We start from the raw sequence: 54,877 nt of genomic DNA, 5'->3' as shown, positions 1-54,877 counted from the left end.
CTCAGCATTTGAAGCTCCACACCAGGGAACATTATCCTGAATCACAAGTACAGTTTCGCCTCCAGTACAAGCCTGTTGAATCGTAACTGGTTGTTCGCTTCTCTTAAAATTAGAATTGTAAGCTGATGATATTTTGTCCACTTTCATACCTTCCTTTCATAAAATTTTCAGGACCTCAGTATTTTGAATGAAGTCCTTACTTATAAACTATTAGCGTTAGGACTGAAAGGTAATAGACAAGAGTTGAATTCTAAGAATAGAGGGCGTAAATAAACAATTCACCTAAAAAACTAGAGGCATATGACCCTAATTAAAAACAAAAACCGCACTAGCGAAATCGCCGTGCGGTTGATTATGTATGTTTGGCGGGACCGCCTGGGAATCGAACCCAGCTGACCTGGCACGCAGGTCACAAGCGGTTTTGAAGACCGTGGGGGACACCAGTACCCCATTCAGCCCCATTTGAAGAACAAGGTCTATTATACTTACAAGCTGCTGATTTTACAAGAGAGTTACTCAAATTGTCACAAGACTTGTCTTCCCTTGACCGCTGATACTATAATAAGAAAAGATATTAGAAATGCGTGGGTGAAGGGTTATGTATCAGCTTGAAGGTTGGTTTTTATGGTTTATTTTATTCTGGGTCGTTGTATTGGTTGGTTTATTCGCGATTGGCGGCTATTTTATGTTCCGAAAGTTTTTGAAAAAGCTGCCTAAGGACGACGGCAAATCGGATATGGACTGGGAAGAGCATTATGTCAATCAGACGCGTCATCTGTGGCCTGATGACCAGAAGGAATTGCTCGAAGATTTGGTGAGCCCGGTTCCTGAATTGTTCAGGGATGTGGCAAGGCATAAGATTGCCGGTAAAATTGGTGAGCTCGCGCTTAGGGAAAATGCGGACAAGATCACGCAGGAGCTTGTCATCCGTGGCTATATCCTGGCCACACCAAAGCGTGACCATAAATTTTTACGAAAGCGTCTTGCTGAAAAACAAATCAGCACGGCTCCATTTGAAAGTCTTTTTTAAAACTGCCTTAGTGTTAAGGCAGTTTTTTTCGCTTTTATTTATGCTGCTCCCCCGGACGGTTTCTTTTTTCGCTTGATGAAAAGCTTCAATACATCATCACTCTTTGTTAGTATGATGACTTTGTCTTTGTAAGGCTTCATCAGCTTGATGGCCTCTACGAGATTGTTGCCATCATATTGGTGGTTCCATTTCAGCAACTCGATCAGCGTCTTCAGATTCTCTTTTCGTGGAGAAGGTGCCAGCTTTGCTTTTCTTAAAATAAACCTTTTCACAATTCTCCAGTCACGAACGAACACATTCGTCTTGAACACAAAAATATAGTCAGCATGCCTGAAGCTATCTTCAAGCCAGCTATAGTACACTCCTTCGATGATCCACTTATCCTCAGATAAAACCTTTTTCAGCTTTTCGATCCTTTTTGCCGAAGGAGCTTGGGAACCCAAATACTCAGAATCTTGATCCCAAAAAATGCTGTCCAAATCATGTCTGGGAACCCCAAGCATTTTTGAAAGTTTTGCTGATATGTATGTTTTCCCGCTTCCCGGGCCGCCAATCATATGTATTTTCGTCACTGTCTTTCACCCTGTCAATTAGTCTTTGTCGAGATCGTTGTCAAAAACTGACGGTGTTCTATCCTCTTTTATTCCCATATGTGCTTTGATGACAGCAAATTCTTTTAGAATCAGCCTTGTATTCAGCCAGGCTCCAACTGCCGCGAGAAACGCCACCGCTAAAATGATCATCAACCAAATATTGATAACAACCAAATCGCTCACCTCTCAACCAATTTTACCACAATATAACAAGAAAAAATGATAGAATTCTTGAGGGAGGGATTTACATGACAGAGATTGGGTTCTGGATCATCTACTATTTGTTGTTAATGACTATTTTCGTGAGGGCCATTTATAGGGTTATCAGGAAAAAACAGGTTGCACTTGCGATGATTGCGATTTTGCTCATCATTTCAGTACCAATGGTCAGCCTGATGAACAGCATTGGCAGGCCCCTTGATATGAATGAATTCGAATTTTTAGCGAGGGAATTCAAACATGGAGCACTATGGGCCATTTTCACCATCGCGGGATACATCTACCTGCTGGTTTGGTTCTTGCTTTCTCTAAAAAAATAACGAGTTTCAGAATCTGAAACTCGTTTCTCACTTTATTCTTCTTCTCCGCCTGCCATAAGCGCCAGACCGCATCGCTTTTGCCTCACATACATTTCCTACAATCAACAGAACGACTCCAATGGCAATTAAACTAAACATAACTGAAGGTAAAATGGTCGCAATATATCCCATCCCCTTCAAGAACATCGGTACAAGGAAAACAGCAAGGCCAAGGGCTTTCAGCAAAATCGCATAAACCTTCAATGACATCTCGACTCCTCCTGACTTGAATCAAGTGGTCTTATCATTGTATTCAATCAGGCTAGAACAGTTCACAAATAATTCAATAATTTTAGGCTGGTAAAATAGTATGATTATCTTGACTAATTGAAGGAAGGAAGATGATTGTGGCTTTCAAAGAGCGCGTAGAACCAATTACTTTATCGAAATTGAAGGTGTTAAACAAAAGACTGGTGTTATCGGATGAGGAAAAAAGGTACCTATCAAACCTGGACAAAGGATATCAAGGCGAATTGCAATTCGATGCCATGACAGAGACACTGACAAGCAGTTGTTTAATCTTAAACGAATTGCTGCTCGAAGTAGAAAAAGCAACCTTTCAGATAGATACTTTAATTTTATTCGCTGATACCTTGTACATTTTTGAAATAAAAAATAACCATGGAGATTACCTGTACAAACAAGAAGGACTCACCTCACTTACTACCGGAGCATCCATAAAGAATCCCCTAGATCAACTTAATCGCACTAAGCTGCTTTTTAAGAAGCTATTGAATCAACTTGGCTACAACTTTAAGCTTCAAGGTTCGGTCGTTTTCGTTAACCCCGAGTTCACACTGTACCAGGCACAACCAGACCTCCCATTCATTTTTCCCACCCAAATCAAACGACTCATTACTCATCTCAATAACCAACTGGGAAAAGTATCCACCAACCATTACAAGCTCGCAAATAAACTAGTCTCCCTTCATCAAACTGAAAGCCCATCCAATAAACTACCTTCCTTTAACTATGATGAACTTAAGGAAGGAATTACTTGTTTGGAATGTGAGTCGTTTTCGGTCACAGCTTCTCATAAGTTTCTGGAGTGTGATGATTGTGGGGGGAGAGAGTTGTTAGAAACAGCAGTGATAAGGACAGTAGAAGAGTATAAATTACTTTTTCCAAATCGTGCTATTACCACATCTTCGGTTCAGCAGTGGTGTATGGTTATTGAGAACAGTAAAAGAATCAGAAGAATTCTTTCGAAGTACATGGCGATGGAGGGGACCAGAAAATGGACTATTTATAAATAGTAAACTGAACTAATCAAAGGTGAATGCTATGGTTAGCGTTATATTTCTATCCACTGTCCGATTAATCCATTCTATCGGATACTTTTCTTTGGTTCCAGCTTCTGTTTGTCCGATAGAGCCCTTCTATCGGACACTTTCCCTCGGCTCCTGCTTCTGTTTGTCCGATAGAGACCTTCTATCGGACACTTCCCCTCCGCTTCTGCTCCTTTTTGTCCGATAGAGACCTTCTATCGGACACTTCCCCTCGGCTTCTGCTCCTTTTTGTCCAATAGAGTCCTTATATCGGACACTTTTCCTTAGCTTAGGCTCCAGTTTGTCCGTTAGAGCGCTTCTATCGGACACTTTTCTTCAGCTTCTGCTCCAGTTTGTCCGTTAGAGCGCTTCTATCGGACATTCTCCCCCTGCAATGGCTTCCGTTTGTCCGATAGAACACTCTATTGGACGCTTTTCTCGAATTACTCCACATTAGCTAGTAATTGGTACCACAACAAAAAAACAACCAGCCCCGCCTTCGCTGATTGCCTCGATAGCCACACTTGCTATCCTGCCTAGTATTTATATTAATAGAGAGATATAAAATTCGTTGCCTGGATTTGTTAAGACTTTTTTAACATTTGTTAAAGCAGATAGAAGTGGGCACATACCAATAAGAAATTAATGATGACTTTGTAAACCATCGCCAACACTCCTTATATTTTGGGATCCCTTACATCTATACTTTAGCACAGTATTGTAAAGATGAAATAATACAAATTCGGCTATTTTGTAAACTTTTTACCGTAAATTCTATTAATATCTAGTTAAGTTAGAGGATACCAGCTTTAGTGCTGCATCAAGGTCCACGTCTTCTTCCAAATGGAGGGGCGACCAAGGTATATAAATATGTGGTTCAATCCCCACTCCTGTCATACCGCGGCCAAGATCGACCTTGGACAAACGCGAGGTCGGATACCATAATTCATAACCCTCTTCCCACCTCTTGATGGCCAGGTTCGCGTAATCATTAAGTCCTGCCGTTGGTCGTCCAATAACGGTAACTTTGCCGGACTTCTTGCAAGTTTCTACAAACGAATCACCGGCACTACCACAAAAAACATCCGTCATCACAATAATGGATTTAGGCAGGGACTTTCCTTTAACAAAAGTATCAGGAATAAATTCACCAAAATCGAATTCCACAAAGCCTTTCCCGCTATTTCTTTCCCATTCTCTCTGCCACGCCCTCAAGAAAGCCAATGTCTGTTCATCCCGTACGCCTTTCATCTGCTCCTCTACCATGGCAAGCTGCCTATTTGAGTTGGCCTCGGTACAATTGAACAGCATTTTTTCTTCTGGATCTAACAGTTCCACTCCTTCTTCTGGCATCAAATAGGGCAAAAGGTTAAAATAGCTTGCGTCACCTCCGCCATAATTCACTCTGACATCTATGATCCAATTTTCCGTAGACTCAAGGAGGTGTTTATGTTCATCGATCATCCGTATAATCGAATCCGGATCCGCAAAGTCCGTCATCGTCAACAACAGTGTCCAATCATTCAACTTCTCTACAGAATAGACTGGCTGATAGTCACCTTTTGGATAAAAACGAAACCGAACTTCTTTCCCGGAATCCGTTTCACCATACTCATATAGCGCAAGAACCGGCCTCCAGTTTTCCCGTTCGGCATGGCTCTCACTCAATAGACTCGCATGCCGCTCCCTTAGCACAGGTATCGACCATCCACCAATCGAAGTAAAAGTCGTGCCTTTTACAAGCCGCTTCTCAGCTCCCACCTCGGTGACATAAAGCTTGTCCTCATACCTTCTTACCTTAAACCCTCTGGCCTGCGGGACTTCCTTCTCAAGTTTATGATCCTCAAAATAAATATGCTTATCATTGAAATCTTGCAAATACTCTTTTACAACACTGGTAAAGTCATATTCCTTAATCTTTTTAAGAAAATACTCTGGCCGATGCCACCCCTGCTTGTCTTTCCACCCAGCGTAATCATGCTGCATTATATGGACGATATCTTTAAAAATGGCTTCCATCCTATCCCTCCCTGCTTTTAAAAATGCTGATGTAATAGTCCTCCTCAGGAAAATCGCCGACATATTCAAAGCCATTCGCACTGTAAAAGCTTTTTAATTTTTCATTTCCTGCCCAGCAATCCAGATACAGTCCATCCGAAAAACCGCGTGCTTTTTGACATGCCCAGGATACTATAGCCACACCGTATCCCTTTCCTTGATATTCAGGGTGTATGGCTATCTGGTATAAGTATTTTACTTCTCCATCAACATGCCATTGTCTCACATCTTTAATGCCAAATGTCCCGATAATCTTCCCGCCAACTGATGCCACATACAAGAATTCAATCTGTTCCAGCAGCTGGTTTTCATCCCATGGATAATCCCACTGATTCACACCTTTTTGATGCAGGGCAAGCGATGCTGCATTTAAAACAGACAGGATTTCACTGATATCCTCTATTTCTGCTGGTCGGAATTCCATGCCAATCACCCAAGCTTCCTGCAAGCGAACATCAATACCAAGGGAATCCTCATCCTCCGCTCGTATTCTTCCATGGTAGAGAAGTTTTCAGCTTTTGGAGTCCCTTCTCTCAAATCCTCTACCATAAAACCGGTTTCCAATAAGAGCTTGAAGTACTCTTCGACTGTTCGATGGTATTTGATTACCTTTTTCCCGATCCAAGGTTCAGCGCGTTCTCCCTGGTTGAAATAATCATCCACAACCCAGTCAGTTCTTCTGCCGCTGCCTTCAGCACTTTTCGAAGATGAAGTGAGTACCGGGTGTTGAACGCTGAATACGAACCTTCCGCCGGGCGTCAGCGAGTCATGAACCTTTGTAAAAACACTGCCTAAATCTTCTAAATAATGGAGTGCAAAACGGGAAATGACTAAATCATACTCCTCTGCCTGTGGTCGCCATTCCTCCATTGATGAGTACAAAATCTGGCCAGTTGTGCCTTTCAAATGTTCCACTCCAACACGGGCCATATTTTCCGAGCCTTCCAAGCCGACATATGCACTGGCATCTTCTTGCAGGAGCTCAGCACCAATCTCCGCATCGCCGCAACCCAGGTCGAATATCTTTTTACCTTTTACATTCCCAATCAACTCGAGTAAGATTGGTTTTTCTATACTATTGTTTGGACTTTCTGGCCGTGTTCTGCGCTTCATGTAATTCTTGAAAAATTCCTCTTCCTCATAAGCCGATGCGCCTCTGTACTCCATAAAAACCCTCCATTACCTTAAGACGTCAAATCTTCAATATTTTATCACATTAGGAGTTAATAGGAATATAGATTTCCACCATTTCTATATCATTCTCAATAGGATGATAGGTTTCAATTATGTAGTTTCCATCCAGTTCCTTTTGATATCCCTGTCCATAAATCCACTCATCAAGTGTTGAATACAATTTCCCCATTTCGTTCCCCTTCCCGGAGATCATTCCGTAAGTATGCTGAATTTCCAAAAATTCAATTCCCTCCGGCAAGGATACAGGCTTTTCCTCCACAAGGATTCCTACATAAAATGTCCCTTCAACATGACTGTCACTTGACTTTGGCTCATATACTGTCACTTCGGTCCCCTCATAATTCGGCATCTGCTGTAAAAATTGCTGCGCCGCCTGGGGTACCAGCTGTGCATAACTTTCAAATGGCCCATTCTGTTTCATTCCAATAACTTTAAATTCCCTGTTCACCACCTGGCACATTTTTAACCCTCCTAAAAAAATTCATATAAACCTTTTTCAAAGTAACGGTACTCTTCATCTGATACTAGGTATCTGGTATATCCTTCGTAAAAAGAAGCCAGTAATTCCGGCTTATCCCTGAATTTCCGAATCGCCAGAGATTCATCATAACGAGGGTCCCCAAGCGTCATACCAGCAACATCAATAAACAAACGAACTTTTCCATCCACCACCAATACATTATCCGTAGTACAATCTCCGTGGATGATTGTTTGTTTTACCTTCTTCGGTTGATCCCTTTCCAACTGTTCCAATAATGTTAAGCTGCCATCAGCCTGTCCTGACTCAGCATATACTCTAGCCCTGGCCAACTGGGTTTCGAGCCAGTCTGTTTCTGATTTTAAACAGGCTTCCTGCTTGTGAAGCCTGTTGATAAACTGACCAAAACTCCTGACCAGCCTTTGTTTTTCCTTTATTGTTCCGGCATTTCTTATTGCGGCAGTCAAGGTGATCCCGTCCTCAAAAGACATCAATAGATGGCTTGCATCTTCTTCCTCGATGAAACCATAATACTTCGGGACAGGAATGGAATCGTCACAGGATAAAGTTTGAAGCACTTCCGCCTCTGATTTTAACCACTCTCGATATTTTTCCTTAGTCGCACTTTTCATGATGTAAATGCCGTCTTGTGTAACAATCTTATAGACTTTTGATGTGCAGCCTTGTTCTGGGAGTTTATCGACCATCATTTTCTCCCCAAGAATATCTGCAAATAACTTTCTATCATTCATAATCATGTTTCGGTCCCCAGTTTATGCTTCCCTCCGGCAATAATTCGAAGAGGGACCATATGCTGCAGTAATCATCACCAGGGCCGAAAAATGCTTTTGAGTAATGCTTAATTGCTCCATCCTCTTCTTTCAATAATATGGAAACTCCTGGCCATAAGCCCTCGGCATTTTTAAATCCGAGATCGTCTTTAAACGTTGTTCCCTTTGTCGAAACGCTTTTGAATTTCCAGTCTCGTTCCTTGGAAAAAAACGATAATGTTTGGTAATCATCCGGACTTGTTAAAACAAATGCCGCCCTGTTCTCAAGGTGTGCTGTAAATCCACTGAATCCATCCGCCCATAAAGTACAGTAGGAACAGGATTTACCCATATTATGTATAACAATCAGTTCATTTTTATCGCCAAAAAGCTCACTTAAAAGTACCTTATTGCCTTCTGTGTCGGTCAACTCATAATTGGTTACTGCGAAAGAAGGATGCTGCTTGCGCAAAACGGCCAGCTCCTGTTTTATACGGATCAATTCTTTCTCTTTTTCTTGTATTTCCATTTCTAATAGTTTAATAGACTCCAACATTCTTCCCCCTTTTATCACAATTCAAAATGGTCTCTTACTCTCCTTGCAACCTCGGCTGCAGTTAAATTCGTATTTTTAATCCGAATATAGTTAGCTCGCTGAATTTCACCTTCATAGGAATTTAAGCGATACTGATCCTTTGATTTCAGCAAATCGTTTTCGGAGCGTTCTATGTTCCGCTTGGAAGGTTTTTCCTCCAGCCGGTACGCACTTCTGTTTCGTACGAGCCTCTCTTCCAGGTCTGCCTCAAGCTCAACCAAATACACCGAGCCGCCTTCTGACTCGAATAATTGGCAAACTTTCTCGACATACTCCCAGTCTTCCTTTATATCGAAGGCCCAGACATACGTAAAAATCATTCCGCTTTGATCACTTTTTGCCATAGCTTTAAAGAGCTCTTCTCTAAACAGGCCAACGAGCCGTTTCCCTTCCTTTGTCCCATAGTCAAAAAAGGGATTTACCAACTCAATCGTCATATGATTATGAAAAAGTTTTAAATCTGTTATTTTTTCCAGTTCATGCCCCACTGTCATTTTACCTACCGCCTGCGGGCCAAATATCAAAACAAACTTCATATTGATTCCTCTTCCATCCTCTTTTTATACTCTTTGCTTAGCTCACTCCATACATCGAATTTATTTCCATCGAGATCATAAAAAACAAAATTGCGGCCAGCATGTCCGCGGTTTTCAATCTCACCGACACTCATTCCTCGTTCAATAAAATCAGCATGCATAGCTTCAAGAGTTTCTTCACCATCAACTTCAAAAGTAAGAATGAACCTTTCTGCTCCATTTACATCCTTAAAATTTGAGCTTTCTCCCGGAGACTTCACTAAAAACAGACTGATATCAGCCAAATCCATGATTGCTTTGTCTTCATCCAGATAATTTAACCTGGCTCCCAGCATGTCCTTATACCAATCTGATGATTTCGCTGGTTCCATTACCGGTATATAAATTGTCCCGACTCTTATTAATTGGTTTTTCATACGCGTCACCTCTGTTATAAAGATTCTCTATTCGACAGATATCCCCTCCTTATTTGTTTGAATTTTCCATTTTCATTTTGCTAAAAAAAAGCACTCTCGAAAAGAGTGCTTTAAGCGATGATTGCTCTATCCTGTTTTTCCAGCCATTGTATCCATTTATAAAATCCAAGCAAACAATATAATAAGACTGAATCCAATATAGCTGAATACCAGATTTTCCACGAACCATAGTGAAAATAACCCCAGGGCTTAGGAGACCTTGTAGCCAGTTCATACAATAAAAGAAGGCAGACAAATATTAGGATGAAAAAGATGATTTCTTTTTAATGAACCTTTACCACCTGGATATAGATTCAAAAAATGATATTTACAGGTGGGATTAGAATTGTCCTTGGAATAAGGCCAAGCCAATCTACACCCTGATCGAAAAACCAATAGCTTTGATATTTGAGCTCAAAGAATAAGTCAAAAAGCAATTGAAAGGCAATGGTAAATGTCCAAATCTGAACCATCTGGGTAAGCGTTTAGTCTTTTATTCAATTTGAATGCAATTATGTTAAAAACAATTACAGACAAAAGCAGTCCGACCATATGAAAAATCCTTCATTCTTTCTCTTTTCCCTTGATTTTCTCCCTTAGTTCCTCTAACTCCTCAATCGAGAGGCCGCCAAGTGCATGTGATATTTCCTCTTCGATCTCTTTCCTGTTTCTTTCACGGTATTGATCCCACCATACTCGCAGACCCTCCGTGTTGTTGAGCAAATATTCGATATCAATGACCTCGACTTCATCATCGGAAATATAGTTAAGTACGGCTGCCAACATTTGATTTAATCTTTCAATTTCATTGCTTTCTTTGGCTTGTTGGGTTTCTTTTTCCTGACCTTCAGCTTCTTGTACCTCAGGATTCTCTGCTGCTTTCCGCGGCAAGGTCTCACCTTCTCTTTTACCTTTTAGTAAGCATTATTCCCTATAGATTAGTTTTTATTGAATACATAAATTCCCCTCAATGTTACATTTTAATGAAGAGGTGGTACTTTTGCGCAAAAGACAAAAGAAATATTCTGCTGCATTTCTATATATTTTAACGATAATTGGTGTGTTCTTCTTACCCTTTGCGATTGTCAAACGATCATTCAAGGATTGGATCATCGTTTACCTTGTCAGCATTATTGGCAACTCTTGGGCAGACCGCTATCTTGTTTCAAGAGGTTATTTAAAATACAAAATAAGGCCTTTCAAAAAAAGCTTCAAGATTCACTTGCCTTTTGACTATGTGCATTATCCATTAATGCTGCTTTATTATAATCAATGGACTCTTAACAGCAAGCCCGCAGGAATAGTCCTTAAACTATTTCCTTTTATCATTCCCCAGGTTTTGATCGAAACGTTTGCAGCTACGAAGACGGATTTAATCACCTGGAGGAAGGGGTGGAATTGGCAGCACTCATTTATCAGCTTAGCCATAAAAATGCTATTATGCCGAGGGATCATTTCAATAATTCGTATCATCAATAAAGGTAAAATTTCAGTGGATTAAAATCGCTTAAAAGACCGAATAAAGTGGATTTGGTCTTTTAAGCGATTTTCAATTATCGATGATGTCTTGTAAAACCTAGATAACGCGTTCCTTGAAAAGTCAGCTCACCATCATCACCTTCAACCAACTGGCCATATTCCTGGCCATCAACCTGAAGTTCGAGGCGGTCCCCACTATCAAATTCAAAGGTCACATAATAAACATTATGCGCTCTAGTTTCTCCACCGCCACGCACGCTCGTTCTTTTTGTCACTACTTTAGCGAACGAATTCAGACGTGGAGATTGGTTATTTTTACTCCAGGTGCCTATACCTTTTATAATCGTAAAAATAATAATGCCAAACACTAATATAAAGATAGCCCCCATAAAAACAGGGCCAAATGTAAACATAAAATCCATTCCCATTGGTTCTTCTACCATGGCTCATCCTCCCCCAACTTTTCACTTAAAGTTTATATATCTTTACGAACTTGGAAGGAAAAAGATTCAAATTATTCCAATTATGCGATCGTATCCATCAGTTCAACTTAGATTTCCTCAGGATTCGACCAGTCATGAAACACTTCCAAATGCCATTGGTCCATCGATCTGCGATAACCGTATCCTTTAATCCATTGAAAGCTCACTATATGTATCTCTAATTTTTTCATTAGATCCCTTGTACCGTATGACCGCATATCTTTGTGCTGGAATCGTCAGGTTCACCATATTTCCAGGAATGTCCTCGTAATCAGATACTTCTACACAAACCCAATAACCATCCTCCTCATCTGAACGATTGTCGACTACAAAATCCCCTGCTGCAAAGATGGATCCTTTACATTCTTTATTTCATGTACTCGCTCACTCAATTGCTTTGATGCTTTCGAAATTTCATTTATATATTCATTACCAGGACACAACACCCGGATGCCTACGAGAGTTTTATTTCCGAACACTGCTTGATTTCAGGCATAGTCCATTCCTCCCTTCATACCCGCTTGATAGATCATTGCTCATTAAAAAGACTAAAATTCCTCTAACTGCAAATGGTAAATAAACATTTCTCCTTCTCTTCCCATGGCTCTTTTACCTTGGTCGATGAAGCCGCCCTTCTTGTAAACATTTTGTGCCATAATATTCGAGTGATTAACAGCCAATATTATTTCATTCACTAAAGGAAAGTGTTCTTTTGCAAATTGCTTCAATAATTTGATTGACTCTGAAGCAATTCCTTTTCCCTGGTAAGGAAGATTGATTGAATAAGCCCTCAACAGCATTGCGTTCTGGTTTTCACTGTAAGTCTTCACTCCCTCCTTACCATGAAGCACAAAAAATCCCGCCGGCTGCTCTTCATAAAGAATGACAACAGGATGCCGGTCTGGCTCTTCCTCACACTTTTCCAAAGCTTCTGCAGGAAGAGCAGTGAATCTTCTCTGCTCATCAAGCAATGTGTAATTCAATAAGCAACTTTTAAATTCATTATTATAAAGCTGAAGAGATACCGTTTCATTTTTAGCCACTGACATCAAGAACTCCCCTAAAATTTTATGTTTTATTAATAAAAACCCTGCCCTCTTTATTCTCAGCATGATTCCATACTACCTGGATTTCGAATGTTCCTTCCTGAAAAAACAACGGAAACCTTCTTCTAACTGATTCCTGCATGGGCAAATGGTCAGCGTCTTCAATGCTTACCCAAACAGCTTTTCCTTCAGGACCATCCTCAAGGAACTCCCCTTTGAAATCACTGGTTATATAATTGAAAATCATATACCGGTCCCTGTTGGCAGGATTAACATATTCATAAAGACCCTTATAGATTAAATTGCTAACCTCCAGTCCTGTTTCCTCTTTCACTTCTCTAATTGCACTTTCAACTATGCTTTCTGGAAATTCAACTTTTCCTCCAGGTGGGAGATAACCTTTGAAATCATCATGCTGACGGTCAAGAAGTAACACTTTATCTCCGTTTTGAATCATACACATCGTCCAAATCTTATAGTTTACAGGATTACTCATGTATTCTCCTTTAGCTACTTTTTGCCCGTTAATACCGAATTTCCTCTTGGATATGAATTAGGGCCAGTACGTAAATATTTATTGCTGTATATACTTTTTATAAGTTATGACCCTTTAATCTTCAGATGTCCATATCTGAAAATTACTCCTTCTCTTTTAAACAAGCCTATTACCTGCATACGATTCCTAAAAGGAGTTTGAAGTTCTTATCATTCTTATGTACCTTTTTAAAGCCTTCCCTAGAATCCAATATGATCACTGTCTTCCAGAGCCAGAATCTTATATATGCTGAATGAAAATAAATGGGTCCCTGGATTCCTTGTACTTCATATTCATTACCATTCTCCATTTCAATTTCCGTTCGCACCACCCATCTGTTTCCGATTCCTGCCTCGATATACTTCAACTGCTCTCGCAACTCCTTTACTCCTTTACTCCTTACTTCCTAAAATGGCAGTTACTCTTTTATGCATTTCCCTCTCATCAATATATTCAAAGAAACCAATCTGATTTCCCCATGGGTCGGAAAATGTCGCCCATTTTACAGGAACTTCTTTTCTCTCATAAATCTCGAATAGGTCTACATCTAGATCCTTGACTAACCGAGACCGTTCTTCCTCAATCGACCTGACTCCCAAACGCAATGGGCCGCTCCCTCCTGAAGTTGTTCCTTCTGCTACCTGAAGCCATGCCCCGGGAATCAACTCCCATTCAGCAAACCCGTTATGAGGGGTAAAATCCGGCTCTTTTTTAAGCAATATTTTATACCAGCGAAAACCTTCTTCGAAATCTGTCACTCGCACCTGATAGGTCATTTCAAAAATCAATTTCCTTTCCTCCCTTTCATGTTTCAACGAGATTTGCCGCATCATATCCAAGAACCCAGTCAAGTCTTTTAATTTTCATTTCGTCTGGAGTGTTCCTTATCATGTGATTCCGTAATCTAATAGCCGCCGAATTCTCGAGTTGCATCATTCTTGCCATCATTCTGGAGCTCTGGACAATTTTCTTCGTACGGGAGCTCCTCAAATGTTCATATTGGTTCAATGCTTGTTCAATTTCCCCAGGATTAAGTTTTAGACAATTTGTAAGGATTAGCGCATCCTCCATAGCCTGCGCTCCGCCCTGACCGAGATTCGGCAGCATCGGATGTGCTGCATCTCCCAGTAGTACAGCTCTTCCTTTATGCCAACTATCAACTGGCTTTCTGTCAAAAATCTCATGCACAAGGATTTTTGAATCTGCAGTTGAATCAATGACTGCTTCGATAGGGCCCCACCACCAGTGAAAATGGTGTAAAACAGTTTTTTTCTTGTTTGCAAGTGCTGTGAGAGTTCCTTCTGGCATGTTCACTGCTGCGAACCAAAACACTCGACCTTTCCCTAAATGTGAAAAACCGAATCTCTTGCCTCTTCCCCATGCCTCAAAGCCTCCGCCAAGCTCCTCTGGAAAACGTTCATCCGCAAAATAAGAAATCCCCCGGAAAGCGGTGAAACCCGAATATCGCAAAGGAGAATCTTCAACAATTTCCTTTCTCACCCTTGAGTGAACTCCATCCGCTCCGATGAGAAGATCTGAAGTATTCATCTCACCATCTTCGAAAAAACTGGTGACTTTCTTCCGATCCTGCTCTATCCCTGAAAACTTTTTACCAAACACAACAGTATCAGGTTTTAATTTTTCATATAAAATCCTTTGCAGCTCTGGCCGATAGATCAAATAACTATATGTACCATAACGTTCTGCCTGTTTATGAACCGGCATGTTCACAATAAGCTTGCCATCAGAGGTTCGGATTTCCGCCTTCTTGACTGGTGAACCCGCCTGACGTACTTGATTGGCAACCCCCAACTTTTCCAATACCTTAATCGCATTGGCTGCCAGCACAATGCCTGCACCTGTTTCTATCAGCTCTGTTGCTTTCTCAAAAACTTTTACCTTCACTCCCTGTCGCTGCAAGGCAATCGCGGCAGATAAGCCGCCAATCCCAGCTCCGATAATAGTTACCACGGGCTTGTTTATTGCCAAAGACATCCTGCTCCTTTCCATTCAATTCCTCTGTAAGGATTCTTCCATTCTTGATTAGTCTGGATTTGGTAGAGGTCTTAAATTCTATCGGACACTTTTCTCGGCTGCCGGCTCCGGTTTGTCCGATAGAGCCTGTCTATCGGACTCTATTTCATCTTGCACGCTTCAATTTGTCCGTTAGAGCCCTTCTATCGGACACTTTTCCCTCTTGCACGCTCTGGTTTGTCCGTTAGAGCACATCTATCGGACACTTTTCCCTCTTACACGCTCTGGTTTGTCCGTTAGAGCACGTCTATCGGACACTTTTCCCTCTTACACCCTCCGGTTTGGCCGTTAGAGCGCGTCTATCGGACACTTTTCCCTCTTGCACGCTCCGGTTTGGCCGTTAGAGCACGTCTATCGGACACTCTTCCCTCTTACACGCTCCGGTTTGGCCGTTAGAGCGCGTCTATCGGACACTTTTTCGGGCTACACGCTCCGGTTTGTTCGATGGAGTTCTTTTTGTTGAAAGCCACTTTTCACTTTATGTAATTTCATAGGTAACATCCATTCACAATTATGGTAAAATTATGAAAAATCAACCTATAACGAGGTGCTACCTATTGACCAGACCACGAGCTTTTGCTGCTATCATTAACAACAATAATATCCTTATGACAAAACATGTCTACCCGGATGGAGAGTTTTGGACCCTTCCAGGCGGTGGTTTAGAGGCTGGAGAATCATTCGAAGAAGCGGTCGTACGTGAAGTGAAGGAAGAAGTGAGTTTAGATGTAGAGGTTGTCGATTATCTCTTTACCGGCCAATACAGTGGTGGTGAAGAACGGTGTTTCCTGGCCCGCCAGCTGAACGATCAAGAACCGATGCTCGGGTGCGATCCTGAATATGGCGAGAATCAAACTTTAAATGAAGTACGATGGCACTCTCTGGAATCCATGAAAGATGACCTGCATGTTTCACGAGTATTAGAAGCTTTAAAAATAGTAGTTTAAACAAAAACCCTTTAATATCCTTCTGCTTAAATAAAATGGCTGGAAGGTTTGGTCTATTTCAAAACCTTCCTACCTCCTATTTTTATAAAAGATACAATAGTCGATCCATTCCCCATTTTCCAGTGAAAACTTCTCTCTAATACATTCAAACCGGAATCCAGCTTTCTTCGCCAATTTAACCGATGGCATATTGTCTTCATTTATATGAAGTTCGATTCTGTGGAAATCCAATTCTTCGAAGAATAGATTTGTGGCAGCTTCCACACTTTCAAGTCCATAGCCGTTTTTCCAAAATTGGTTATGAATCGAATACCCCACCATGCCCCATTGATAATCCATTCTTAAAATGGTATATAGCTCTATTTTCCCGACAAAGGCTCCATCTTCTTTTCTAAATACACCAAGGTTATACATTTTATCCTCATTTGCAGATTCATCAAACTTGCTGATCCAATTGATAAACCACTCCTGTGTATAAGCAGAGAGATTCTTTGGGCGTCCATCATCATATTTATATTGGGAGGGCAATCTATTACCGTATTGCTCATACCAATTAGGATAATCTTCTTCTCTCAGTGGACTTAATACGAGCCTTTCTGTTTCAGTATGCAAATCCACGTTTATCAAGCCTCATTTGCGTTAGCGTATTAAATCCAATAATCCATCCGGAACTAACCTTAAACTTCCACTTTCAAAATCATCAATCCGGATCCACTTCAATTTAAAAACGGAGCCGTCATCTTCTTTCCCCTCAAAGGTATCCATTTTATAAAAATGATCTTTTGAAAATTCTGCTTCATATACCATCACAATTTCATGACCTAATTCTCCATTATAGGAAAAAATATTTTCCACAGTCTCGATATACTGAATATTGTCGATTCCGGCTCCTATTTCTTCATAGACTTCTCTTTTGACTGCATCCAGGCTTTTCTCTCCATATTCAATCCCGCCACCTATCGGCCGATAATAAAAATCCCTCTTTACAGAATCATACCCTTCGGCCACCAGGATTGCTTTTTCTCTTCTAAAAACGCAAATGGCCAATGGCCTGATAATTCCTCTTTTCACTAGTATTCTCCCATTCATTTATTTTTTACAGCTAAAATAGCCGATGACCTGGGTGTAAGGTATATTTCAGTTGCTGTGAGTCTCACATGATTTAACCAGAACTCCCTTACTGGGTCCGGTTTGCCCCTCCACTCTGCTGGCCAATATTCTTCTGGGGTGAAATCATCCATAAGCAGTAATCCACCGACCTCAAGAATTTCTGCTAATATTTCACTATCGATGGTTTTTGCTGCGGCGGCATCAGCGAAAATGAATTGGAATGGCCCCTGTTGAATAATCTCTTTCCAATCTCCACACACAAATTCCGCATTTGAATGAATTATCATTTTACTGACAAGTTCCACCTTTGAGCGTTAGATCTCTACAGATACAAATTGGACGTCAGGCTGAATGTTAGACAAAATCCAGGCACTTCCAACCCCAAAGCCAGTCCCAATTTCAAGTATTTTTCCTCCCTTGACTTGTCCTGTTAGTACGGACAATAACCGGCCTGTTTCGTCGGTACAAGATCCGGTGAAGCCTCTGCTCTCTGCTAACTCTTTTGTCTCAGCAACTAAGCATGGAAATATGGTATTAGATCGGTATGTATTCATCCTTAACTAAACTCCTTCAGGAAGGACCAGCGGCTTTTAAAAAGGCTCTTTATAATTCTCTAGCTTTGCCATATAAGATGCTGGATTCAACTCTTCGCTTTCAATGACCACTGCAGTTAAACCTTTATCTGTCTTTGTTTCATGCCATTCGCCTTTTCGCCAAAATACCGCAGTGCCTGGCTCTACTTTATAGTACTCTTCCGATTCCCCTCTCACAACGCCGGAGCCACTTACTACCAGCAAAAGCTGCGGCATGGTTGCCTGATGAAAACCGATGATCCCATCCTGGTCGAGATACATAAACCCAATATGGGTTGCGTTCACTGTCCTAACAATCCTTGACATCACAAAATTCGAATCGAATTTTGTGATGTCTACTCCAATGTCCTTTTTGAAATTATAGAATTCCACTTTGCTCCTCCATTTCTTTTCACCAACCAAGGACCTCGTTCACTCTCCAGCTCTGATACTATATTGCTTTACAATTAAATGCTCCGGAGTTTCCGGTAATTCATAAAGTGAACTTCTGATAAACTCAGGATACAACTTAATCGTTTCAAGCTGGTTGATTGGTACCCATTGATAGACCAGTCGTTCTCCTTCTTCTCCAAAGAACGCTTCCGCTTGAAACGCGAAGCTGCCTTCCGTTGGTGATACATGATAATACAAACCAATTTCATGAAAATTTCTATGTTTGTAGTCAAAGAAGTTTTCGGTGAACCAGAGCAGTCGGTCTACTTTGACGTCTATCCCCAATTCTTCCTTTACTTCTCTTACAATACTCGTTTGTGAATCTTCCATTACTGTAACCCTGCCACCTGGCAAGGCCCAGTGTTCATCCGTGGCCTGGCGATGAATAAGCACATGGTTGTTAACGACCATCACAGCTGCGACACGATAATTAAAAACCGTCTTTTCCATATAAAATGTTGCGTCCATCATTTCTCCTCCCCTATGTAAAAACTGTCCAATTCCTTTGCCAGCCTGGATCTGCGAAATCCTTTTTGCCGCTTCAATTCCTTCAATTCCTCTAACGTTTGATAGGAGAGGCGGACGTAATAGTAATTGATATTTTCAATGGCAGCAAACAGATATAGAAATAAAAACCAATATCGCTCCGGCTGATTGCGAATCATCAGATAGGCCAATATAAACAAACCTATCACAATGAAAACTGCATTCATCCTCTTAAAAAAGGAAAATGTTCTAAGTTTTTTAGCCGACAGCCTGGACAAATCCCCCTGTTTCAACTGCTGCAGCTTCAAATACCAGTAATAACTTCCCTGCAGCAAGATAAACTCGAGCAATCCAAAGGCATATAACGACGAGTATGCTCCTAGGTAGGGAATTGACCAATCAAAAAGCTGGATATACAATATCCAAATGATTGCGAAGGTAAAAACGGCAAAGAGTTCACCTGTATATAAACTTACTAATTTTTGTTTTACTTTTTGCTGCATCATTCTATACTGCAAACACGAATTGCTTCATTAGATTCTTAATCATTGGATTCAGCTTCTCAGGCAAATCATTCACATGAAAAAAGCGGGCATCTTTTGTTTCCAACCCATCTGCTTTCAATTCTCCGCCTTTGATATCCCTTGTCACATAAGCAACCGTAACCGAATAAAACTCATCCCCGTTTGGCAGTTTTACATAATGCTCCTTGCCCGAGAAAACTCCAACCAGCTCAAGCTTTCCTATTTCCAGACCTGTCTCTTCGAACACTTCACGTCTTCCTGCATCCTCTGTCGACTCCCCTAATTCAAGAAAGCCCCCTGGAACGCCCCATTGTCCGTCCTGACGTTTCTGCAATAAAAACTCTCCAGATTCATTGATTACTGCCACAGCTGACCCCACTAAAATAAGCGGCTGATGGCCAATCACCTTCCGTAAATCCTCGATATAACCCATGACAACCTCCGATAGGTAAAAATTTTTCTAGTTAAACAAAATTCGACAGCGCCTTGTCATTTCCTTCTTTTTACCAAATTTAAATAGAATAGTGTACGTCGCCATTATTATGATAGGCGCTTTTCCTTTCATTCTCGCTCTTTCTGTCCATCATCACGGCTTTGACGTACACTTTTTCTCTCATTCTTGCTCATTTTGTCCATCATCAAGGTTATGACGGACACTTTCTCTCTATTTCTCGTTCCTTTTGTCCATCACCACTGCTATGATGGACACTTTTTTTCCCATTCTTGCTCTTTTTGTCCATCATCAAGGTTATGATGGACACTTTTCCTCTCATTCCCGCTCCTTTTTCCTTCATTAGGGCTATGACGGACACTTCCGCAGGTTCTCGCCAGAACCAGATAAATAGCACTACCCAATCAGGCAGTGCTAAGTACATTTATTATTTTCTAGATAGTATGATGACACCGCCACAGTGGGAATGCGCCTGAAATTCCAACTTGCATTCCTCTTTCAACATGGAATGCAATTCATCAAAAACAAAGTAAAATTCTTCATCGTCCCAGAAATCAATGCTGTCAAGTCTACAGGATTCAAGCTCCTGTCTGGTTTCAAATGCGATATCCCCGATCAGAATTTTGCCTTCCACTTCAAGCATTGGCAATAACATTCGGATAAACCGTCCTTTTTCGTCGTCGGTTAAATGATGCAATGCATATGTACTGACAATGTAATCATACTTCTTTGCCTTAATTTCCTCAGGAAGTCCGTTGGTAATATCCCATTCAACCAAGTTGGCCTTCGGCATCTTGGGTGCAGCGAGTGCAATCATCTGGGATGAAAAATCAATTCCATCGATCTGATGTCCATGGTAATACAGCTTGGAGGGCAAAACTCCCGTACCAAAACCGATATCTAAAACACTTGCATTTACTTTCCCCATCACTTCATTAAAAATGGTATTTAAGATCGCTCTATACCCGGCGAATGGGTAGACTTCGTTTTCCTCACTTACCTGAACGGTCTTGTCATAGCCATCCGCCCATAAATCAAAGCCCAGTTTGCTTAACATAATTTCCCTCCTCAGTTCATTTATAATAATTTATAACATCCTGTTCAAAAACAGCTACCGGCTTCTCGGTCAACTGTTCCAGGGCCTCATAGAAATCCTCTGACTCTTTTGTTCTATAAATCAATTCATCCACAACATTTATCCCATATTCCTGGATCAGATAATTCACAGTAAAATAGCTTTGCAAATAGGGTTCTGAGATACCAGATTGTCGCACTTCATGGAAATCATTGTCCCAGCTGATGTCTTTTAGAGGCAGTGCTTCGTATGGATTTGAATCGAAGCCAACTTCTGTTTTGTCATTTCCTACATACTCAGATATTCCCTCAAGGAACCAGGTCGGAAAGAGGTCACCAAAGGTTTCCGCTTTCTCTATTTTATTGAAAGTGGCGTAATGTGCGTACTCATGCAAAATTGATTTTTGAAAGAAATACAGTGGTGTTTCTAGCTCCTGTAAGATCCCTTCCACGTACTCAGGGTCAACACTTACAGCAAGGACCTTCTCAAAATGAGAGTAATACCCTGAAACATCCTCAATCTTAGAAATCTGTACAATATCCTCTTTACTCATAAAAATCATATCGATGGGAACGTTTTTAGTGCTGCCAAAAAGTTCGGCTGACTTATCCTCAGCACATTTCAGCGTTTCGATTGTCAAGGGAATCAGTTCTTTGTCCTCTTCCTGATAGTAAATGGAAATATGTTTATACTGCTGGTTCATGCCTGCAGTTTTATACTCTTTTTCCAGTTCACTGTCAAAGTTCTGATTGACAAATGATTTGGCAATCACGAAAAGGCTTGCATTCTCACCTGTCAGCTCATTAAATTCACCCTGAAAAGATTTCGCCATCCCGACCATTCTACTTAGATAAAAACCAACGATGATTCCAGAGATTATCACCCAAATTCTTATTTTAGGAACTTTCATTCACTTCCTCTTTTCAACTGCTCTTCAAGCAAAGAAATCATCCTGTCATTCTGCTCGATCATTTTCTCATTCTGCTGCCTCAGCTTTGTAAAATCAAACATAAAAACTAGCAATATTATAGCTATAATGATTACCATTTCCTCACTCCTACACAGTAAGCCAGCTGATCGCATCGATCAGATCCTCGGCAATATAGTCGGGTTGCACTTCTGCCCAGCGTCCTTTGTACTCATTGTTCCGGTATTTTTCGAAAGCCTGGTTGCCACTGCCTGTTTTAACCAGGATTTTCATGCACCCAGCTTCATCGGCGGCAAGAAGATCTGTCCATCGATCACCGATGACGACACATTTCTTTAAATCCAGCCCATTTTCTTCTGCTGCCCTTTTCAACATCCCAATAGAAGGTTTCCTGCATTCGCAGCCCTCGCCATGCCGATGAGGACAAAGATAGACTCGATCAAAACCAAAAGCCTTCAATTCACTGTCAAAGCTTTCGGCAGAAGCAACTCCGTCAGCCACTCCTGGCTGGTTCGTGAACGAACAGACTAATATCCCTCGACTTTTCAATTGCTTAATAGATTCCTCAACACCCGGAAACATTGTAAATTCACCCGGATAAATGACGAAATCACTTCCTCCGAGAGTACCATCCCGGTCGATAAAAACTGCCTGAAGACTATTCATTTTCACCAAAAATCTCTCCCTATGAATACTTACTATTATCATAACATTCCATAAATTTGCTGAATATCCATTTATTATAAAAAATTCGCTTATTGATTGCTGTTACTCAGCAATAAAAAAATCCCCTCGCAAAATGCGAGAGGATTTCTATTAATTAATATTTGGTCTTGCCGGCCCTCCGTGCAGTTCATTGTGAAGCTTTTTAAACTGCATATACATCGCAATCCGCCATGGTACGATCATTCCGAATGCCAGGATCCAGAACATGCCGCTCAGTTCGCCAACATCGATTGTGCTGCTGAGTACGAGCTTGGCGATAACGCGGACTATCAAAAGACCGATTAATATGAAAACAAAAGCTTTTGATCTTTTAAGAAAAATTTCCCGGCCGCGCACTTCAAATTGCGAAGTTTTGATCAGCAGGATCGAGAATAACATTCCTACTGTCAGTGCCTCAAGAATCTGTAAAAAATGCACCCGAAACATCGGGAAGATAAACATGAGGGCACCGGTACTCATGAAAATTGGCGGCAAAATGATTTTCTTGGCTGATGCTGGTTTTTTGGCAGCCTTCATCCTCATGATTGTCACGAAGATTGCCATGCCAACTGCCCCAACTGTAGATGCCAGAACATAATTCATCTATATTTCATCCCTTATTTTTAGATTACACTATTATTATAATGAAAAATAGCCATTTAAGATACACTTAAATGGCTATTATTTATCTTAGAACTCTTGATACTGAATCGACTACCTGGGAATCATCGAATGGCTTGACAATAAAATCCTTTGCTCCTGCTTCGATGGCATCTACTACCATCTTCTGCTGGCCCATCGCTGAACACATGATGATTTTTGCATCCTTGAAATCTTTTTTGATTTCTTTTACTGCATCCAGGCCGCTCATTTCAGGCATTGTTATATCCATTGTCACTAGATCGGGCTTAAGCTCGCGATACAGCATGACTGCCTCACGTCCGTTTTCAGCTTCTCCTACTATTTCGTGATTCGCTTTCCTCAGAATATTGGTTAAGGTGATTCTCATAAATTTTGCGTCGTCAACTATCAAAATTCTGGCCATTGCTGTATCCTCCCCGACAATCACAACAAGTCTTTTTTATCTGTTAAAATTCCCCTTAATTACTATATAACTATAAATAGTCATTATTTTCAATGTAAAGACACCGACAAAATTCTCATATACAAAAACGGAGGATTATATCACCTTTAAAATCCTGTAAAATCGCCAAATAACATAGAAAGGATCGAAATCAATTTTGTCATCCAGTCAAAGAATAGCATGATTCCTACCAGGATCATGATATATCCGCCTATTTTCACTATTTTTACATTATGCTTGCGGATCCACTGCATTTTTCCAATGAAGAAAGAAAGAATGAAGAATGGAATCGCAAAGCCGAGCGTATATGCGATCATATAAAGCATGCCTGAACCAGGGTTCGAGCTTGCAAGCAGTATGACGGATGCAAGAATGGGTCCGGTACATGGTGTCCAGCCTGCGGCAAAGGCCATACCGATCAATGATGATCCAAAATATCCCGATGGACGGTTCTTGAACTCAATCTTTCGGTCTTTCATCAGGAACTCTGGTTTAAAGAATCCAATTACCATCAACCCGAAAGCCACAATGAATATTGCGCCAAGCTGACGGATAAGGTCTTGGTACTGCATGAAAAATTGGCCTACGAAAGATGTCCCGAAGCCAATAGCAATGAAAATGATCGAGAAGCCAAGCAGGAAAAACAAGGTATGGAGCAAACTCCTTTTTTGCAGCATCGCGTTTTCACTTTTCAGTTCCCCTACCGACATTCCTGTAATGTAGGATAAAAACGCGGGATACAGCGGCAAACAGCATGGAGAAATAAAGCTTAGGAAACCGGCTCCCATAGCGATAAAAATATTAATATCTGACATCATTCCATCTCCAGTTCATATTCGATAGTCCCATTCTAACAAATTATTTTCACTATTATCATAGTCGAACTGTGAACAATTTATTAATTCTATAAAAATGATGTTTAACTTTTAAAAAACTGGGTATTAAACTTGAGTGTCTTATTTTTACAGGAAAATATTTTACAAATGTTTCTTTTGAAATTTGCCAGTATATGCTATATACTAATATAGCACTTGTAATAATTTCTATATTTATAACGATTTTACATAATATACTGTTGAAACACATAACAGAGAGGATTTTCACATTGTCTAAAGAGCAACTGATCACCCTTATAGAGAAGAAACGAGAAGAGCTGATTGAAATCGCATCTAAGAACGGCTTGAATTCCACCATTGCCATTCATTACAGCCAGGAACTCGATGAACTGTTGAACGAATACAATCGCGTCTATATTAAAAAAATACCAGCCCATTAAAAAACAGCTAAACGCAGCAAGCGTTGTAGCTGTTTTATTTTTTTATTATTATCCTACAACATCTTCTAACCTTTCAACTGAGCCGTTCTGAAGCAAATACATCTTATGGTAAAGTCCTTGTTGGGAGATCAATTCCTGATGTGTCCCTCGCTCTACGATTTCCCCATGATGAAGGACGATGATCTGGTCTGCATCCTGGATTGTTGACAGCCTGTGTGCGATGGCAATCGTTGTCCTGCCCTTTCGCATCTTAGCAAGTGCCGTCTGGATGGCTTCTTCCGTTTCGGTATCAATATTTGCCGTCGCTTCGTCGAGAACAAGGACTTTCGGATTCGCGGCGATCGTCCTGGCGAAAGCGATCAGCTGCCTTTGTCCGCTCGAAAAAGTCGATCCCCTCTCCGTTACCTTGTGTCCATAACCATTTTCAAGCTTGTCGATGAAAGTATCAGCCTGGACGAATTCAGCCGCCTGCCTGATATCCTCCTCACTCAAATCCCTATTATGCAGCCTGATATTATCCCCGATCGTACCGTAGAACAAGAATGGATCCTGCAGCACGAGGCCCATTTTATCACGAAGTTCACTCACCGGGTAATTCTTGATGGAATGATCATCAACCAATATCTCGCCGCGCTCAAATTCATAGAAGCGCATCAGCAGGTTGATAATCGAGCTTTTGCCGCTGCCGGTGTGGCCGACAAACGCAATGGTCTCCCCAGGTTTCACGGAAAAACTGATATTTTTCAGGACATCCCGCTTGCCATCATAAGAAAAGCTGACATCCTTGAATTCGATTTTGCCATTATTGATTTTGTCCGCTTCCGTTCCAGCCTGTGCCGGAGCCAGTTCTTCTTCATCGAGCAGCTTGAACACCCGTGAAGCAGCAACAATGGCCTGCTGGTACATGGAAAGTCGCATCATCATATTGTTCACAGGTTCAAAAAAGCGATCCAGATAGTTGATGAATGCGTAGAGCACTCCGATTTCAATCGTGCTGTCAAAGGAAGTGATCCCGAAAAAGCTGAGCACAATGATCAACGCAAGAATATACACCAGGTCAACCGCCGGACGTAATAACAGCCCATCTGCCTTTATGTTTCTCATCCCCGCCTCGAAATGTTTGTCATTGATGTCACCAAACTCCCTCTTCAGCCTTTCTTCCTGACGGAACATCTGGATGATTGACATTCCCTGGAGTGATTCACTGAGCTTGGCATTCAATTGGCTGAGCCTCTCACGCATATCCTGATAAAACTTCGAGCTTAACTTACGATACAAGCTCATGATGAACACAATGAACGGTAAAATCAGCATTGTAAACAAAGCCAGTTTTACGTTCAGGATGAACATCGCGACGAAAATTCCGAACAACAGGATCCCACTCTGGATAAAGGTCGCTATCACACTGACAAACATATCCTTGATCGCCTCAGTATCATTCGTGACCCTTGAGACAAGCGAGCCTGCAGGAGTTTTATCAAAATACTTCAACCCTAACTGCTGGACTTTCGTGAAGACATCAATCCTCATCTGCTGGATGATTTTCAGCGCGATTTCCTGGAACTTCAAAAGCTGAAAATAGGAAACAAGCACATTGAGGATTTGGATGCCGATATAAGCTGACCCGAGCAGCAATAATGGTTTGAAAGGCAAATAGCTTTCCCGCAAATAATCATCAATGAAAATCTTCACCAAAATCGGTCCGAGGACATCCCCGACCGTCGCAAGCAGCAGGAATCCAAAAGCAACTGAAATCATTTTTAAATGCGGCTTTGCATACGCAAGAAGCCGGAACAGCACCGACCGCTGTTCTTTTGCGTTTAATACAGGCGTTTTTTCCATGGTCACCCTCCCTGCTCGACGAGTTCTTCAAGTTGCTGCCTCAAGTACATGTCCTTGTACCAGCCATCTTGCTCCATTAGCTGATCATGTGTGCCGCGTTCAGCTATTCGGCCGTCTTCAAGGACAAGGATCAAGTCGGCATGATGAATCGCACTCAATCGGTGAGCAGTGATAATCGTTGTTTTATCTTTCCGATTCTCTTTTAATGCCGATAGAATTTGTTCCTCGGTCTTTGCATCGACCGCTGACAGCGAATCATCGAGAATCAGGATTTCAGGATTCATGACGAGAGCACGCGCAATGGAAATCCGTTGCTTTTGCCCTCCTGACAGAGAAACGCCGCGCTCCCCGACAACCGTCTGGTAGCCATCAGTAAATTCAAGTATGTCATCATGGATGTTCGCCACTATGGCCGAATTATGGATGACATCCTTCTCGACTGATGGGTTCGCAAAAGCGATGTTTTCCTCGACTGTGGCCGAAAAAAGGAAATGATCCTGAGGAACATAGCCGATTGCCTGCCTTAAGCGGTCAATCTTATAGTCCTCGATGTTCCTGCCGCCAATGGCGATGCTGCCATCCGACAGGTCGAATTCCCTGATCAGCAGCTTCAGCAGCGTAGTCTTTCCAGCTCCCGTTTTTCCGACAATTCCAAGCGTCTGTCCTTTTTTAAGCCCAAATTTGATTGTCTTCAAAATCGGGTCCGGGTCGCCTGGATAGACAAATGTTTCAATATCATATTGAATATCTCCCTCTGGCACTATATCCAGTGCATCGGCTTTGTCCTGAATATCGATTTTTTCATCGAGTAATGCGGAGACACGGTCATACGACGCCCTCCCACGCTCAACTATATTGAAAAACCAGCCAAATGCCAGCATCGGCCAAACCAACAGTCCGAGATAGGAGGTGAAGGAAACAAGCTGTCCGATGGTCAACTCCCCGTTCAGGACATATCTTGACCCAAAGGCAATTGACAGGAAAAAGGAGATCCCGACGATGATGGAGATGGTTGGGTCAAATAGTGCATCTACTTTTGCAACCGAGATGTTCTTGTTCACGACATCCTCGGATTGCTTTCTAAAATCCTCGATATCTTCGCTTTCCTGTCCAAAGGTTTTAATTACTTTTATGCCTGTGATGCTTTCCTGAGTCTTGTCATTCAAATCGGAAAATGCTTCCTGGGCTTTATGGAATCTCTTATGAAGCATAGTTCCGTACCAGCTTGTCAGCATGGCCATGAACGGCATTGGAATCAAGGCGATCAATGTCAGCTTCCAGCTGATGGTCGCTGCCATCGCGATGATGACAAACCCGCCGGTCGAAACCGAGTCAACGAAGGTAAGAACCCCGGCACCTGCCGTCTGCTGGATTGCGGACAAATCATTGGTTGCATGGGCCATCAAATCCCCTGTCCTTCTCTTCTGGTAAAAGGACTGCGACATACTGGTGAAATGCGCATACAAGCGGTTCCTTAACAATCGGGACAGCTTTACCGCTGAACCAAAAATCATGATCCTCCAGTAATAACGGAGCGAATACATTGCCAACCCTGAAGCCGCCAGAACAACAATCCATTTACCCAGCTTTCCACCCGTAAGACTTCCGTTCGTAATTTCATCTACGATAATCCCGATTACCCTAGGCGGCACCAGCTGGAGCATCGCTACGAACAGCAACAAGAAAATTCCTGTTAAGTATGCTTTTTTCTCTGACTTAAAGTACCATAATAAATCCTTGAATACGCTCATATGTATATCCCCCATACACCTCAAATGCTTAAATAGTTTAACAAATATTTGTAAAATGGGGAAGATTTTTTCTTTTGCGACGAAAGGATTTTTATAGTCTTTTACCTTAAAGGCGAACATTAATAAGTTGTTTTAACAAGAAAATACGGTTTTTATGGTTGAAGAAAACAAAAATGGTGTTATAATGACTATAACTTAATCCATTCACTCATATAATCGCAGGGATATGGCCTGCAAGTTTCTACCGGATCACCGTAAATGATCTGACTATGAGTGAGCAATGCAGAGGCAGATTTCTGTCCTCTTGTCTTCAGCTACTTTTAAAGCCCAAAGACCATTGCTTCACTCAGTTATGACGTGAATGCATGGACTTCGGGCTTTTTTTTCGGCTCGGATAAAAAGAGGAGGATTAACATGGAACAGCTAATTGAAAAAATCAAAAACGATGGGAGTGTCCTGTCATCGTCCATTTTAAAAGTGGACTCTTTCCTGAATCATCAAATTGATCCCCAGCTTATGAACGAAATTGGATCAGAATTTGCCAAAAGATTTGCTGGATCAGGAGTTACTAAAATAGTAACCATCGAATCATCCGGTATAGCACCGGCGGTCATGGCAGGGCTCCACTTAAATGTACCAGTTGTTTTTGCAAGGAAAAGAAAGTCTCTTACTCTCGTAAATGATCTGATTACAGCATCTGTTTACTCTTTTACCAAGGAAGAGAGCAGTGAGATCTCCGTGTCCAGTAAGTTCCTGAGCGAAAGCGATAAAGTATTAATTATTGATGATTTCCTGGCAAACGGACAAGCTGCACTCGGACTGGCAGAAATAGTGAACAAAGCTAAAGCATCGATTGCAGGTTTTGGAATCGTGATTGAAAAAGGATTCCAGGATGGCGGACGATTGTTGCGGGAAGAAGGCTACCGGGTAGAATCACTGGCGATCATTCATTCACTAGAGAACGGCATCGTAGAATTTGAAAATACCCAAGAAGGAAAGGCGGAACTAACACGATGAAACAGAACCCTTTTAAAATTGCTTCATTAGGAATACAGCATGTATTAGCAATGTACGCCGGTGCGGTCATCGTACCATTAATCGTCGGTGGCGCGCTCGGTCTTTCCGGAGAACAACTAACTTATTTGGTTTCAATCGATATTTTCATGTGCGGCATCGCTACCCTCCTTCAGGTTTGGCGGAACAAATTTTTCGGTATCGGCCTTCCTGTCATGCTTGGCTGTACTTTTACAGCTGTAGGACCAATGATTGCGATTGGCGGCCAGTACGGCATCTCGGCCATCTATGGCTCGATACTCATTTCAGGCATTTTTGTCGTTGCTATTTCAAAGTTCTTTGGAAAGTTAGTCCGGTTTTTCCCACCGGTAGTTACCGGATCTGTTGTCACGATCATCGGAATCACCCTGATTCCTGTTGCGATGAATAATATGGCTGGTGGCCAGGGAAGTCCTGACTTTGGTTCCCTATCGAATATCAGCCTTGCTTTTGGAACATTGCTTTTCATTATTGTTCTTTTCCGTTTCTTCAAAGGATTTATCCGTGCCATTGCCATTCTGCTGGGACTGGCAGCAGGAACGATTGTTGCCTATTTTATGGGAATGGTTGATTTTTCAGCTGTTAAGGATGCCTCCTGGTTCCACATGCCAGCACCGTTTTATTTCGGACTTCCTACCTTCGAGGTATCTGCCATCCTGACGATGATTCTCGTTGCGGTGGTAAGTTTGGTGGAATCCACAGGAGTCTACTTTGCACTCGGAGATATCTGCGATGAAAAGCTTGAGGAAAAAGATTTGGAGAATGGTTATCGTGCAGAAGGGCTCGCAATCATTCTTGGTGCTTTCTTTAACGCCTTCCCTTATACAACTTACTCGCAAAATGTCGGCCTTCTACAGATGTCTGGGGTTAAGTCAAAGAATGTCATATATACAGCGGGATTCTTCCTGGTACTCCTCGGATTAATGCCTAAAATAGGCGCGTTGACGACAATCATCCCAACTCCAGTGCTTGGTGGAGCAATGGTCGCGATGTTTGGCATGGTGGTTGCCTACGGAATTAAGATGCTCAGCAAGGTCGAGTTCTCCTCACAGGAAAACCTATTAATCATCGCCTGTTCTGTTGGGATGGGCCTCGGGGTCACAGCAGTACCAGAGTTATTTTCACAAATGCCGTCCAGCATCCGCATCTTGACCGACAACGGAATCGTCGCCGGAAGCCTGACAGCAATTGCCTTGAATCTAGTTTTCAATGTTTTCAAAGAGAATAAAGCAGTTAAGGAACCTACATTTGCGGGACAAAAAGCTTCATAGATGAATAGAAACGCAAGAAAGAGGCGCCAGCTTAATGGTGCCTCTTTTCAATGGAAAGAATATTGGTGACCTATTTTTCATAATACTAGCGAATTTGATCACCAATCGGCTATATTGGTGACCTGTTTTTACTGATATTGGAGTTTTTGGGCACCAATAAGCTCTATTGGTTACATCATTTTCCTAATACTGGATTTTTGCAGCACCAATAAGCTCTATTGGTTACTCCATTTTCCTAATACTGGATTTTCGTAGCACCAATAGGTTCTATTGGTTACTCCATTTTCCTAATACTGGATTTTCGTAGCACCAATAAGCTCTATTGGTTACTCCATTTTCCTAATACTGGATTTTCGTAGCACCAATAAGCTCTATTGGTTACTCCATTTTCCTAATACTGGATTTTCGTAGCACCAATAAGCTCTATTGGTTACTCCATTTTCCTAATACCGGATTTTCGTAGTACCAATAACCTCTATTGGTTACTCTATTCCCTTAAATCTAGATATCTCCGTCATCAATAAGCTAACTGGATCTTAAGAATGCCTTTCAAGTTAATTGAACACCCTTTTCGGAGCTTAACAGACTGTTATCCTTCTATTGCAATGCCTGCTTCAAATCCTCTAACAAGTCCTCTACATCTTCAATCCCGACAGAAATACGGATCAGGCCGTCGGTGATTCCCAACTCTGCTCTTCTATCTACCGGAATGGATGCGTGAGTCATTTTTGCGGGGACGGAAATCAAGCTTTCGACTGCACCAAGACTTTCAGCAAGTGTGAAATATCGAACTCTGCTCAGGACCTCTGCAGCTTTTTCTGCACTTCCGACATCAAAGCTGACCATCCCGCCGAATCCGCCTGCCTGTTCTTTTGCGATTGAATGCTGGGGATGCGATTCGAGGCCTGGGTAATAGACTTTTTCTGCATTTTTATGACCAGAAAGAAACTCAACGATTTTCTTCGTGTTCGCCTCATGTGCTTCCATTCGTAAGCCCAGGGTCTTTATTCCCCTGACCAATAGCCAGGAATCTTGGGGACCTAAAATCCCTCCGGTCGAGTTTTGAACAAAATGAAGATCATCAGCAAGATGTTCATCATTCACGACAACCAGACCAGCTACCACATCACTATGGCCGCCGAGATATTTAGTGGCCGAATGAAGGACAATATCTGCACCCAGATTCAATGGCGTTTGCCAGTATGGCGTGCTAAAGGTATTGTCGACGATCGTCAACAAACCATGTTCTTTTGCCAGTGCCGCACTTGCCTTTATGTCCGTAACCTTCAAAAGCGGATTTGTTGGTGTCTCGATATATAAGGCCTTTGTGTTCGGCTTGATCGACGATTTTACTGCATCGAGGTCTGTTGTGTCTACAAACGTTGACTCTATGCCAATCCGGTTAAGCACTTTGTTCATAACTCGATAGGTTCCGCCATATACGTCATCAGTCAGGACGATGTGATCTCCTGAATTGAACAGCATCATAACAGCAGTTATAGCCGCCATTCCTGAGCCAAAAGCGAATCCTCGTTTCCCGTCTTCCAGGTCCTTGATCAGTTCTTCCAGGGCAAACCTTGTCGGGTTCCCTGTCCTTGAATATTCGTAGCCGCTATGGACTCCGACATCTTCCTGTTTGTAGGTACTTACCTGGTATATTGGAAAGGAGACAGCACCGGTTGTTTTGTCACCTGGAATACCACCATGAATCAATTTTGTTTTGCGTTTCATTTAAATTCCCCCCTCGTATATTTTTTTGCTTAAATAACGCTCGCTTCCATCAGGAAAGATGGTTACGATTTTTGTGCCTGGAGGGGCTTTCCGTGCTTCCAATAATGCTGCATGAAGAGCTGCGCCAGATGAACTCGCAGCAAGTATTCCTTCATTAGCCGCAAGTTCTTTCACACGATCAAATGCATCTTGATCTGTGACAGTATGAATCTCATCAAAATAAGAAGTGTCCATATAAGAAGGAAGAAATTCCATCCCTATGCCTTCTGTTTTATGGGAACCAGCTGCACCCCCGTTTAGTATTGATCCAACTGGTTCAACAATGACGGTCTTTATTCTAGAATCCTTCTCTTTTAAAAACCTAGCAGTACCCATGAAAGTACCGCCCGTACCGGCACCTGCTACGAAAATATCAATCTCTCCATCCAGGTCATCCCAAATTTCAGGACCTAATGTTTTATAGTAGGTTTCCGGGTTGGCTGGATTGGAAAACTGTGACGGCGAATAGGAATTGGCGATATCCGAAAGCAGCTGTTTTGCTTTTGTGATGGCTCCCTCCATTCCTTCTGAAGTCGGTGTATGGATGATCTTGGCACCGAGCGCCTTCATGATTGCCTGCTTTTCAATGCTGAATTTTTCCGGGACGACAAAGATTACCTTAATGCCTTTATTGATTGCCGCTAGCGCTAGCCCAATCCCGGTATTTCCAGCCGTTGGTTCAATCAATGTGAATCCAGCTGCCAATTTCCCGGTACGGAATGCCTCGTCGATTAACTCGATTCCCAGGCGGTCTTTAATACTGCCGCCCGGGTTTAGATACTCCAGCTTTGCGAAAAGACGTACTTCGGCTGGCAGATGAAACTGTGTAAGTTCGATCATCGGTGTATGCCCAACCAATTCATGGATACTGCGGTATACCGTCATTGTTTTAACTCCCCTTATTCAGCAAAAACCTGGCGCCATTCATCTTTCTTTTCCAGCATTTTCGCAGCGATTTCTTTAGCTCCCTCTAAGCTGTGGCTTGCAGCCCAGCCGCACTGGATTTCGTTGCATGCGGGCACCTCATCTGCCTCAAGAACATCATTTAATGTTTTTTCCAGCACATCGAGGATATTGTCGTAGTCATCATGATTGATCACAGAAAGGTAAAATCCCGTCTGGCAACCCATAGGGCTAATGTCGACAACAGTATCATGATGGTTGCGGATATTCTCAGCCATTAAATGTTCCAGTGAGTGGAGACCAGGCATTTCCATATGCTCCTTGTTCGGCTGGCAGAAGCGGATGTCATACTTATGAATGACATCCCCATTAGCACCCTGAGTCGTCCCAGCAAGTCTGACATATGGCGCAGCGACTTTTGTGTGATCCAAATTAAAGCTTTCCACATTCATTTTTTTTACCATTATTTCTTCAGCTCCTCTAACATTAGTAAAATTAGTTCTGCAGAATTTTTAGCGGCCGTTTCAAGGAATTGATCGAATGAGACATTCGAATCTTTCCCTGCAATGTCTGATAAAGACCTGATGATGACAAATGGCACTTCAAATTGATGAGCAACCTGGGCGATTGCTGCTGCCTCCATTTCCGCAGCATACAGTTCAGGCATCTTGCTTCTGATGAAATCAACCCTTTCAGGATCGTTCATAAATGAATCGCCAGATGCAATCAAGCCTTTTACGACCTGAATGTCATTGATTTTTTCTGCGCTCTTTTCAGCGACACTCACGAGGTTGGCATCCGGTGAAAAATATGCCGGCATTCTTGGTACCTGGCCATATTCATACCCAAAGATTGTCACGTCTACGTCATGGTGCCTTACCTCTGTAGAGATGACGACATCCCCGACATTCAACTCTTTGTGGAACCCGCCGGCGGAACCTGTGTTAATGATGACATCAGGCTGGAACTTTTCAATCAACAAAGCTGTTCCCATTGCCGCATTCACTTTCCCAATTCCCGACTTTAGAAGTACAACTTCCTGATTATCAATCTTGCCATTGTAAAATTCACTTCCAGCAAGATTCATCTCTTCGATATCTGCCATTTTACTGCGAAGCAAATCCACTTCTTCATCCATTGCACCGATAATTCCAATTCTCATTGCTGCAACTCTCCAATACTGTCATTAATTTTTGTTTAACTTAACAGCCTCCATCAGCCAAACATAGGGATTCATCTTTTCAAAACGAATCTCAAAACCATTTTTTTGAAAAAGATGTTTCAGTACTTCAAGAGTTGTATAGTACTCACGCTGAAGGTCTTCAAGGAGATTTTTGAAACCCTGCTCTTTTACGATCCGATGTCGTTCTTCGCGATCCTTTTCATCCAAAAAAGCGGTATCAGCAAACACAATCTTTCCTTCAGCCTCTAACAATTCACTATATAGTTTGAGTGCGGAATCCTTTTCTTCATCTGTTAAATGATGAAAAGCATAGGTGCTGACAATTGAATCAACTTTTTGGGGCAATTCAGGGAAATGAATAAAATCTCCATCATACAAGTCTATATTCAAGAATCTTGCTTTCGTTTTCTCCCTCATCACCTTGGAAGGTTCTACACCGTAGACCTCTCTTCCCAAAGAAATCAGCTTTTCTGTCAGATTTCCTGTTCCGACTCCAAACTCCAGTACTGTCCCTGTTGACTTAGATGCTACTGCATGTAATATTCTATCATAATCTTCGAATACTTCTTTATACTCAGCATCATGCCCTGATACGGTTTCGTCATAAAATTCCGCCCAATCATCAAACAACGGGATAAATTCTCTCCCCATTTTAATCACCTGCTTTTAATTATAATTATTCCTATAAGTATAGTATGAATTAAAATATTATAAGACACATACTAGCACACAAAATATTTGAAATCAATTTTTTTCTCGTGCCTTACGCTCAGCAGACAAGAAAACAACCCAGCAATAGTGTATACTTACTTTAAATAAAGAACTTTCAGGGGGAAAATATGGGAAAGAGAGTATTGGTAGCTGAGGATGAGCAAAGGATTAGCCAATTGTTAAAGATGTATTTAGAGAGGGAGTCTTTTGAGGTTGAGGTTGCGAACAATGGTGTCGAAGCACTGGAGAAAGCAATTCAGGAATCCTTTGATATCATTATTCTTGATATTTTAATGCCTGGAAAAGATGGTTTCGCAGTCTTGGAAGAAATCAGGAAAACCAAAACTACGCCCGTGATCATGCTTTCTGCTAAAGGGGAGGCACAAGACCTTCAACGAGGAGAAGAGCTGGGTGCCAGTGATTACATTTTAAAGCCCTTCAGCCCAAAGGATGTAGTCTTAAAAATAAAGGATTTGGTATAACAAAAGGCATTGTGCAGTCACAATGCTTTTTTTTGCTTATAAAAACTGACCCTTCCGAATCTCATGCAGTTCTCCATAAAATTCGATATTGTCGTTATCAATGACGATCCCATCACCATCGTTACACAGATATATTCCTTCATCGTTGTGGAGAGAATATTCCAATAGCTTTTCGGGATTAGCTTCCAACCGGCCCCAGTGTGGCATGAATTCAAATCCTAAAAGTCCCAGACCATCCAAACGATCCAACTTCACTTCGTTTTCATCAAGAAAGTCTGCGATTTTAATGGAATTGGACATGATCATGCTTCCTGCACTGACACCGATTAACGGCTTACCCTCTAGTGCCATCTTCCTTATCAGTTTAAGCATATTCCTTTCCTGTAGGTTTTTTAAAAATGAGAACGTATTTCCACCAGACAAAAAAATGCCGTCACAACGTTTGAATTCTTCCAGCTTTCTTTCATCGAACTCCTCGTCGACATCGAAATATAAGAAGTCCGAAACACCCAGCGTCTCCAACTCCTGCTTCCCTTTTTCAAAATACCTTCTTTCCTTATCGGTTTTCGATGGGACATAGGCAAGCTTAAAAGGACCTGAGGATAGTAGTTCCCTGACTCTGCTGACCAGAGCTGGATTATTATTACTAACTTCACTAAGCATTACTAATTTTTTCATCTGATCACACTTTCAAGAATTTTTATCAGTTATGTTCAACACTGATGTCTTTAAATCCTTTAAAAAGCGTGAAAAAAAGAGCCTGAAAATCCAGACTCCTCATTTTCTATTCGACCAGATTACAAATGGAATCAACACCAGGGACAGTACCCCGCCTGCTAACGATAAGAACGCGAAGCTTGAATTAGCGACGACCATGCCTGATAGCATCCCACCGGACGCTCCTGACAACGCGACCATAACATCAATTGTTCCTTGCATTTTTGCCCGGTTGGTTGGATTTGTTGCATCGACTAGCAATGCTGTACCGCTGATCAGCCCGAAGTTCCAGCCCAGCCCCAGCAAGATGAGGGCCAGGGTAATCCAGAGCATGGACTCACCCGGGGCAACTGCAGCCATAATTCCTGCAGCGAGCAATGTAACTCCTGAGGCAACAGCCATTGCCGCGCGCCCGATTTTATCCACAAGCACACCTGTCAGTAGAGATGGAAGATACATTGCTCCAATGTGGAAGCCGATGACCATCCCGACAGCACTCAAACCATGACCATGCCTTCCCATATGTACTGGAGTCATGGTCATGATCGCGACCATCACCATTTGAGTCAGCACCATGATCAGCGCAGCCACGGCAATACCCCGTTTATCCGTTGCTTCTTCTTCCTCGATAAACTCTCGGCTGTTGACTCTGGCATTCCGTTCTGCCAAGGCTATTGCACGCGCAACAACAAATGGGTCGGGACGAAGGAAAAATAACAGGACCAAACCTGCAACAATATATGCTGCAGCAGCCAAAATGAATGGTCCGGATAAAGCCGGAACTCCAACCGATAGTGCGAATTTCCCCATTACATCAACAAGGTTCGGCCCGGCCACAGCACCAAACGTTGTCGAGACCATCGCAATGCTGACAGCTGTTGCACGCTGTTTAGCACTGGCCAAATCGGTGCCGGCATACCTAGCCTGCAAATTGGTCGCACTTCCCGCACCATAAACCAACAGAGCTGCGAACAGCAGATATATATTATTAGTAACAGCAGCGATTATGACTCCAATTGCGCCAATTCCACCCGTCAAAAATCCAGAGGCCAGGCCGGCACGCCGTCCATACCGCTGGGAAAGCCTTCCAACTACGAGGGCTGCACCAGCCGATCCTAAGGTGAAAAGAGCGGTCGGGAGTCCGGCCACAGTGTCAGTGCCCAGCATATCCTTTGCGAGCAATGCTCCTACCGTAATCCCGGCAGCGAGTCCGGCACCTCCAAAAATCTGTGAAAGGACAACAATGATTAATGTCCTTTTATATAATGCCCTTTGCTTTTCGGTTGATTCCACATAAGCTTGCAGCCACTCCGGCTGACTCTCCGCCGCTGCTGCTTCATTTTGTTTTGCCATTTATACAGCTCTCTCTTTCTGTTAATTGATATTCCGATTATACCACAAAGGGTATACTAGAAATGTCAAATGACTCAATAATTTTCAAGTTCAGCCAGCAAAGACTGATGTAAGACGTCGACTTCCACCACTACAGAATCTATGTCTGTAGGAAAAATTGAAGGCTTGATTCCGTCAGACTTCATCCCAGGTATCCATTTTTCAAGGAAATCCTCAAGCTCAATCCTTTTTGGGTTGCACGCTTCCCATTCCCTCTTTGCAAAGGCTTCAGCGAATGTTTCATTAGGAAATAATGGTAGCAATATCCTTTCCATATCATCCTTAGCAGTTGCCCATCCATCATGATATAGGCCCCAAACCTCTTCATAATCTGCGGCTTTTTTAATAAAGTATTCGTATCTAATCTTTGCGGGCTGCCGTATTACAGCTTCAAATTCTTTTGGATTCATAACCATTCGTTTCTCCTATCTATGCCCGTCTTTTCTCGCCTGAATATATCCATAATACGCACAAGTCCCGTTATGGCTAAGATCTTTCACTTCGAACCCGCATTTTTCATAAAAATTGAAGTTGTTCGCTGAAGTATGGGCGAACCAGTCTCCATGAGGCAATTTCTGAACACATAATTGCACCAGCTTCTTACCGATGCCTTTCCCTCTGTACTCAGATAGCACTGCCAGGTCCATAATATTCGCAGCCATAATTTGATCAGAAATGACTCTGACCATACCAACCATTTCATTTTGGTCCCATACCGTAAAAGCCCAGGTAGAATTTTTAAATATCAATGAAAACTTCTCCTTTTGCCATTCAGGTGTATTCCTTGACCATCCGGCGTCTTGGAATAACTTCTCTACCTGACCCGCAGGAAGCCCATTTGTTCCTTCGCGGATCACCAATCCATTAATATACTGATACATACTTGTCCCCTTTTTTTTATGTTTGTTAGGGACACATATTCTTTATCAGTCATAACCTTTCCTGCCATAGTTTTACTTTTGCCGTTTAAATTGATCAGCAATGACAAAATCTAATGATAGGAGGTGCTTTTTATATGGCCAGAATCCATAACCCTGTGAATGGTGATAAAAACAAACGAGGCGCAGATGGACAAATGCATGGCGGAACATTAGAAACAGCAGATGAATTTTTTGATTCAATTTTTCAGCAAGGAGCTAAAAAGAAACCCGGAGACAAACAAAAATAACGTCGTTTTTGGCGTTATTTTTGTTGATCTAGCTGGATTAGCCAATTCAAGATGACACTTTATCCTTCTAAAAGGCCATTAAGGGAGTATCTTAGACATTTCGGCTTCTGAGCCACTTCAAAATGTCCATTAAACCCGGTTTCTTAGACATTTCAGCATCTGACACAGCCCAAAATGTCCTTTAAACCCTATTTCTTAGACATTTTCTCTTCTGGGCCAATCAAAAATGTCCATTAAACCCGGTTTCTTAGACATTTCAACATCTGACACAGCCCAAAATGTCCATTAAACCCGGTTTCTTAGACATTTCAGCTCCTGGCACAGTCCAAAATGTCTATTAAACCCGACTTCTTAGATATTTCAGCTGCTGACCCACACCAAAAACTAAATAAATGAGAAAAGCACCCATCCATAAGATGAGTGCTTGTCCGTCTTTATTATTTTCCTGTCTGCTTGTTCATTGCTGACATCATTTGATTGATTTTCTTCTGGGATGGTTTCTAAATAAAACCACCTAAACCTTATAAATAAAGGGTTTTTCACTACCCTTTTTCCACTTTTACTGCTAAGGAAAATATACCATCATTTTTACCTATTGTCTACTCAAAAGGAAATAATTAGGTTAATCTTTCTAATTAACAGGAAATTAGACACCCATTTCACAAGTTAAAATCATTAATCCCTTTTTAGTAAAATCCCTATTCAATACCTTATAATTACCCTCAAAATTAAAAGTATCATTAACCTTTAACTTATCCCTATTCACTTGATTATCCTGAACAACTACAATAATTTGATTATCTGGCACTCTTATTGCAGAAGAATTATCAATTGAGAATGATTTATTGTCCACAATGGCAGATATAAATATTGGATCACCAACAGTACACTCAACTATCGGGTCTCCAAAGTCATTATAACCAACAGTTTCACATACTTCTTCCCCTTGTCGTTCAATCTCAATATTACAATGACGCATAAGGGCTTTATACTTTCCACCACGCTTACTAATGGATTCAGTAATGACTAAGTACCTCTCACCTTCTAATGCTATCATATCGCCTTGTATAACCTGTTCAATACTATGTATGTACTTTTGGTCAAATTCACTTATTGATGGATTCGTAATAATGGCTTTTCTTTCAGTGTCATTAACTGTAACTGTTTGACTTGTAGAATCAAACAAATAATCTAAATCTGCAGTATTAGGACTGAACATATGTAATCACTCCTTTCTTAATCTCCAAACAACATGAAGAAATTGGATTCATTCTGCAATTGGTCATCTGTTTTCAGTGTCCTAATTTTCCGTTCTAGTTGATCTATCCGATTCATTAAATTCTCATGGAAGTCAGATACAGTCATATCATCCAATTTATACGACTTCATGCCACTTGGATTATTGGCAATTGATTCAAGGACAGACAAGGCAGCACGGTATATATTTTTCTTATTAGTGGCTGATTGTGCGTCATATTCGACAAATGGCTGTAGTTCATTTTCTTGCAGGTAAATGGTTAATTCATCCTGTTCAAGTTGAATACCTTTAGTTTCTAATTCTAAGCGTTGAAGGTTATTCATTTTATCAATTCCTTTCTGTACAATATAAAAACACCCTCAATTGAATGAGAGTGTAAACAAATTACTTTTTGTATATAAATTCAATCTGGAACTCTTTTTCTTCTTGGTGTTTACTAAAATAAAACTTTGACTCTTTTATTACGTATGGTTTATATTTCTCTTCTTTAATATCAAAGTAATCAGGGAAAAAAACTTCATCTGATTGAAGCATTAACAATACCTCATGATGGGGTATATTCTTTGTTTCTTGAATCCAATCATCATTATCTTCTATTGTTAATAATACTTTTACTTCATCACTCATTTTCACACCTCCCTTCTATCTACTTAATTCGACATTAGGAAGGAATTTCCTTTAATACCCTACATTATAATCATAAACTTCAATTCTATATTTTGAATAAACTCCGCCAATCATTTCAGTCATTAGTTTAAAACTTTTACGTTCATTTGGTAAAAGAGCGTCACTACTATTTACATAAGTTGTATCAGTGTCAAGGATTTTTCCGTTATCATCCATATATGTAACCTTAACCTCAATAAATGAATAAGTTTTATCACTATTATTTTTTAATGCACCAGTAACATAAATATATTTACCATCAATATTGCCTGACTTTTCCACAATCTCTAAATCAGGTTGCTTGTTGTTCTCCTTATAGGTAGACAATACATTTGATTCATTTGCACTCACTGTTCTTGTTTGAAATTTACTGTTCTCATCATAATATGAAACTTCCATTTCATATTCGGTTGGTGATTTATAATAGTCATAAGTAATGGAAAATGAATCAGATTCTCCAGTTTTACCATTCAAATCAAATACCAAAATTTCCGATATGCTACAAAATGTTTCTTCACCGCATTTAATCAAAGAATCTTCGGTAATAGTTTTAATTGCTTCGGCTACTTTCCCTAATTCATTCCGTTTTTGTTTATCGGACAATTTCATAAACTTCTCATTTCCATTTGTCAAAACATCATAGGAGTAAACCTTATATTCTTTGTAGGTTGTTGGAGGATCATCTTGTTTACTCAAAGAAAAGTTACTAAAATATTTGCTTAAATCTTTATCTGATTTTAACTTTTCATCCAACTGTAAAACTAACTCATCATCAAAAAGATTGGGACTAACTAATGAATCATAAATCCATGCCGCCAAGATTAACGCAATAGGAACAGAAATAAAAATGATAAATTTCTTTTTTGCTGAATCCAAAATAATACACCTCCCTAGTTTATAGTTAAACTTTACCATTAATTAGGAAGGTGTATATCTAATTTTTTAACAATTCTATACAATTCGTTCGACAAAATAAAAAGCACGGTTTAGAACCATGCTAGAATTGATTTATTACTGTTTATTTATTCGATATTAACGTTTGATTGGTAAGGTAATACGATTGTAAGGGTAAAGATTAAAACGGTTAATTTGCTGTAAATTTCAATATTTTTTCTTGGGTGTGTAAAATGATATGCTAGGGGCAATATTTTCCAGTTAGGGGTATCGAATATGGCTCAAATACCCTCTAAAATACCCTAAAATAGTGGGGGGATAATATCTGTTATGCCCTAGTTTACATAATACATGTTCTAGGAAGTAATCCTATACCTGCCATGAACACTTGATACTACTGGATTCAGTTAGGTTTTTAAAAATTCATCTAGTTTACAATAATTTTACCCATAATACTGCCTATTAGTCAAGCAGATATATAATAACATGTGCGTGACAGGTGATATATTACCCTATATTACAAACACTTGCCACGCTTATATTTGTTATTATCTAATCCCTACTACTTAACTAAGAATTAATCCCCTTAATCTTCCTCATCCTTCTCCTTACTATTATCCTTAACATTCCCCTCACTCACAATCTTACCTAGTTCCATTTGAACATCAGTTGTATAAGGACTATGACCTAAAATACTTTCTAAACTTATGGCTCCCATTTCCCTCAACTCTTTAAGATTCTCAATAATCTCTTTGTCATTGCTTGGAGTTGCATACTGGAACACCATATCTAAACTTTCAAATTCATCATCTGAAAACTTGATCCCTCTGTATTCTAATAACTTCCTTACCTTCTCATTCCTCTGTTCCAATCCCTCACGCATAAACTGTTCATTCATTCCTGCTTTAATGTTTGCCAATTGGAACAATAACTTGATACTAACCTCTGACAAGTTGCTAATATCCGTCTTATTCAAACTTACAGCAGGAGTTTGTGACACATCTAATAAAGATTGCAGCAAGGTTTTATAAATCGTTCCAAATGATTGATAATCCAATTGATTAGATACAAACTTTGCGTCTGCTCCATCATCTAGGTTAATACCTTTACCTACTACTTCACTTGGTAATGCTTCACCTTTCAATGTCTGCCCTTGTGTTATAAAGATTGGATCAATAAACTTATAGAAACTATCAGTATACTTACTGATTAAGTCCTCCATGCTATCAAGTATCTGTACCCAATCATCTAATTCACTTCTACCTTCTAACTCTGATAACTCATTCTCATTATGATAGACAATAGGCAATCCGCTTAGATTAGCATACCTTTCAATAAGATTAACTCCCTCACCACCTGCATTACTATATGTACTAACTGTTTCTTCCTCATAGACAATGTAATAAGTAATAGCGTCATTCACATACGCTTGAACAAAGGCAATTAGATTGTTCTCATGGTCATATACTGGATAACCTTCACTAGAATCAATCAACTTAGATTTAATGACATTCTTATCTAAATAAACATATTCAGCCACCTGTCCATATTTCAGAACCTTATCCAGTACCTTTAGATTAAGACGGTCATATTTCCCCTTACGATTCACCTTTTGATATTCCTTTACCGCCTTTTCATTACCTGTTAAAGTGATAGGATTCTGCAGAAGATATGCCTTTTGGAAATTTAATAGAGTTTTAGCATACTGTAAGACAATCTTTCTTGGAGTAAACTCTTTGCCATTATATTTATAACTGGCTCTTTGCAATATCTTATGATTACCGTTCAAATATTCCTTTTTATTCATAATCTCCATGACACGTTGCTGATGATAAACTTCACCTACTACTTCAACAAACCAATCAGAAGCACCATCATATTTTTCACGAATGTACTTTTGTAGTATATTCATTCTCTCAACCCCTTCAAATAAAATAAAAGAGGTCTAGTACATGATGCACCAAACCCCTAAATATCTACATAATATTTACTTTGTTTCATTGCCTGACAAGCCATTGCAACCGCAATAACTAAGTCATCATGTAGGTTATTACCTTTCTTGTTGCCCATCTTCCCATTATTATCTTGATAAATCTTCATTTCTTCCAAAGTGTCTACACATTCGATATTAATAAGACCTAACTCAAAATTCTCTTTCATATCATTAATGAGTATTGGCTTTGTGGTATTGGTTGTCATATAGCCAAGTTGCAATTTTTTCTTTCCCTTTTGATCGAAAACTTTCTGTTTCAACAGATTCATATAACCGTATTCTTTCCTTAACTTCTCCAACAATGGCAAACCGTAACTATTCCTCTCCACAGCAATAAAGGCATAATTAAAAAACCTGCCTACATCATTCACAATCTCTGCGAATTTATAGACAGGAATATCATTTGCATATAGTGAAGCCATTTGCTGACCGTCTGAATTAAATACAGCCATTGTACTATTATCGTTATGTCCACCAGTACCAGAAGCAACGTCAACACCTGCATAGTGTTTTATTCCTCTCTTTGGCAAATGGAAAATGAATAGATTCTTGTTTATGTATGGTTTTAATGATTCAGGTAAAGTTTCCTCTACATCAGAATAAGAAAGTGGATCAATGACATTCTGTAACCGTTCAATTATCTTCTTTGTATCAAATACAGCCACATTGGAGGTCTGGAATGCTTCATCGGGAGTTGTAGGAAATTCACGCTGAAACTTTTCCAAAGAGTTTGTTTCTATGTAATACCGCCTAAACATCAACTGTCTGAATGTGGCATTATACTTCTCATGTAACTCTTTTTCATCCCGCTCTAAGTGATTATAAGACATTCTCGCACCTTTATTATATAACCTGAACCATTCCTCTGCTTCGTTGAAACTATGCTTAAATTGCTTACTATACGCTTCTGCAAGCCATGAGAAAAAGAACGCTTTCCATACACTTTCCTTACCTCTAAATGCTTTCATGAACATCTCTTGATATGTATTAAATCCCATTGCGGTACTTTCAATGATAATCTTACTGTTCGGATTCTTAGCCAATGCAGGAATTGAAGTTGCTATGATTTCCTCCTGGGCTTCATTAGGATACTTTGCCATTTCAGATAAATGGATTAATTCAAATGTATTCCCTGAAATAGAATCCTCTCCACCTGCTGTTGCCATCTGTACCCTTGATCCATTTTCAAAGTAAATTTCATCTCGGTTACTGATAATTTTTTTAGGAAACAAATTAGGATACTTGTCATGAGGAAGGGAGTTATACATTTTATTTATTCGCCTTAATAATGACTGTGTTACCTTGTTGTGGTGTGTCATCATCAGATAGGAAGTATCAGGTTTAGTACATGCGGAATACAACATATAAGCCAAACTCCATGTAGTAAAACCAATCTGTCTCCCCTTCAAAATGATATTAAATTTAACCATTTCATCAGTAAACTGTTCCTGTTCAGGATTCAATATAAAAGGTACACTTTCACCGTTATTATCAATTATCTTAATGAAATTCTTACTAAATAGTCGAAAATCAGACATTACCTTTTGCAATGCTTTACTTTGCTTCGATTTAACTGCCATCTACTCACCTCCAATTCCCATAGAAAAGGAGTGCCCAAGTTGGTACACCCCTTAACTCAAATCTAATTCGTCATCTTCTTCTAAATCTTCTTCAACCGCCTTAAAAGTTTTCGCTGCCAATTTAGCGTTTGATTGTATATCCTTCTGAATGGACAAAAATAGACGGATAAATTTTTCGTCACCGTCTTTTGCTTTATCAACTATATTTTTATAGATTATGTCATAATCATTTGCTACTTTACTATCCAGCAATAGTAAAACTAAATTCTTATACTCTTGGCTCTTTTCCCACTTGATAAAACCATTAAGAGTTTTTAATCCAACAGTTTTCAGAAAATCTTCTTCTGATTTCTTGGGTACACCTTGAACAAATCGAATATCATGCTTCCATTCAAAATACATTCTCTTTTTATTCTCGGTTTGCTTTAATGCTTCATAGATATTCATTCACTTACACCATCTTTTTCATGAAGGTAAGATAACATTTCATCATAAATTTTTATATTTTCTTCACACAGTCGCAGATATTCTTCAACATTGATTTGCATTGCTTTAACTCCATCTTGCAATGACTGAATATTCTCCTGCATATCTGCAATATGACTTTGTGAACCCTCGATAATTACATGAATATCCTGACATGCTTCTTTAACTTTTTGATTCTTAGTTTTGAATAAGTTAGCGAATAATTTCATAATAGATTCCTCCGGTTTGATTAAATTTTTGAATACAAAAAGGAAGATGAAAATCACCTTCCAAATAGAAAATCGAATATGTGCTTATTTGCTATAATTAGAATATAAGGATTGATTAACTTTGAATTTAAATTTGAAAATTATTAATAATAAATTTAAGTTGAAATTAATTCTAAGTATCAATTTCAAATATATCTCATAGGCAATTTTCGCCTATATTATATATATAGCAATAAAGCACATATTCAAAATTTGATATTAATATGGTAAATCCTCTAATGGAATATCACATTCTTTTCCCCATAGATGTTTATATTTCTCTCGTTGTTCAGCGTAATATTCTGCTCTAGTTTTTATTTTAATTTTTTCATATGCTTGTGGTATGTCACTAAATGAATCAAATTCATTAACTATGTATGTATTTGCTTTTCTTTCTTCATCAGGTAGTCCAAGAACAAAGTGTTTCTGATTAACTAGACATTGAATCATATTATATTTTTTCAATTCATCTAAATAATTTGTTAATGTCCTTGTAGCAATTCCTGTTTCTTTTGCTAGTTTCTCAACTGGGCAATCATAACCGCCCTTGTAAAAATTGTTCATCATCTTTATGTAGCTGTAAATATAGAATCCAATTGTTCCAATCTTGTCATTAGCCATGCAGAACATAAATACTTCAAAAGGAATCTGATGAGTATTCTCTACCTCAAAGAATGTACCATCTTCATCCCCATCCTCATATGCTTCTTTACATTCTTCAATATGTGGATAGCGGTAAAATGCTCTTACAGGTAATTTAATAGAGTATTTTCTTCCTAAACTTTTTTTGACATTTTGGATAGTTTCTTCATCATCTTCTCCATCTAATTCACTAAACATCATAAACTCTAAATTTTTTGTAAGTGAATCATAAGTCCAACTTAAAGGAAAATCCTTTACAGTTGAAGTCATTTGCAATTGATCTAGTAATCCACCCTTTTTAATTAATGGATTGATACTCCTTGTATTGCTACTGTAACCCAAAATTTCTTTAATCTTATCATTATCTAACCCTCCAACATTGTAGTATTTGCAATGTCTGTATAAGTAAGTTGTTAAATATAGATAAGAATAGGCAAATGCCAGTTGTTGAGAATTATTAATATTTGACCTTAATTCGTCAAACAACTCATTTGGCATGTGAATGATTTCTTTCTCGTAAAATGCAACAGTTCTTTCAATTTCTTCGTATTTCATATTGTTACCTCCGAATTTTTATTAGAATTTTTATAGAGTTTCTTATCTTGCTTTGTATTCGTCTAGTGCCTTTTGCAACGTTTCATCTATTGGATATAAGGAGAAAACTTTTTTTGTTTTCAAATCCTGTGCAACTGTGATAAATTTAATCCCCTTATTCTGCAGAAAATCTGATACTGATTTGTTGTAGCAGAAAAAATATTTCATGATTTTATCCTCCCTTGGGAAATATATGAAGTTGTGATAGTTCCGTCAACGAAAAAAAGAAAAAAGAGGAACATTTTTTTGCTCCTCTTTAAGCCAATTTTTCTAATGTAGTTAGTTCAACTTTATTTCGATATGTATAAGCAAGTGATAAGATATTTTTCTTATCAAGTGTATTAAGATTGATTTCATGTAATTCTTTTGACTGCCTATGTAATTCTCTTGCCAATTTAAATTGACCTTGTGGAATAATAATAGGAAAACCTAAATTCTTTTCAATGAATGGAATATCAAGTAAATTCCCATCACGAAACCATTTACCAGTAACTGCACTCTTTTTCCACGGTCTTTCATTGACAATATAACCTTGCTTATTGATCTCAATTTTAGAATCAAGACCTATTTTTCTCATGAAGTCATACATTTCATTTATTGAGTATTTGTCTAATAGGTCAATCATCCAAGTCAAACCTAAATCTTCAAGGTATTGGTTATGTATTGCCTTGTATTGATTTGAATAATGTCCTTTAAAAGCAACATCAATACATGCTAAAATAAGCCCTCCTTCAATTGTAGGGGGCTGTTTACCTTCCATATAGTAGGCATACATTTGTAATACTGTACTGCCAGCATATTTTTGATTATAGGTACTAAGATTAATTCCATTGAAAGTATTTATATTTGCCATTTGACTATTGCCAATTTCGGCAGCGTTGGATAAATTTACGTGATTATCAAAGCACCGGAAACCTTCTTGAATCAATGACATATCAATACCAACAAATTTCTTACCTAAATCCCTATCATCTGAATAGTAAAGATTCTTGAAGTTGTAAAATCCTCCAATCTCCACTCCTGAAACATGTGAATACAAGGAAGCTCCAATTAGTGAATCGTTATCGTCACCTAGACAACTTTCAAATTTATCCTTATTTGGATCAACTACAAAATCTAAACTATCAAATTTGCTTTTCAATTCTTGCTTCATACTTCAGTGAAAGAGAAAATTCTCCCACTATCCTTCAAATGGTAAAGCCCTCATGACAACAATTGTTAGTCGTCAATAACCATCAAACCCGACAATGTAGTCGTATTTGACATCCTCCTTTTAATCCTCATAAATAAATTTTGAGTTTACGTACACTCAATTATGATTAAAAGAAGGATGTGGTTATGACGAATCTTTTGTAAAACCTCTTGTCACTTCTTCACCTCCACCTTCTGATTAATTGTTTGAATTATTTTCTGTCTATGTATTCTCTATATCTTTGAATCTTTTCTTTGGACATTCCACAATTGCCAGTTTCATATCTAGAAATTAATGATTGACTGCAATTTAAATAAACTGCTAATTCGTTATGTGTTATTTTCTTTTGTCTACGTTTTAGAAAATACTCATCCTTTATATTCATCCTCTTTTCTCCCTGATTAAATAAAAGAACGCTCCTTCATTTAGAAGGAACGTTCCTAATATGTATTTAGTTATTAAGCAACAGTTACTACTGCAATACCCTTCTTAGAACCTGCTTTAAGAGTTGCTTCTGCAATTACTTGTCCTTTTACAGAATCACCTGTTTTTGCAAGTGGCTCAAAGTGTGGCTCACGAAGGTAAACAAGGTCAACATAGTTGTCGTTAAATACAACCATCTTATCTGCTGGAACATGCTTACTTAGAACGAATTGAACATTACCATAATTTGTAGCAATTTCATCAACCAATAGACCGAATGAAGTTGTTTTGTGTTGGTAAGAGTAACGGTCTTTATAGATTGCGTCAATTTGTTCTTTAATGTCTGCACCAACAAAAGCATAGTAGTTACCTTCTGCAAGGTCTTGGTTCCAAAGTTTACGCATAACTTCCTTAACTGTTTCCTCTGTCACAGCACCAGTAGCAGGTACAGCATTTGAAGGGTCTGCCATTTCAATTAGACCTGACAATTGACGCTTGAATGGAGTGACAGAACCATCTGCCTTTAGACCGTTAATAAATTTCTTTTCCATGTTAATTTTCAGTTCAAGCAAACGATCATTAACCTCTTGTGTAAATTGACTAGTTTGCATAGCAAGTGCTGTTCCAGAAACACTTGCACCTTTCTTGAAAATTTCAAGAATGTTATTCAATTCTGCTCTTGCTGTTTCAAAGAATTGAATTTCATCAGAACCCTCAACCGCAGACAAATCATCTGTATGGTCAAGAGTTTTTTCCCTCCACGTGTATACAGTAGAAAGTGCCTTTTCGATATTTCCTTTTGCCATTAACATAGAAGTTAATGGTGTTGCTTGTACTCCGATAATTGCAATTTCCTTAGCAAGTGATACCTGTTCCATGTTAGTAAAGTTGTTAGATTTAAACATTAATAATCATTCTCCTTTAAAGTTAGTTTTTAATATATAAAAAGCACCCTGACATTTTGCCAAAGTGCTAGTTACCCAAATAATTTAGATAATTTTGCTGAAAGCATACCGCTAACATCCTTCTTCTGTTCTGCCACACTATAAGCGTCTGATTTACTATGGTCAGCAGGTACATAACCCATTGACACTTTAATTTCATTTAGTAAACCTTGAAACTTTTCAATTTGTGGCTGCAAGTCCTCAATCTTTTCTACCTTGAAAAAATCAGCAAACTTTTCCAATCCTGCTGACTTCAACTCAATTGATAATTCCTTCTGAAATAACTCTTGTTGCTTAGTTTGGATTGCTTTTTCTTCATCCGATAAATCTTTTGGCTTGAATTGAAGTAATCCATCCCTTTCTTGAATGATTGGATTTAATTCTTTTTCCATCCATTCATTTTTTGCCTTGCCAATTTCCTCTTGCAACTGTTCCTGGGTAAAACTAATTTCTTCTGACATTTTCCTACCTCCTGATTAAATAAATTTGACTTCTACCTTTCCTCTACTAAGGATAGGTTTGTTACTATAACTGCCGATAAACTCGAAAATAAATTCGTTCAATTCATCGGCAGGCACATAGTCATAAAAATAGAGACCTATACCCTCTTTGGCGGTCTCGTCTAAAAGTATTTGTTCAACTTGTGTTTTGTCAGTTTTGTAAATGGTCAACTTAATATCTGTTGGATCAACTGACTGACCTGTGAAAGTTTTGAAGTGAACCTTCAATCTAACTGTATCCCCTTGATACATTATTTCCTCACCTCCACATGGGAAGGATTGATAATCATGCCTGAATGGCTCTGATTATTGTTTATTATTGATTCTGACGTGTTTACAACCTTCTGAATACTAGGCATACCCTCATTGATAGACACGCTAGAATCGTTAAATAAGACGCTTAAATAAGCAGTTATTTGTTTGTTAGCAATTGGATAGATTACCTCTACATTAGAGTAGATTGGATGAATATAAGAAAGTAATTCATTTACCTTTTTTGATTCTCTATTTATAAATGATTCTATTGGTTGGATATGAGTATCAACTTTTACAATCGTGTTTATTACTGTCTTAACGTTTCGTGTGGCTGTCGTTTCAATATTCGATAGATAGCCCTCGACACTTCTTAAAGTCGCTGTATGACGTTCAGAAGCAGTAATAAATTGATTTAAATAGGTATGTATTTCTCTTGTTTCTTTTTTGACAGATACAACAGGCAGACCAAATATTTGTAAGTATGGATAATCACCATTTATTCCCCATATGGTAGAAAAATCCCAATCTGTAAAAGTCGATTGAGTTTTCATTTCAGCAGTAGTTTTACTTATCCCACCTGCCGAAATAGTTTGTCCGCTAGTTTGAGTATCATAATAAGAGTTAGTAACTGCAGTAGAACCTGAATGAGAACCTATCAATCCACCATTATATAAACTAGGATCAGGAGTAACGGTAACTAACCCTGTTGAGTAACATTTGTTTACGAGAGCATTTACAGATACACCATTTCCTAAAAGCCCACCTACTCGACCAGTACCAGTAACATTTGCCATAGAGAAACTATTTTCAATTATTCCATCTGAAAATCCAACTAAACCACCGACACCATACTGACCATTAATTTGACCTGTGGAATAACAATTTTGGATATTTCCTTTTGATAAATAGCCAACAATAGCCCCTACATAGTTATAGGTATTGCTATTTATATTACAATTTTCAATTCCTAAGTTTTTTATGGTTACTGTTCCATAGTTGATATATCCAAATAACCCAACGTACACAGAAGATTCATTGATAGTTAAATTCAGTATTTTAAAACCATTACCATCAAATGAACCTTTAAAAAATGTGGTTGTACTGTTTCCAATTGAATTGAAATTTCCCCAACTAGACATATCAATATCATTTACTAATTGGTAATGTGCGGTTAGGTTGTTTCTGACTGCATTAAGGTCAGAAGGAGTCGATACTAAATAAGGATTACTCGCTGTTCCTGCACCTATCATTAATCATCACACTACTTTCGGCACTTCAAAGGAATGAATCACCGTCAATTCGTCTTGATCTCCCTCAATTGTAAATGCTGTAAATGATTCAACTGATAATGGATTACCACCTGTTGCAACATTGTATATTACTGATTTAGCAAATGTTTTAGGGGCTGTAATATCTGAATCAGAACCTTTAATAATAACTTGTAATTTTAATGTCTGTTCTCCTGCTAGATGTGTCCAAGTCACTCGGCTATCAGAAGGAGATAATCTTACAATTACAACTCCTGTGTCGTCTTGCAACTCAATATACTTCCAATTGGATTGAATATAATTCCGTAAATCTGAATATGCACTTGCTGTAATCTCTGCCATTATTTAACCTCCTTCAAATTCTGAATTTGTGTTTCTAATCGTTCTAATGATTGAACAATCTTTTCTTGTGCTTCATTTTGTTTATCAATTTGTGCTGTGAGTTTATCTTCCCTTACTTTTGCTTCTTTGCGTGTGTCAAAAAGTAACCAAACGAAAAGTAAAGCAAAGATTCCCTGTTGTGCAAATTGATCCAGTGGAATTGTAGTTAAATCCATTGTCAACACCTCCCTTAATAATTGTTGCGATTTAATAATAAATATGAGAAAAAATTTTTAAAGCCATAAAAAATAGGAGTAGCCCAAAAAGGACTACTCGCAGAAAGCGGAAGTCAAAAAGTGATTTTGACTTTGGAGGATTATAAATAATGCACTTGATACTTGAAGGGAATACCCTTCATTGAGATGGAAACTTGAGTTTCCGTTTGAATGAAATGTATTTCTCTATCATAGTAACAGAATAACTAAAAAACGCTGTATCCATTGGGAGAGTAAGTGTCAAGTGGTTTTTCATTTTGGTAAAGTTATTTATTTATTTCTCTATCATAGTAACAGAAAAACTAAAAAACGTTGTATCCCTTGGGAGAGTAAGAGGGAAAGCACTTTATCGCTTAGGTAGCATAACTTTTCTCTATCACAGTAACAAAATAATTTAAAATGGTTGTATCCCTTGTGGGAGTAAGGTTGTAATTATATTTCTAACCCGCTAGTTTGTATATTTATCTCTATCATAGTAACAGAATTACTAAAAACCCCTTTATCACTTGCAGGAGTAGGGCATAATGGCATTTTCTATTTCAAACATGGCTATTTTTGCGTTTTAAGTAGTTTTCTTATCATAGTAACAGAATAACTAAAAAACGCTGTATTCCTTGGGGGAGTAAGGTTGGAATCATGTTTCTAACGGTGGTTATAAATAAAACCGTTATTTTACTGTGGTATCCACCCTGATAAATAAAGCAAATAGCGGTCTTAATTACATTCCTATCCACCCTGATAAATACCAATTGCTGTTCTTACCACCCTGATAAATACCATTAACTGTTTACATTTTTATCCACTCTGATAAATACCGAAAACATTCGCTACTACCTATCCTGATAAATACCAATCTAAACTTGGACACTCACCATAAGTACAATTTTTCAAGAATCTCTATAAAATCAACAATATCAATAATTACAGCGTTTTTGAAAATGTCGGATTTATACTTCTACCATAAGTACAAAATTACCAAAATTCTTATATCCCAACTGGCACAACGGATACAGGATTTTTCTATTTTCCTAATTTCTCTCCATAAGTACAAAAAGTACATTTTGCTTATCAATCCAGTATTGGTAATTGATCTAGCGTTATTCGTTTTCGCTACTATCTATCCATAAGTACAAATTATCAAAAGTTTTGTCAATGTTAAATAGGATAAGGGTTTCAGCGTTTCGTTTCCTGTCCACGCTTTTCCTTCCAATAGTCGATTTTCAAAACCCTGTAATAGCAACGGTTTGACTAGGTTTTCGATTCCTTTTTTTAGCCATTTTTCCACTTTTCCCCAAAAGACGATTATCTTTATTTAAAAGAAGGTACTATAAACACTGATTTAACAAGGTTTACACTTAAAGACATTTTATTAGCAATGTTCTATTTTCCTAAATGCTCCTTAAACGGGCATCCATCAAAATCACACTTCATCCTTACTGGCTCTAAGGATAATTGACATAAAATTTTACAAAGTTACCCTTACATGGCTTCACAATGCCTATATGACAAGGTTTCTATATCGGACATTTTTCTCGCCAAACTTCTAGTCATACTTGGACAATATATTTTTTCTTCCATTAGTGCGTATCCATGAAAAAATACCCACACAGGGTATTCAAAACCTTGTCATTTCAACGTTAAATGGACTTTCGCTCATAAAAACTAAAATCAAAATGTTTTTTAGTGTGTTGTAAAAATGCCTATTTGACGCTAATAAAAAGCGGTAGCAAAAGGTTTCCAAACTTGGACATTCCTTATATACCATGCTTTCTAAACTGTCTTAATCCTGATATACCTTACTTTCTCAATTGTCCACGTTTTAGATATACCCTTTTGATTTTTCTCGCTTTTTGGATATACCCTCTGTTCTATTTCAAACATTTGATATATACCCTCTTTGATTTTCGCTACCAATTAGGTATACCCCTCCATTAAAGACGATTTTCTCCCCTTTTCTTTTTACTCTTACAGTATCAAGGGTTACGAAGTCATTTTTTATTCATGGTGTCACGTTGAGTTATTTTTCTTCCTTTGTAGAGTATTATCCCAATGTTAGACAAATCCATATGGCAGTAAGGTCGAACAGGTCATTAAGATAATTAACGATTGTCTTAGGTGGATGAAATGCTTATTTAGCAAGAGTTCAAACTAGGACATTTTTATAACCAATTGTCCACGCATTTTATTTTTCTTCCTTTAACGGATATTATCTCAAATCGGACTCAAATCCTTATGCTTGTAAGGGTAAAGGAAAATAATCGATTTCAAATAATTTTCAAATACAATAAGAACGCTTATTTATCAGTGTTTCTATATCGAACAAACTTCTAGCATTTTTATAACGCAAAATAAA

At 39.4% G+C, this 54,877-nt stretch carries 74 protein-coding genes, 1 tRNA gene and 1 riboswitch (1 of these 76 cut by a window edge); of the genes, 10 read left to right on the top strand and 65 right to left on the bottom strand.

Features of this window, described 5'->3' with window-relative positions; genetic code table 11:
- Window positions 1–141: the 5' end (the start) of a hypothetical protein gene (locus tag J7E38_RS14485; protein ID WP_214707130.1), read on the bottom strand. Its footprint begins 375 nt before the window's first position; only the first 141 of its 516 coding nucleotides appear in the window; its start codon is at window positions 139–141; its stop codon lies beyond the left edge, outside the window.
- 222 nt (window positions 142–363) lie between these two features.
- Window positions 364–460 (bottom strand) — tRNA-Sec (locus tag J7E38_RS14480).
- Between the two features lie 138 nt (window positions 461–598).
- On the opposite strand from J7E38_RS14480, the gene J7E38_RS14475 reads away from it, so the two are divergent.
- A complete protein-coding gene (locus J7E38_RS14475) occupies window positions 599–1,030 on the top strand; it encodes a DUF2621 domain-containing protein (RefSeq protein WP_214707129.1) in 432 nt (143 codons plus the stop codon).
- Window positions 1,031–1,068: 38 nt separating this feature from the next.
- Here J7E38_RS14475 and J7E38_RS14470 read toward each other — a convergent pair whose 3' ends face one another.
- A complete protein-coding gene (locus J7E38_RS14470) occupies window positions 1,069–1,602 on the bottom strand; it encodes a P-loop NTPase family protein (protein WP_214707128.1) in 534 nt (177 codons plus the stop codon).
- Window positions 1,603–1,620: 18 nt separating this feature from the next.
- Window positions 1,621–1,797 carry a hypothetical protein gene (locus J7E38_RS14465; RefSeq protein WP_214707127.1) on the bottom strand — a complete coding sequence of 59 codons (177 nt, stop codon included), beginning with the start codon at window positions 1,795–1,797 and terminating at the stop codon, window positions 1,621–1,623.
- Window positions 1,798–1,871: 74 nt separating this feature from the next.
- Between J7E38_RS14465 and J7E38_RS14460 the strand changes: the two genes are divergently transcribed.
- Complete coding sequence (locus J7E38_RS14460; protein WP_214707126.1) at window positions 1,872–2,162, top strand: hypothetical protein; 291 nt, start codon at window positions 1,872–1,874, stop codon at window positions 2,160–2,162.
- A gap of 27 nt (window positions 2,163–2,189) precedes the next feature.
- On the opposite strand, the gene J7E38_RS14455 is transcribed toward J7E38_RS14460, so the two are convergent.
- A complete protein-coding gene (locus J7E38_RS14455) occupies window positions 2,190–2,411 on the bottom strand; it encodes a hypothetical protein (protein ID WP_214707124.1) in 222 nt (73 codons plus the stop codon).
- A 137-nt stretch (window positions 2,412–2,548) separates the two neighbouring features.
- Here J7E38_RS14455 and J7E38_RS14450 point away from each other — a divergent pair, with 137 nt between their 5' ends.
- Window positions 2,549–3,457: a nuclease-related domain-containing protein gene (locus J7E38_RS14450; RefSeq protein ID WP_214707123.1), complete on the top strand. Its 909-nt coding sequence runs from the start codon at window positions 2,549–2,551 to the stop codon at window positions 3,455–3,457.
- Window positions 3,458–4,246: 789 nt separating this feature from the next.
- On the opposite strand, the gene J7E38_RS14445 is transcribed toward J7E38_RS14450, so the two are convergent.
- From J7E38_RS14445 to J7E38_RS14405, 9 genes are all read right to left on the bottom strand, one after another.
- Entirely contained in the window at window positions 4,247–5,488 is a 1,242-nt protein-coding gene (locus tag J7E38_RS14445) for a S41 family peptidase (RefSeq protein ID WP_214707122.1), read from the bottom strand.
- Window position 5,489: 1 nt separating this feature from the next.
- Window positions 5,490–5,951 carry a GNAT family N-acetyltransferase gene (locus J7E38_RS14440; RefSeq protein WP_214707121.1) on the bottom strand — a complete coding sequence of 154 codons (462 nt, stop codon included), beginning with the start codon at window positions 5,949–5,951 and terminating at the stop codon, window positions 5,490–5,492.
- Between the two features lie 5 nt (window positions 5,952–5,956).
- Window positions 5,957–6,694, bottom strand: coding sequence for a class I SAM-dependent methyltransferase (locus tag J7E38_RS14435; RefSeq protein WP_214707120.1), 738 nt, complete (start codon window positions 6,692–6,694; stop codon window positions 5,957–5,959).
- Between the two features lie 49 nt (window positions 6,695–6,743).
- A complete protein-coding gene (locus J7E38_RS14430) occupies window positions 6,744–7,181 on the bottom strand; it encodes a GyrI-like domain-containing protein (protein WP_214707119.1) in 438 nt (145 codons plus the stop codon).
- An 11-nt stretch (window positions 7,182–7,192) separates the two neighbouring features.
- Window positions 7,193–7,957, bottom strand: a complete 765-nt coding sequence (locus J7E38_RS14425) for an aminoglycoside phosphotransferase family protein (RefSeq protein WP_214707117.1) — start codon at window positions 7,955–7,957, stop codon at window positions 7,193–7,195.
- Entirely contained in the window at window positions 7,944–8,522 is a 579-nt protein-coding gene (locus J7E38_RS14420; RefSeq protein WP_215038630.1) for a DUF899 family protein, read from the bottom strand. Before J7E38_RS14420 ends, J7E38_RS14425 begins: the two co-directional genes overlap by 14 nt.
- Before the next feature lie 17 nt (window positions 8,523–8,539).
- Window positions 8,540–9,100 carry a DEAD/DEAH box helicase family protein gene (locus J7E38_RS14415; RefSeq protein ID WP_214707113.1) on the bottom strand — a complete coding sequence of 187 codons (561 nt, stop codon included), beginning with the start codon at window positions 9,098–9,100 and terminating at the stop codon, window positions 8,540–8,542.
- The gene (locus J7E38_RS14410; RefSeq protein ID WP_214707111.1) at window positions 9,097–9,516 is read right to left on the bottom strand and encodes a VOC family protein; all 420 of its coding nucleotides are present in this window, start codon (window positions 9,514–9,516) and stop codon (window positions 9,097–9,099) included. The genes J7E38_RS14415 and J7E38_RS14410 overlap by 4 nt, the downstream gene beginning before the upstream one ends.
- A 603-nt stretch (window positions 9,517–10,119) precedes the next feature.
- Window positions 10,120–10,446 carry a hypothetical protein gene (locus tag J7E38_RS14405; RefSeq protein ID WP_214707110.1) on the bottom strand — a complete coding sequence of 109 codons (327 nt, stop codon included), beginning with the start codon at window positions 10,444–10,446 and terminating at the stop codon, window positions 10,120–10,122.
- A 109-nt stretch (window positions 10,447–10,555) separates the two neighbouring features.
- Between J7E38_RS14405 and J7E38_RS14400 the strand changes: the two genes are divergently transcribed.
- Window positions 10,556–11,056 (top strand): CBO0543 family protein, encoded by a 501-nt coding sequence (locus J7E38_RS14400; protein WP_214707109.1) that lies wholly within the window; start codon window positions 10,556–10,558, stop codon window positions 11,054–11,056.
- Window positions 11,057–11,108: 52 nt separating this feature from the next.
- On the opposite strand, the gene J7E38_RS14395 is transcribed toward J7E38_RS14400, so the two are convergent.
- The 7 genes from J7E38_RS14395 to J7E38_RS14365 all read right to left on the bottom strand — a co-directional run bounded on the left by J7E38_RS14395 (window position 11,109) and on the right by J7E38_RS14365 (window position 15,092).
- Entirely contained in the window at window positions 11,109–11,477 is a 369-nt protein-coding gene (locus tag J7E38_RS14395) for a DUF2500 domain-containing protein (RefSeq protein WP_214707108.1), read from the bottom strand.
- 186 nt (window positions 11,478–11,663) lie between these two features.
- A complete protein-coding gene (locus J7E38_RS23935; protein ID WP_353049954.1) occupies window positions 11,664–11,777 on the bottom strand; it encodes a GyrI-like domain-containing protein in 114 nt (37 codons plus the stop codon).
- 287 nt (window positions 11,778–12,064) lie between these two features.
- A complete protein-coding gene (locus J7E38_RS14385; protein ID WP_214707107.1) occupies window positions 12,065–12,565 on the bottom strand; it encodes a GNAT family N-acetyltransferase in 501 nt (166 codons plus the stop codon).
- 19 nt (window positions 12,566–12,584) lie between these two features.
- The gene (locus J7E38_RS14380) at window positions 12,585–13,058 is read right to left on the bottom strand and encodes an 8-oxo-dGTP diphosphatase (RefSeq protein ID WP_214707106.1); all 474 of its coding nucleotides are present in this window, start codon (window positions 13,056–13,058) and stop codon (window positions 12,585–12,587) included.
- A gap of 169 nt (window positions 13,059–13,227) precedes the next feature.
- Complete coding sequence (locus J7E38_RS14375; protein WP_215038649.1) at window positions 13,228–13,464, bottom strand: DUF3977 family protein; 237 nt, start codon at window positions 13,462–13,464, stop codon at window positions 13,228–13,230.
- Between the two features lie 25 nt (window positions 13,465–13,489).
- Window positions 13,490–13,885 carry a VOC family protein gene (locus tag J7E38_RS14370; protein WP_214707103.1) on the bottom strand — a complete coding sequence of 132 codons (396 nt, stop codon included), beginning with the start codon at window positions 13,883–13,885 and terminating at the stop codon, window positions 13,490–13,492.
- Window positions 13,886–13,901: 16 nt separating this feature from the next.
- Complete coding sequence (locus tag J7E38_RS14365) at window positions 13,902–15,092, bottom strand: FAD-dependent monooxygenase (protein ID WP_215038626.1); 1,191 nt, start codon at window positions 15,090–15,092, stop codon at window positions 13,902–13,904.
- A 596-nt stretch (window positions 15,093–15,688) separates the two neighbouring features.
- Between J7E38_RS14365 and J7E38_RS14360 the strand changes: the two genes are divergently transcribed.
- Window positions 15,689–16,078 carry an NUDIX domain-containing protein gene (locus J7E38_RS14360; protein ID WP_214707100.1) on the top strand — a complete coding sequence of 130 codons (390 nt, stop codon included), beginning with the start codon at window positions 15,689–15,691 and terminating at the stop codon, window positions 16,076–16,078.
- Window positions 16,079–16,147: 69 nt separating this feature from the next.
- On the opposite strand, the gene J7E38_RS14355 is transcribed toward J7E38_RS14360, so the two are convergent.
- The 16 genes from J7E38_RS14355 to J7E38_RS14280 form a co-directional block, all read right to left on the bottom strand.
- Complete coding sequence (locus J7E38_RS14355; RefSeq protein ID WP_214707098.1) at window positions 16,148–16,696, bottom strand: GNAT family N-acetyltransferase; 549 nt, start codon at window positions 16,694–16,696, stop codon at window positions 16,148–16,150.
- A gap of 21 nt (window positions 16,697–16,717) precedes the next feature.
- Window positions 16,718–17,149: an NUDIX hydrolase gene (locus tag J7E38_RS14350; RefSeq protein WP_214707096.1), complete on the bottom strand. Its 432-nt coding sequence runs from the start codon at window positions 17,147–17,149 to the stop codon at window positions 16,718–16,720.
- A gap of 14 nt (window positions 17,150–17,163) precedes the next feature.
- On the bottom strand, window positions 17,164–17,475 hold the full coding sequence (locus J7E38_RS14345) for an O-methyltransferase (RefSeq protein ID WP_214707094.1): 312 nt from the start codon (window positions 17,473–17,475) through the stop codon (window positions 17,164–17,166).
- A 27-nt stretch (window positions 17,476–17,502) separates the two neighbouring features.
- Entirely contained in the window at window positions 17,503–17,742 is a 240-nt protein-coding gene (locus J7E38_RS14340) for an O-methyltransferase (RefSeq protein WP_214707093.1), read from the bottom strand.
- A gap of 36 nt (window positions 17,743–17,778) precedes the next feature.
- Window positions 17,779–18,153, bottom strand: coding sequence for a cupin domain-containing protein (locus J7E38_RS14335; protein ID WP_214707091.1), 375 nt, complete (start codon window positions 18,151–18,153; stop codon window positions 17,779–17,781).
- Between the two features lie 39 nt (window positions 18,154–18,192).
- A complete protein-coding gene (locus tag J7E38_RS14330; RefSeq protein ID WP_214707090.1) occupies window positions 18,193–18,681 on the bottom strand; it encodes an NUDIX hydrolase in 489 nt (162 codons plus the stop codon).
- A complete protein-coding gene (locus J7E38_RS14325; RefSeq protein WP_214707088.1) occupies window positions 18,681–19,205 on the bottom strand; it encodes a hypothetical protein in 525 nt (174 codons plus the stop codon). Before J7E38_RS14325 ends, J7E38_RS14330 begins: the two co-directional genes overlap by 1 nt.
- A 1-nt stretch (window position 19,206) precedes the next feature.
- A complete protein-coding gene (locus tag J7E38_RS14320; protein ID WP_214707087.1) occupies window positions 19,207–19,656 on the bottom strand; it encodes an NUDIX hydrolase in 450 nt (149 codons plus the stop codon).
- Between the two features lie 211 nt (window positions 19,657–19,867).
- Entirely contained in the window at window positions 19,868–20,098 is a 231-nt protein-coding gene (locus J7E38_RS14315) for a hypothetical protein (RefSeq protein WP_214707086.1), read from the bottom strand.
- A gap of 3 nt (window positions 20,099–20,101) precedes the next feature.
- Entirely contained in the window at window positions 20,102–20,731 is a 630-nt protein-coding gene (locus J7E38_RS14310) for a class I SAM-dependent methyltransferase (protein WP_214707085.1), read from the bottom strand.
- Between the two features lie 16 nt (window positions 20,732–20,747).
- Complete coding sequence (locus J7E38_RS14305) at window positions 20,748–21,659, bottom strand: gluzincin family metallopeptidase (RefSeq protein ID WP_214707084.1); 912 nt, start codon at window positions 21,657–21,659, stop codon at window positions 20,748–20,750.
- Entirely contained in the window at window positions 21,656–21,796 is a 141-nt protein-coding gene (locus tag J7E38_RS14300; protein WP_214707083.1) for a hypothetical protein, read from the bottom strand. Before J7E38_RS14300 ends, J7E38_RS14305 begins: the two co-directional genes overlap by 4 nt.
- 10 nt (window positions 21,797–21,806) lie before the next feature.
- Window positions 21,807–22,343 carry an HAD-IIIA family hydrolase gene (locus J7E38_RS14295; RefSeq protein ID WP_215038646.1) on the bottom strand — a complete coding sequence of 179 codons (537 nt, stop codon included), beginning with the start codon at window positions 22,341–22,343 and terminating at the stop codon, window positions 21,807–21,809.
- Between the two features lie 150 nt (window positions 22,344–22,493).
- Complete coding sequence (locus J7E38_RS14290) at window positions 22,494–22,985, bottom strand: CcdC family protein (protein ID WP_214707079.1); 492 nt, start codon at window positions 22,983–22,985, stop codon at window positions 22,494–22,496.
- An 82-nt stretch (window positions 22,986–23,067) separates the two neighbouring features.
- Window positions 23,068–23,427 (bottom strand): response regulator, encoded by a 360-nt coding sequence (locus J7E38_RS14285; RefSeq protein ID WP_144475962.1) that lies wholly within the window; start codon window positions 23,425–23,427, stop codon window positions 23,068–23,070.
- 146 nt (window positions 23,428–23,573) lie between these two features.
- On the bottom strand, window positions 23,574–24,281 hold the full coding sequence (locus J7E38_RS14280; RefSeq protein WP_214707078.1) for a cytochrome c biogenesis CcdA family protein: 708 nt from the start codon (window positions 24,279–24,281) through the stop codon (window positions 23,574–23,576).
- Between the two features lie 290 nt (window positions 24,282–24,571).
- On the opposite strand from J7E38_RS14280, the gene J7E38_RS14275 reads away from it, so the two are divergent.
- Entirely contained in the window at window positions 24,572–24,742 is a 171-nt protein-coding gene (locus tag J7E38_RS14275) for an aspartyl-phosphate phosphatase Spo0E family protein (RefSeq protein ID WP_214707077.1), read from the top strand.
- A 48-nt stretch (window positions 24,743–24,790) separates the two neighbouring features.
- Here the strand turns inward: J7E38_RS14275 and J7E38_RS14270 are convergent, their stop codons facing one another.
- A complete protein-coding gene (locus tag J7E38_RS14270) occupies window positions 24,791–26,584 on the bottom strand; it encodes an ABC transporter ATP-binding protein (protein ID WP_214707076.1) in 1,794 nt (597 codons plus the stop codon).
- 2 nt (window positions 26,585–26,586) lie between these two features.
- On the bottom strand, window positions 26,587–28,335 hold the full coding sequence (locus J7E38_RS14265; protein ID WP_214707075.1) for an ABC transporter transmembrane domain-containing protein: 1,749 nt from the start codon (window positions 28,333–28,335) through the stop codon (window positions 26,587–26,589).
- Between the two features lie 188 nt (window positions 28,336–28,523).
- Window positions 28,524–28,625: riboswitch (purine riboswitch) on the top strand.
- 124 nt (window positions 28,626–28,749) lie between these two features.
- Here J7E38_RS14265 and J7E38_RS14260 point away from each other — a divergent pair.
- Both J7E38_RS14260 and J7E38_RS14255 read left to right on the top strand, forming a co-directional pair.
- Window positions 28,750–29,352 carry a xanthine phosphoribosyltransferase gene (locus J7E38_RS14260; RefSeq protein WP_214707074.1) on the top strand — a complete coding sequence of 201 codons (603 nt, stop codon included), beginning with the start codon at window positions 28,750–28,752 and terminating at the stop codon, window positions 29,350–29,352.
- The gene (locus J7E38_RS14255) at window positions 29,349–30,659 is read left to right on the top strand and encodes a nucleobase:cation symporter-2 family protein (protein ID WP_214707073.1); all 1,311 of its coding nucleotides are present in this window, start codon (window positions 29,349–29,351) and stop codon (window positions 30,657–30,659) included. The genes J7E38_RS14260 and J7E38_RS14255 overlap by 4 nt, the downstream gene beginning before the upstream one ends.
- 597 nt (window positions 30,660–31,256) lie before the next feature.
- Here J7E38_RS14255 and J7E38_RS14250 read toward each other — a convergent pair.
- Genes J7E38_RS14250 through J7E38_RS14230 form a run of 5 tightly spaced genes read right to left on the bottom strand, consistent with a single transcriptional unit; the run spans window position 31,257 to window position 35,166 of the window.
- Window positions 31,257–32,390, bottom strand: a complete 1,134-nt coding sequence (locus J7E38_RS14250) for a bifunctional cystathionine gamma-lyase/homocysteine desulfhydrase (protein ID WP_214707071.1) — start codon at window positions 32,388–32,390, stop codon at window positions 31,257–31,259.
- Window positions 32,391–33,314, bottom strand: coding sequence for a PLP-dependent cysteine synthase family protein (locus tag J7E38_RS14245; protein ID WP_214707070.1), 924 nt, complete (start codon window positions 33,312–33,314; stop codon window positions 32,391–32,393).
- A 14-nt stretch (window positions 33,315–33,328) separates the two neighbouring features.
- Window positions 33,329–33,796, bottom strand: coding sequence for an S-ribosylhomocysteine lyase (locus J7E38_RS14240; RefSeq protein ID WP_214707068.1), 468 nt, complete (start codon window positions 33,794–33,796; stop codon window positions 33,329–33,331).
- A complete protein-coding gene (mtnN, locus tag J7E38_RS14235; RefSeq protein WP_214707066.1) occupies window positions 33,796–34,494 on the bottom strand; it encodes a 5'-methylthioadenosine/S-adenosylhomocysteine nucleosidase in 699 nt (232 codons plus the stop codon). Before mtnN ends, J7E38_RS14240 begins: the two co-directional genes overlap by 1 nt.
- A 24-nt stretch (window positions 34,495–34,518) precedes the next feature.
- Complete coding sequence (locus J7E38_RS14230; RefSeq protein ID WP_214707065.1) at window positions 34,519–35,166, bottom strand: class I SAM-dependent DNA methyltransferase; 648 nt, start codon at window positions 35,164–35,166, stop codon at window positions 34,519–34,521.
- A gap of 188 nt (window positions 35,167–35,354) precedes the next feature.
- Here J7E38_RS14230 and J7E38_RS14225 point away from each other — a divergent pair, with 188 nt between their 5' ends.
- Complete coding sequence (locus J7E38_RS14225; protein WP_214707064.1) at window positions 35,355–35,708, top strand: response regulator transcription factor; 354 nt, start codon at window positions 35,355–35,357, stop codon at window positions 35,706–35,708.
- Between the two features lie 36 nt (window positions 35,709–35,744).
- Here the strand turns inward: J7E38_RS14225 and J7E38_RS14220 are convergent, their stop codons facing one another.
- From J7E38_RS14220 to J7E38_RS14205, 4 genes are all read right to left on the bottom strand, one after another.
- The gene (locus tag J7E38_RS14220; protein WP_214707063.1) at window positions 35,745–36,386 is read right to left on the bottom strand and encodes a Type 1 glutamine amidotransferase-like domain-containing protein; all 642 of its coding nucleotides are present in this window, start codon (window positions 36,384–36,386) and stop codon (window positions 35,745–35,747) included.
- Window positions 36,387–36,485: 99 nt separating this feature from the next.
- Window positions 36,486–37,778 (bottom strand): MFS transporter, encoded by a 1,293-nt coding sequence (locus J7E38_RS14215; RefSeq protein ID WP_214707062.1) that lies wholly within the window; start codon window positions 37,776–37,778, stop codon window positions 36,486–36,488.
- 74 nt (window positions 37,779–37,852) lie between these two features.
- Complete coding sequence (locus J7E38_RS14210; protein ID WP_214707061.1) at window positions 37,853–38,227, bottom strand: DUF2750 domain-containing protein; 375 nt, start codon at window positions 38,225–38,227, stop codon at window positions 37,853–37,855.
- Between the two features lie 15 nt (window positions 38,228–38,242).
- Window positions 38,243–38,698, bottom strand: a complete 456-nt coding sequence (locus J7E38_RS14205) for a GNAT family N-acetyltransferase (protein ID WP_214707060.1) — start codon at window positions 38,696–38,698, stop codon at window positions 38,243–38,245.
- Between the two features lie 134 nt (window positions 38,699–38,832).
- Here J7E38_RS14205 and J7E38_RS14200 point away from each other — a divergent pair, with 134 nt between their 5' ends.
- A complete protein-coding gene (locus J7E38_RS14200; RefSeq protein WP_214707059.1) occupies window positions 38,833–38,985 on the top strand; it encodes a hypothetical protein in 153 nt (50 codons plus the stop codon).
- 646 nt (window positions 38,986–39,631) lie between these two features.
- On the opposite strand, the gene J7E38_RS14195 is transcribed toward J7E38_RS14200, so the two are convergent.
- The 17 genes from J7E38_RS14195 to J7E38_RS14110 all read right to left on the bottom strand — a co-directional run bounded on the left by J7E38_RS14195 (window position 39,632) and on the right by J7E38_RS14110 (window position 52,485).
- Window positions 39,632–40,204: a hypothetical protein gene (locus tag J7E38_RS14195; protein ID WP_214707058.1), complete on the bottom strand. Its 573-nt coding sequence runs from the start codon at window positions 40,202–40,204 to the stop codon at window positions 39,632–39,634.
- A gap of 17 nt (window positions 40,205–40,221) precedes the next feature.
- Window positions 40,222–40,566, bottom strand: coding sequence for a hypothetical protein (locus J7E38_RS14190; protein WP_214707057.1), 345 nt, complete (start codon window positions 40,564–40,566; stop codon window positions 40,222–40,224).
- Window positions 40,567–40,627: 61 nt separating this feature from the next.
- A complete protein-coding gene (locus J7E38_RS14185) occupies window positions 40,628–40,870 on the bottom strand; it encodes a hypothetical protein (protein ID WP_214707056.1) in 243 nt (80 codons plus the stop codon).
- A gap of 51 nt (window positions 40,871–40,921) precedes the next feature.
- On the bottom strand, window positions 40,922–41,785 hold the full coding sequence (locus J7E38_RS14180; protein ID WP_214707055.1) for an FxLYD domain-containing protein: 864 nt from the start codon (window positions 41,783–41,785) through the stop codon (window positions 40,922–40,924).
- A 604-nt stretch (window positions 41,786–42,389) separates the two neighbouring features.
- Window positions 42,390–43,715, bottom strand: a complete 1,326-nt coding sequence (locus J7E38_RS14175) for a phage portal protein (RefSeq protein ID WP_214707054.1) — start codon at window positions 43,713–43,715, stop codon at window positions 42,390–42,392.
- Between the two features lie 56 nt (window positions 43,716–43,771).
- On the bottom strand, window positions 43,772–45,376 hold the full coding sequence (locus tag J7E38_RS14170) for a terminase large subunit domain-containing protein (protein WP_214707052.1): 1,605 nt from the start codon (window positions 45,374–45,376) through the stop codon (window positions 43,772–43,774).
- Window positions 45,377–45,427: 51 nt separating this feature from the next.
- Window positions 45,428–45,823 (bottom strand): hypothetical protein, encoded by a 396-nt coding sequence (locus tag J7E38_RS14165; protein WP_214707050.1) that lies wholly within the window; start codon window positions 45,821–45,823, stop codon window positions 45,428–45,430.
- Window positions 45,820–46,071: a hypothetical protein gene (locus tag J7E38_RS14160; RefSeq protein ID WP_214707048.1), complete on the bottom strand. Its 252-nt coding sequence runs from the start codon at window positions 46,069–46,071 to the stop codon at window positions 45,820–45,822. Before J7E38_RS14160 ends, J7E38_RS14165 begins: the two co-directional genes overlap by 4 nt.
- A 258-nt stretch (window positions 46,072–46,329) precedes the next feature.
- A complete protein-coding gene (locus J7E38_RS14155) occupies window positions 46,330–47,307 on the bottom strand; it encodes a hypothetical protein (RefSeq protein WP_214707047.1) in 978 nt (325 codons plus the stop codon).
- A gap of 42 nt (window positions 47,308–47,349) precedes the next feature.
- A complete protein-coding gene (locus J7E38_RS14150) occupies window positions 47,350–47,514 on the bottom strand; it encodes a hypothetical protein (protein WP_214707046.1) in 165 nt (54 codons plus the stop codon).
- An 88-nt stretch (window positions 47,515–47,602) separates the two neighbouring features.
- Complete coding sequence (locus tag J7E38_RS14145; protein ID WP_214707045.1) at window positions 47,603–48,499, bottom strand: hypothetical protein; 897 nt, start codon at window positions 48,497–48,499, stop codon at window positions 47,603–47,605.
- A 497-nt stretch (window positions 48,500–48,996) separates the two neighbouring features.
- The gene (locus J7E38_RS14135) at window positions 48,997–49,866 is read right to left on the bottom strand and encodes an SU10 major capsid protein (protein WP_214707043.1); all 870 of its coding nucleotides are present in this window, start codon (window positions 49,864–49,866) and stop codon (window positions 48,997–48,999) included.
- 71 nt (window positions 49,867–49,937) lie between these two features.
- Window positions 49,938–50,366: a hypothetical protein gene (locus J7E38_RS14130; protein ID WP_214707042.1), complete on the bottom strand. Its 429-nt coding sequence runs from the start codon at window positions 50,364–50,366 to the stop codon at window positions 49,938–49,940.
- A gap of 15 nt (window positions 50,367–50,381) precedes the next feature.
- On the bottom strand, window positions 50,382–50,657 hold the full coding sequence (locus J7E38_RS14125) for a hypothetical protein (protein WP_214707040.1): 276 nt from the start codon (window positions 50,655–50,657) through the stop codon (window positions 50,382–50,384).
- Window positions 50,657–51,910 carry a GLUG motif-containing protein gene (locus tag J7E38_RS14120; RefSeq protein WP_214707038.1) on the bottom strand — a complete coding sequence of 418 codons (1,254 nt, stop codon included), beginning with the start codon at window positions 51,908–51,910 and terminating at the stop codon, window positions 50,657–50,659. Before J7E38_RS14120 ends, J7E38_RS14125 begins: the two co-directional genes overlap by 1 nt.
- 6 nt (window positions 51,911–51,916) lie before the next feature.
- Window positions 51,917–52,270: a hypothetical protein gene (locus J7E38_RS14115; RefSeq protein ID WP_214707036.1), complete on the bottom strand. Its 354-nt coding sequence runs from the start codon at window positions 52,268–52,270 to the stop codon at window positions 51,917–51,919.
- Window positions 52,270–52,485 (bottom strand): BhlA/UviB family holin-like peptide, encoded by a 216-nt coding sequence (locus tag J7E38_RS14110; RefSeq protein ID WP_214707033.1) that lies wholly within the window; start codon window positions 52,483–52,485, stop codon window positions 52,270–52,272. The genes J7E38_RS14115 and J7E38_RS14110 overlap by 1 nt, the downstream gene beginning before the upstream one ends.
- Window positions 52,486–54,877 lie beyond the last annotated feature (2,392 nt).

The sequence above is a fragment of the Bacillus sp. ISL-35 genome, assembly GCF_018613355.1.
Classification (GTDB): domain Bacteria; phylum Bacillota; class Bacilli; order Bacillales; family Cytobacillaceae; genus Mesobacillus.
The sequence above is the reverse complement of the archived record's forward strand: the minus strand, read 5'-3'. Positions and strand labels throughout refer to the sequence as shown.

Excerpts from the sequence above, each read along its gene's own strand:
- J7E38_RS14250 (WP_214707071.1), bottom strand. The coding sequence starts at position 32,390 with ATGAAACGCAAAACAAAATTGATTCATGGTGGTATTCCAGGTGACAAA.
- J7E38_RS14125 (WP_214707040.1), bottom strand. The coding sequence starts at position 50,657 with ATGTATCAAGGGGATACAGTTAGATTGAAGGTTCACTTCAAAACTTTC.
- J7E38_RS14120 (WP_214707038.1), bottom strand. The coding sequence starts at position 51,910 with ATGATAGGTGCAGGAACAGCGAGTAATCCTTATTTAGTATCGACTCCT.
- J7E38_RS14190 (WP_214707057.1), bottom strand. The coding sequence starts at position 40,566 with ATGAATAACCTTCAACGCTTAGAATTAGAAACTAAAGGTATTCAACTT.
- J7E38_RS14430 (WP_214707119.1), bottom strand. The coding sequence starts at position 7,181 with ATGTGCCAGGTGGTGAACAGGGAATTTAAAGTTATTGGAATGAAACAG.
- J7E38_RS14290 (WP_214707079.1), bottom strand. The coding sequence starts at position 22,985 with ATGAATTATGTTCTGGCATCTACAGTTGGGGCAGTTGGCATGGCAATC.
- J7E38_RS14115 (WP_214707036.1), bottom strand. The coding sequence starts at position 52,270 with ATGGCAGAGATTACAGCAAGTGCATATTCAGATTTACGGAATTATATT.
- J7E38_RS14210 (WP_214707061.1), bottom strand. The coding sequence starts at position 38,227 with ATGAATCCAAAAGAATTTGAAGCTGTAATACGGCAGCCCGCAAAGATT.
- J7E38_RS14170 (WP_214707052.1), bottom strand. The coding sequence starts at position 45,376 with ATGGCAGTTAAATCGAAGCAAAGTAAAGCATTGCAAAAGGTAATGTCT.
- J7E38_RS14455 (WP_214707124.1), bottom strand. The coding sequence starts at position 2,411 with ATGTCATTGAAGGTTTATGCGATTTTGCTGAAAGCCCTTGGCCTTGCT.
- J7E38_RS14330 (WP_214707090.1), bottom strand. The coding sequence starts at position 18,681 with ATGGACGCAACATTTTATATGGAAAAGACGGTTTTTAATTATCGTGTC.
- J7E38_RS14130 (WP_214707042.1), bottom strand. The coding sequence starts at position 50,366 with ATGTCAGAAGAAATTAGTTTTACCCAGGAACAGTTGCAAGAGGAAATT.
- J7E38_RS14380 (WP_214707106.1), bottom strand. The coding sequence starts at position 13,058 with ATGAGTAATCCTGTAAACTATAAGATTTGGACGATGTGTATGATTCAA.
- J7E38_RS14410 (WP_214707111.1), bottom strand. The coding sequence starts at position 9,516 with ATGAAAAACCAATTAATAAGAGTCGGGACAATTTATATACCGGTAATG.
- J7E38_RS14150 (WP_214707046.1), bottom strand. The coding sequence starts at position 47,514 with ATGAAATATTTTTTCTGCTACAACAAATCAGTATCAGATTTTCTGCAG.
- J7E38_RS14225 (WP_214707064.1), top strand. The coding sequence starts at position 35,355 with ATGGGAAAGAGAGTATTGGTAGCTGAGGATGAGCAAAGGATTAGCCAA.
- J7E38_RS14315 (WP_214707086.1), bottom strand. The coding sequence starts at position 20,098 with ATGTACTTAGCACTGCCTGATTGGGTAGTGCTATTTATCTGGTTCTGG.
- J7E38_RS14340 (WP_214707093.1), bottom strand. The coding sequence starts at position 17,742 with ATGAATACATACCGATCTAATACCATATTTCCATGCTTAGTTGCTGAG.
- J7E38_RS14310 (WP_214707085.1), bottom strand. The coding sequence starts at position 20,731 with ATGTTAAGCAAACTGGGCTTTGATTTATGGGCGGATGGCTATGACAAG.
- J7E38_RS14425 (WP_214707117.1), bottom strand. The coding sequence starts at position 7,957 with ATGATTATGAATGATAGAAAGTTATTTGCAGATATTCTTGGGGAGAAA.
- J7E38_RS14135 (WP_214707043.1), bottom strand. The coding sequence starts at position 49,866 with ATGTTTAAATCTAACAACTTTACTAACATGGAACAGGTATCACTTGCT.
- J7E38_RS14255 (WP_214707073.1), top strand. The coding sequence starts at position 29,349 with ATGAAACAGAACCCTTTTAAAATTGCTTCATTAGGAATACAGCATGTA.
- J7E38_RS14475 (WP_214707129.1), top strand. The coding sequence starts at position 599 with ATGTATCAGCTTGAAGGTTGGTTTTTATGGTTTATTTTATTCTGGGTC.
- J7E38_RS14320 (WP_214707087.1), bottom strand. The coding sequence starts at position 19,656 with ATGGGTTATATCGAGGATTTACGGAAGGTGATTGGCCATCAGCCGCTT.
- mtnN (WP_214707066.1), bottom strand. The coding sequence starts at position 34,494 with ATGAGAATTGGAATTATCGGTGCAATGGATGAAGAAGTGGATTTGCTT.
- J7E38_RS14215 (WP_214707062.1), bottom strand. The coding sequence starts at position 37,778 with ATGGCAAAACAAAATGAAGCAGCAGCGGCGGAGAGTCAGCCGGAGTGG.
- J7E38_RS14200 (WP_214707059.1), top strand. The coding sequence starts at position 38,833 with ATGGCCAGAATCCATAACCCTGTGAATGGTGATAAAAACAAACGAGGC.
- J7E38_RS14240 (WP_214707068.1), bottom strand. The coding sequence starts at position 33,796 with ATGGTAAAAAAAATGAATGTGGAAAGCTTTAATTTGGATCACACAAAA.
- J7E38_RS14175 (WP_214707054.1), bottom strand. The coding sequence starts at position 43,715 with ATGAATATACTACAAAAGTACATTCGTGAAAAATATGATGGTGCTTCT.
- J7E38_RS14300 (WP_214707083.1), bottom strand. The coding sequence starts at position 21,796 with ATGGTAATCATTATAGCTATAATATTGCTAGTTTTTATGTTTGATTTT.
- J7E38_RS14195 (WP_214707058.1), bottom strand. The coding sequence starts at position 40,204 with ATGTTCAGTCCTAATACTGCAGATTTAGATTATTTGTTTGATTCTACA.
- J7E38_RS14345 (WP_214707094.1), bottom strand. The coding sequence starts at position 17,475 with ATGATAATTCATTCAAATGCGGAATTTGTGTGTGGAGATTGGAAAGAG.
- J7E38_RS14160 (WP_214707048.1), bottom strand. The coding sequence starts at position 46,071 with ATGAAATTATTCGCTAACTTATTCAAAACTAAGAATCAAAAAGTTAAA.
- J7E38_RS14185 (WP_214707056.1), bottom strand. The coding sequence starts at position 40,870 with ATGAGTGATGAAGTAAAAGTATTATTAACAATAGAAGATAATGATGAT.
- J7E38_RS14265 (WP_214707075.1), bottom strand. The coding sequence starts at position 28,335 with ATGAGCGTATTCAAGGATTTATTATGGTACTTTAAGTCAGAGAAAAAA.
- J7E38_RS14415 (WP_214707113.1), bottom strand. The coding sequence starts at position 9,100 with ATGAAGTTTGTTTTGATATTTGGCCCGCAGGCGGTAGGTAAAATGACA.
- J7E38_RS14445 (WP_214707122.1), bottom strand. The coding sequence starts at position 5,488 with ATGGAAGCCATTTTTAAAGATATCGTCCATATAATGCAGCATGATTAC.
- J7E38_RS14280 (WP_214707078.1), bottom strand. The coding sequence starts at position 24,281 with ATGTCAGATATTAATATTTTTATCGCTATGGGAGCCGGTTTCCTAAGC.
- J7E38_RS14460 (WP_214707126.1), top strand. The coding sequence starts at position 1,872 with ATGACAGAGATTGGGTTCTGGATCATCTACTATTTGTTGTTAATGACT.
- J7E38_RS14230 (WP_214707065.1), bottom strand. The coding sequence starts at position 35,166 with ATGGGGAGAGAATTTATCCCGTTGTTTGATGATTGGGCGGAATTTTAT.
- J7E38_RS14165 (WP_214707050.1), bottom strand. The coding sequence starts at position 45,823 with ATGAATATCTATGAAGCATTAAAGCAAACCGAGAATAAAAAGAGAATG.
- J7E38_RS14155 (WP_214707047.1), bottom strand. The coding sequence starts at position 47,307 with ATGAAATACGAAGAAATTGAAAGAACTGTTGCATTTTACGAGAAAGAA.
- J7E38_RS14395 (WP_214707108.1), bottom strand. The coding sequence starts at position 11,477 with ATGGTAGAAGAACCAATGGGAATGGATTTTATGTTTACATTTGGCCCT.
- J7E38_RS14110 (WP_214707033.1), bottom strand. The coding sequence starts at position 52,485 with ATGGATTTAACTACAATTCCACTGGATCAATTTGCACAACAGGGAATC.
- J7E38_RS14260 (WP_214707074.1), top strand. The coding sequence starts at position 28,750 with ATGGAACAGCTAATTGAAAAAATCAAAAACGATGGGAGTGTCCTGTCA.
- J7E38_RS14295 (WP_215038646.1), bottom strand. The coding sequence starts at position 22,343 with ATGAATAGTCTTCAGGCAGTTTTTATCGACCGGGATGGTACTCTCGGA.
- J7E38_RS14220 (WP_214707063.1), bottom strand. The coding sequence starts at position 36,386 with ATGAAAAAATTAGTAATGCTTAGTGAAGTTAGTAATAATAATCCAGCT.
- J7E38_RS14205 (WP_214707060.1), bottom strand. The coding sequence starts at position 38,698 with ATGTATCAGTATATTAATGGATTGGTGATCCGCGAAGGAACAAATGGG.
- J7E38_RS14305 (WP_214707084.1), bottom strand. The coding sequence starts at position 21,659 with ATGAAAGTTCCTAAAATAAGAATTTGGGTGATAATCTCTGGAATCATC.
- J7E38_RS14285 (WP_144475962.1), bottom strand. The coding sequence starts at position 23,427 with ATGGCCAGAATTTTGATAGTTGACGACGCAAAATTTATGAGAATCACC.
- J7E38_RS14385 (WP_214707107.1), bottom strand. The coding sequence starts at position 12,565 with ATGTCAGTGGCTAAAAATGAAACGGTATCTCTTCAGCTTTATAATAAT.
- J7E38_RS14365 (WP_215038626.1), bottom strand. The coding sequence starts at position 15,092 with ATGTCTTTGGCAATAAACAAGCCCGTGGTAACTATTATCGGAGCTGGG.
- J7E38_RS14325 (WP_214707088.1), bottom strand. The coding sequence starts at position 19,205 with ATGATGCAGCAAAAAGTAAAACAAAAATTAGTAAGTTTATATACAGGT.
- J7E38_RS14435 (WP_214707120.1), bottom strand. The coding sequence starts at position 6,694 with ATGGAGTACAGAGGCGCATCGGCTTATGAGGAAGAGGAATTTTTCAAG.
- J7E38_RS14440 (WP_214707121.1), bottom strand. The coding sequence starts at position 5,951 with ATGGAATTCCGACCAGCAGAAATAGAGGATATCAGTGAAATCCTGTCT.
- J7E38_RS14270 (WP_214707076.1), bottom strand. The coding sequence starts at position 26,584 with ATGGAAAAAACGCCTGTATTAAACGCAAAAGAACAGCGGTCGGTGCTG.
- J7E38_RS14145 (WP_214707045.1), bottom strand. The coding sequence starts at position 48,499 with ATGAAGCAAGAATTGAAAAGCAAATTTGATAGTTTAGATTTTGTAGTT.
- J7E38_RS14245 (WP_214707070.1), bottom strand. The coding sequence starts at position 33,314 with ATGACGGTATACCGCAGTATCCATGAATTGGTTGGGCATACACCGATG.